Source organism: Paenibacillus sp. N3/727 (genome assembly GCF_022637315.1).
GTDB classification, from domain to species: Bacteria; Bacillota; Bacilli; order Paenibacillales; family Paenibacillaceae; genus Paenibacillus_AQ; species Paenibacillus_AQ uliginis.
The window spans coordinates 2,203,056-2,260,726 of the sequence record NZ_CP093336.1; the positions used below are offsets into that span (position 1 = coordinate 2,203,056).

Genomic DNA, 57,671 nt, shown 5'->3' on the forward strand with positions numbered 1-57,671 from the left:
GTGTGGAATCCAATTGAGGCCGCAGGTAATGTTATTTCCAACAGTTTGTATGCGGTCGTCTTTTCCTTTCTGCTAGTGACCCTGTTTGATACAACGGGTACGGTGGTCGGCGTAGCTGAACAGGCGGGCCTGATGAAGGATAACAAGCTGCCGCGTTCCGAGCGTGCCATGTTTTCTGATTCCATCGCAACCGTTGCCGGCTCCATGGTCGGTACGAGCCCTACGACCGCTTATGTCGAATCTGCAGCCGGTGTGGGCGCTGGCGGTCGGACAGGACTGACGGCGGTTGTCGTTGCAGTGCTGTTTGCTATTGCAGCATTTTTTGGACCGCTCGTTGGAGCTGTATCTGGCTTGTCTGCGATTACGGCACCTTCACTGATTGTGGTTGGATGCCTGATGCTGAGCAATGTCCGAAGCATTAAATGGGACGACTTTGATGAAGCGTTCCCGGCATTTCTCGTCATTCTGACAATGCCGCTCACATCGAGTATTGCAACAGGTATCGCGCTTGGCTTTATCTCTTATCCGCTGATGAAAGTGGTTAAAGGTAACTTCCGCGCGGTGCACCCGCTGATGTACATTTTTGCCGTACTGTTTGTATTACAGCTTGTGTTTGTTCCCCATTAATCATGGGTGTGTGAAACGCAAAAAGCCAGAGAATTTCCCCTGTAATTCAGGTGAGATTCTCTGGTTTTTTTAATGGCGGTCCGACTCCTTCTGAACCTTGGATCAGGAAGGAAGATCTATATCTAGCGCCTCCAAAATATCACAAAGCGGTATCCATGAGCCGTGGATGTAAATACGCTGTTTGAAGCTATCAATGCGATCAACCATGCCGGTCACGTTGTAGTCCCCGTATTCCCCGAATACCTGAAGTTGTACAGCCCCTTTGTTATGGTAGGCTAGGCTCAACTTTTCAGCGATCCATTCCACCTGCTGCTCATCAAGAAAAGGATGCTCCTGCTTATGTTTTTGTTCCTGTTTGGCTAAAATAGCGTCACGATGCTCAAACAACATCATCCGGCTGGACTCCCATAGTCCATTGCCCGTCAGTTTCTTCATTTGTAGTGACCTCCGATCTTCGTGTTAAGAAACTTTAGCTGACTGGTGTTTTTCAAGGAGGAACCGAAGTAAACCGAGGCGGGTCCGTATACTTCCCGTATTTCATCCATCGTGTGCTCCAGATGCATCAGTCTTTCCCGGTCTCCGAACAGGGAAAGCTGGTAGACGTCATCGCTCTGCAGTTCGCCCAGAGAGAGCCAAATTTTCCGCACCGGCCCTCCATTCCAGTGAGTATCGAACAGCTGCTTCGCTGCAGCGTATACCTCGCGCGAGAGATGAGTCGGCTCCGGGAGTTTTACCTGACGAGAAGACCCCACCGGGTGGTCAAAGTCAGCTCCCTGCGCACCGGCTTGAACCACATTGCCCATATAGCCCTTGGCGCGGGCCCGCGCACAGATCAGCATGGACAGTTCATTCAATATGACATCGATATCCTCACGACTGTCATAATCGACAGGCAGTGTAGTCTGCCGTCCAATTCCTTTTTGCTGCTCAAAAGCGTCCGGGGTGACAGGGGAGTCGTCATAGCCGTTCGCCGTTCGCCATAGTACCTCGCTCCAGATGTCGCAGTTTTTTTTCATGTAACGTTTCATCTTCCGCTTGAGTTCTCCAAGAGGAGTGTGGGCCAGCTCGCCAATGGTATGAATGCCAAGGCGGGCCAAATGGCGTGTCGTTTTGGAGCCGACACCGAACATTTTGTGGACAGAGCAAGACCAGAGGGCTTCCATATTGTGTTCGTTCAATTCGTAAATGCCGTCTTCGTTTTTTTTGGCAAAATTGTCACAGGCCATTTTGGCGAGGATTTTGTTTCGTCCAATGCCGACACGGGTGTAAATGCCGGTTTCCTCCTGCACCCTCATCTGGATGTGACGGGCGAGCTCCGCAGGCGAACAACCGAAATGCGCCAGACTGGCGGTCACATCAACGAATTGCTCGTCAATGCTGAACGGCTCCACGAGATCCGAATACGACTCCAGGATGGTCATGATCTGCAGTGACAACCGGATATAGGCGCTCATCCGGGGTTTCATGACGATGAGATCAGGGCATTTCTGCTGAGCTTGCCATAAGGCTTCAGCCGTCGTTACACCGTGACTCTTAGCCAGGGGGCAGGCGGCTAGAATGATGCCGCTCCTCCGGGACGGATCCCCCGATACGACGAGCGGTTTGTTTTTGTAAGCGGGGTGGGCCACTTTTTCAACAGAGGCATAAAAGGATTGGCAGTCTGCCAAAAAGATGACACGTTGCTGACGTTTATGCATGTTATTTCACCCCTTATTCTATTCAAGACTGATGTGAAGCGCCTTGGCTAGCCGTTGCTCGATGTCGGCTCTTACAAAATCCCACTGCAGCTCCATGTGATGCTGGTAACCGCGGCACCGGTAACGGAGCAGCAGCGAATACTCCTTCCGGTGGGTTTCCATAATCGTGATGCTGCGCGCTCGGCAGTCATTTTTGAGCCGGCTCAGCCTGGTCATGGAGGATCTCTGAATCTCCCTTAGGCGTCCTATATAAAGATCCGTCAGGCCTGATGTTTCCATGCTCCGGATATCCTTCTCCAGGACATCAAGCAGGATGGGCAGGATTGTACATTCCTTCACTATTTGGAGCTCTTCCCCGGTTTGCAGCGGAGATGTGGACATAGCTGCATCGGCCTCCTCCGGTTCTTCATACATTCTTCATTATTATATACCGAACACATGTTCTATATGCAAGCGGTAAATACCGTTAATTGGGTTAGGGAAAGTAAATGACTGGCTATCAAGGCTGCTCGAAACGTCGCAGGAGGAAATTTCCGAATATTTAGATGCCCTTAAAATGCTCAACTCGGCTACTACCCAAGGCGAATAAATGTCGCTCGGCTTTCCACCTACAACCTTTGCTGGTTGATTTCTTATTTAACGATAACTAGCGATCCTTCCCAAAATAATCCTTGAATCTCCTGCTACAGGAGGTTTTATCATGTGTGCAAGAGAAGCTGCTGCATTTCTAATTCATACGCGGCAGACAAGGAGGCATATAGGATATGAGGATTGTGGAATGGATTTATCTTATTTTTAACGTGGTTATGCTTGCATGGCTAATAGGGGCGCGGAACAAGCCCCTGCGGATGCTCTGGGGTGGATTTGCCGTCTCCGCTGCACTCCTGCTTGTGCATGGATTGATGGAGGGACTGCGTTGGCCCCTGATCCCCGGTTATCTGTTAACCATGGTCCCATTGATTGTTCTGGTTGTAAAAACCCGGAATCGGTCATCGTCCAAAGCAACGGACGGACGCTCCGGCACATCAAGTTGGAAGCTGCGCCGCACACGGATGATTGCATCATCCGTACTGGTATTGGTATACGCCGCAGTGGCGCTTGGGCTACCGTTGCTGTTCCCGGTTTTATCGTTTGAGAAGCCGACAGGTCCTTATGGAATCGGGACGGTGACCTATAACTGGACGGATGACAGCCGTGAAGAAGTATTGACTCCGGAAACAGGGGATAAACGCGAGCTGGTGGTCCAAATCTGGTATCCGACAAGTAAGGATGCCAAAGGAACAACGGCGCCTTACGTGTCCGATCCGGCTGTATATGAGCAAGCTTTTCATGATGTATTGGAAATGCCGAAGCTGCTGTTCACCAACCTTTGGGATATCAAGACACATGCGATACAGGATGCGAAATTGTCCGAATCGGAAGCCAAGTATCCGGTACTTGTTTTTTCACATGGCCTGCATGGATACGAAAGCCAGAATACGTTCCAAGTCGAACAATTGGTCGGCAATGGTTATATCGTCGTGGGCATTAATCATACGTACAGCAGCATGGCTTCGGTGTTTCCGGATGGACGGGTGGCCTATTTTGAATCGCAAGGTAAGGAGGGCTTTGAAAAGCTGAAATTCAATAACTTGGATGTGCTCAACGAGGGTTGGGTAAAGGATGTTCAGTTTGTGTTGGATGAGGTGGAGAAGCTTGCAGCTAATGATCCGGATCAAAGGTTCACAGGGCATATGGACCTGGATCGCATCGGCATGTTTGGCCACTCTTTTGGCGGGGCAACAGCCGTGCAGATGCTGCTGACCGATTCAAGAGTCAAGGCAGGTATGAATATGGATGGTGTGTTGTACGGTGAGAAGCGCATTCCGGCGGAAGGTGTAGGTAAACCGTTTCTGATGATCAGTGCAGACGATACGCTGAACGGTGCAACCAGTATGAGTGATGAAGCGATTGCGGCGATGGGTACGAACCGTGAAGTGATCAAAACCTATTATGAAGAAGTATTCGCCCGGTATGCTCCGGTAACGGCAGGCGGAAACTACTGGATGAAGCTTAACAATACAGTACATCTGAGCTTTTCGGATCTGTTGCTCGTTTCTCCGCTCCTTGAATGGGCCCAGGGTGTGGATGCGCGCGGTACGCAGGAACTCGTTAACGACTACACGCTGGACTTTTTTAATCATTTTCTGAAGGGACTGCCGTTTGAGAAGCTAGACCAGTCTGTCGGAAAAAATCCTGAATTCTCGCTGGAGCAAGGGTAATCTCTTGCATACTTGGCCTGCTCAACCTTAGCGGGACGGCCCAATGCAATCTTGTCTACTGGGCCTGCCGCAGTGATGGTGATCGGCTACAACAATTCCATCTGTGTGTGATTCAATTGCTCCAGTCTGTGGCGCATCCCATCCATCAGCAGGCTGACGCCGTCTACAACTACACTAGACTTCGGGTTAAGGATTGTGCACAGTTTGTTGAAGCGCAGAATCCGCTCTGTGACGGAGTTCAGCATATAACGGGCCTGTTTACGGAAAAAAGCTTCTCCGTCACCGGATTGTTCTGAACTGGCGTACATCATGACAAAATCCTGGACGATGGCTTGTACGGCCGGGCTGCTCGCAGGCCATTGCTGCTCCAGCGCAGCCGTGGTCCGGATGCGGATTTCCTCCATTTTCCTGACCCAGTCTTCTGCCCGAATCTGCGGGTGGTGGACCATACTGAAGAAAGGAAGCTCGCAGCGAACAAGATCCGCCAGATAGTCGGGATCACTGATTAGTTCCTGAAGCTCGTTCCAGGCAAGCGTTTGTCTGGCGGACAGCTTGTTTTCTTTCATAATATACTTGTCGAAAAAATGAAAAAACGAGACTCTCCATTCCTGCGGTACTCCTTCCAGGATACGGGATTCTTCCATCTTGGTGGAAACAAATTGTTTCCGTTTTTCCACGTTTGCCGACAGCGAATCAACCAATCCTGTGATGTAGCGCAGTGATTGTCCGGCATCACTGGTCGATTCTGACTCGTATTGTTTGGCCTGACGTAAAATCGAAATCATAGAATTCAGCGTCCCAACCTGTACTTCCAGTGCCTCGATCTGTAAGTCCAGTGCTTCGGCAATGCCGGTCTCGCCGGAGATCAGCTTGCGGATATCCTGTATGCTGAAATTCAGATAACGAAGCGTTGTGATGAGCTCCAGCCTCCAGAGGTCCTTCGCTGTATAGAGGCGATGCCCGCCTTCGGTATGGCTGGATGGCTTGAGCAGTTCTATTTCGTCATAGTAACGAATGGTTTTAACGGTGGACCCGATCATTTTTGCGGCTTCCCCAATGGTGTAGGTATCTTTTGACTGCAACTGTATCACCCCTTATTCATTATTATACAGGTTCCGGCGGCTGGAGATTCAAGTCTGGGATGTACAGAGCGACAATTTGAGCGGGAGCCATTCGTATATTTCATCCGCTATTGGAAATATTATCTTTGTCTATGCTCATGACAGAAACGAGGAGGTAACCATGGCTTCAACTACAGCACTTTACGACAAACTTGGTGGCGAAGAAACGATTGGGAAAGTTGTGGATTATTTTTACGAACTCGTTTTAGCTGACGAAAACGTCAACCACTTTTTTGCCAACACGGACATGGAGAAACAACGCCGACATCAAACCAAATTCATCAGCTTCGCTCTGGGCGGCCCTAACCAATATTCAGGGCAATCCATGTCAAAAGTACACGCTGGCATGAACCTGCAACCTGTACACTTTGATGCGATTGTGAAACATCTACATGATGCGTTAAAACACTTTGGGGTAAATGAAGATAATATCAACCAAGCACTAAGTACCGTCGAAACCTTGAGAGACGATGTAATGTACAAATAGGAAATTCAGCCGAGCGGTTCAGGAAGTTAATTCTATTCCTGCTCACGACTCGGCTTTTTTTATTCTCCTTTCTTATTAACCTTTGACGAGGTATAATCTGGGTTAACTAATTTATTACAGCAATGGAAACCTAGATGCATAAGCAGCTGTTTTTATTTTGCGTAAAAGGAGACATCCATGAGACCGATTTGATCTGACCATTTGAACTTATATCGATAACCGATACATCGGTTTCTATCAATTGAATAAGGGAGTTATGAAAGTAATGTTCAAACGGTCATTTTATTATTTATGGGGTTCGCAGACCCTTTCCAATACGGTCGATGTATTGTATTTAGTTGCTCTTACTACTTTTGTACTGGAGCGAACCGATTCTGTCATTTTTGCAACGCTGGTGCCTTTTTTTCGGGTAACCGCCCAACTCATCAGCGGATTGCTGGCACCGTTAATCATCGCCAAATATCGACTGCCTATTCTGCTTGGCTTGTCGCAGTGCGGGCAATTTTTGTTGTTCGTACTGCTTGCGGGGTACTTATCACCTTGGATCGGCGGTGAGAACCTATCGATGATATACGGATTTATTATTTGCATCTCCTTTTTAGACGGCTGGACGACACCGACCCGCAACGCCTTGGTGCCGCGCTTGGTGTCTGATCACGTCCTGATGAAGGCGAATGGCATGATCGCAACTACGGATCAAGTGGTTCAGTTCGCAGGCTGGGCGGTCAGCGGGCTGTTAGTCGCCATGCTGGGATCGTTCCCGGTGCTGCTTATCGTGGCATCAGGGTATGGTCTGGCCATGATTGTCACCTTTATGATTGAAGATCCGACAGAACCTAAACGCCGGAATTTTTGGGATTGGCGTGGAACAGCGTCAAGTATTGGCTTGAGTAAACAACCGAGGGAGCATTCCGAAGCGGATAGGCGAACGGCCTCGCGCTGGGATACGTTGAAGGAGGGCTGGATCGTATTATTTAAATCTCCGCGCCTTCGCGCTCTCACGCTGATGGACATGACCGATATGCTGGGAGGTTCCGTATGGGCAGGTGCATTCATGCTCGTATTCGTTAAAGAGGTACTGCACAAAAACGAACAATGGTGGGGGTACATTAACGCCAGCTATTTTGCCGGTGCGGTGCTTGGGGGCCTTCTGGTCGTTGCTTTTGTCGATCGGTTGGAAAAAAGAATGTTCTCGGTCATGCTATTAGGAATGCTTGGGTACGCAGTCTTGACCCTGCTGTTCGCTCTTAATACTTCCGCGCCGTTAGCACTCTTGCTAGTCCTGATAACAGGGCCGTGTACCGAACTGTCTGCGGTATCCCGGCGAACACTGATCCAGCGCAGCGCCCCAAAGGAATTGCTACCGATGGTGTTCTCAGCCCAATCAACCTTGCTCAACACGGTGTTTGGCATTTCTTTGCTGCTAATGAGCGGGGCTGCCGAACTGTTCGGAATTGTGAATATGTACTTATTTGCCGCTGCTTTGAGTGTTTTTGCGGCTCTTGTCGGGTGGATCAATCGCAAATCACTCGTATCCGTACCGAAAGTTATTCCGGGAACTGAGATAGAACTTAAACTGTAAACCGATACGGAAATTGAAAAGAGCAGATGTCGTAAGGCATCTGCTCTTTATGGAGAAGTTTTTGCTCGGCGGGAGGAGCTATGATGATCCGAAAATATACAAGCTGGTTATTTACTTTGTATTTCATTTTTAAATTCATGGTAGTCTTGATGACCGATGGTAAGCGAGTGCCATTGTATGACTTGGTTTTTTATGACAAAACCCAGATTTATATTAAAAGACATAATTTAATTGCTATACCCCAAAAACTCTTTATTTCAAATCACATCGTCCAATGTTTTACAATAATATGTTTTGAGACTGAAAGGATACTCACTCGATTTCAAACCTTTAAGGAACCGGATTCATTCTGCCTTGCTCATTGAATGCCTCTCATCGGTCGGTTCACATAAAGGAGGTTCAAATGAAATCGGTTAAGCACAATATTTACAATAAAATGAATATGGCACTCTACCGGCATCGGCTCAAACCATATTATGAAATATTAAAGAGTATTAAAAGTTATCAGATGAACGATTGGAGCGACTCGAAAATCAAAGAGTTTGCTCAGGAACTCAAGCATAAATCTCAAATGGGAGTTCCGCTAAAGAATTTGCTTACCGAGGCGGCAGCTTTGGTGGATGAAGCGGTGTGGCGCTCGCTGCGAATTCGATTGTACGAAACACAATTAGTAGCTGGTTTGGCCCTTCATGATGCGAATATGGTGGAGATGCACACGGGTGAAGGGAAGACGCTTTCTGCTGTTCTTCCGGCTTATTTAAATGCGCTACAGGGAAAAGGATCTCATATCTTTACGTTTAATGATTATTTAGCAAGCAGGGATGCCGACTGGATGGGACCGGTTTATCAATTTTTGGGCCTTACCGTAGGATGCATAACAGAAGGATCTAACATGCAGGAGCGAAAGTCAGCTTATGCTGCCGATATTACTTATGTGACAGCCAAGCAGGCTTGTTTTGATTATATGAAAGACTTGTTGGTATACGATGTAAACAAAAGGGTACAACGATCTCTTCATTTTGTACTGGTGGACGAAGCTGATTCGATTTTAATTGATGAGGCAAGGATACCGCTTGTTATTGCAGGGAAAACAGACGATACCAGAGTTAATTTCAGCAGGATGTCCAGTATTGTTAAGCAGCTCCTGCCAGTTATTGATTTCGATACGGATGAGAATGAGCGAAATGTATACTTAACAGAAGCTGGAGCTGAAAAGGTTGAGTCGTTGCTTCATTGCGGCAATTTATATGACATCGAAAACTCCGACATGCTGTCCGAGCTCAATTGTGGGCTTCATGCTGAGGTTTTGCTGAAGAAAGGTGTTCATTATATCGTACGAGACGGAGCCGTACAGCTCATTGATGAGTTTACCGGAAGGATAGCGGATAAAAGGCACTGGCCCGATGGTTTGCAGGCGGCGGTGGAAGTAAAGGAAGGACTCAAGGTTCAAGCTGGCGGAAAAATTTTGGGTTCGATGACTCTGCAGCACTTTTTAAGTTTATACCAAAAAATATGCGGTATGACGGCAACTGCCCAATCATCAACAGATGAGTTTAGAGACATCTATGCTTTGGATGTTGTTATTATACCCCCTAACAAACCATGCCAGAGAATCGATTTCCCACATTTAATATTTTCAGATAAAGAGGCAAAGAGGAAAGCAATCATTAGTGAGATTGTTTCTGTTCACGAGACGGGCCGACCCATTTTGGTGGGCACCTCCAGCGTTGAGGAATCCAATCAACTCTCGACCGATCTTGTGAGCAAGGGGATTCCGTGCCATGTACTGAATGCGCAACATGATCAGCAAGAGGCCGAAATCATATCTAGGGCGGGAGTGCTGGGCGCAGTCACCGTTTCAACAAATATGGCTGGCCGGGGAGTGGATATCATTCTTGGCGGGGGAGATCCTGAAGAATACAAAAAAGTGCTGGCTCTTGGGGGACTGTATGTCATCGGCACAAATCTTCATGAAAGTACCCGTGTTGATAAGCAATTGAGAGGACGAGCTGGCCGACAAGGAGATCCGGGATCATCGAAGTTTATCATAAGTTTGGAAGACGATATTTTGCTAAAGTTTGGACTGAAAGAGGCGCTTCCTAAAGAGTATTGTAGTCTGAGGCAGGAAACTCCTCTTAAAGGTTCAAAAATTCAAAGTATCATCAATCATATTCAGCTTGTCATAGAAGGTCAAAATTATGACATTAAAAAGACGCTAAATAAATACGCTGATCTTCTTGAGCAACAACGAAGAATATTATATACAAGACGGACGGATGTACTTTTTGATATTGTAAAGCCTAGTATATTGGCATCAAAAGAACCGGAATGGTATCGAAAATTGTGTCACACATTCGGACAGATAGAAGTTGACGAAAAAGAGAAGTATGTCCTGCTGGTTCAAATCGATAAATGTTGGTCTGACTATCTGGAGTATGCATCCTATGTAAAAGAAGGCATACATTTGGAAAGCTTGAGCAATAAAAACCCTTTGGATGAGTACAATCGGCTTATAATTCAAGCCTATGAAGAGCTGAACCAAAACATTGAAACAGAGGTACTACACATCTTTTCAAAGATGGATTTAACTAAAGAAATGATTAATCTTGATTTGAATGAGATGAGAATCCCTTCAGCAACATGGACATATATCATAAACGATAACTTTTTTCAGAACAGAGTTAATTTGTTCTAATTGGAATCCGGTGAAGGCGTGCGTTCGACGGCTTCACCGGATTTTTTGCTTACCACAGTTGACATAGTAAAGAAGCGGCTTAGTTTGCATCCGGAGCAACTGTCAATTTCACCCGAAAAGCAGCTGAAATGGTATCATTGGACCTAAGGTTCGGCTGTACTCTTGTTCCCATGTAAAAACACCTCCAAGTTGTACAAGTATTTTACAATACTCGTATTCTCAACTTAGAGGTGTTTTTATTTGTCTCACATTATGGAGTCAGTCCCGTAAATGGGATGGCTGTAAGTGCCATAAGGACCGTATCTTCATTATGCAGTTACGTTTCTTATGTGGTCTCCCCATGATCCTGGTTAACTTGTCTGGCTGCAGGTCGTGGCGCCGCGGTCGATTCCCGTGTGATAAGCTTCGTTGGCAGCAATAGTTCCATGTATGGCTCATGCTTGTGATCCATACGCCAGAACAGCTGCTCCACCGCCTTACGTCCGAACAGCTTCAAATCAACATCCATCGTTGTTGTTGGTGGCGTTGACAACCGAGACAGTTGCCCGTTGTCGAAGCTGCAAACGGACACGTCATCTGGCACCTGATAGCCAAGCTGGTGAAGCGTGGAGCTGACGAGAAACCCAAGGCCGTCGTTTACGCAAAACCAAGCGGTAGGCGGAGTGCTGAAAGTTGTCATTTTCTTCATGATATATTCCGATTGCTCGATGGCATCTGTTACGATCCAGTCTGGGTTGGCTTCGATTTCGTAATCGTGCAGTGCAAGCCGGAATCCTTCCATACGCTCGTAATAGCTGGGCGAGAAATCGATGTTACCCATAAAGCCGATATTCCGGTGACCGAGTTCGATTAGATGATGAGTGGCCTCATAAGCACTGAATCGGTTGTTCGTCAATATGCAGTCCGCCTGAATGGACGGATGATGATGGTCTATCAGGACGGTCGGGATGTCTGTGTCGATAACTGCGTTCGTATAGGAGGTACTCAGATGAGATAGAATGAGTATGCCGTCCACGTCCTGATTTTCTAGGAAAGAAGGCAGGATGAGCAAGCTCTCTGAATCTTTATCAATTGATTGGATAAGTAGATGTTTTCCGCGCTGTCTTGTCTCCTGTTCCACACTCAAATAAATTTCCCCGAAAAAACTCTTCCGAGCAAACGCAAAGTCAGAAGCAATTAGGGCGATGTTGCCGGAAGTCTCCATTCGTCGTTTCTTACGTGCAGCGGGGTATACGTACCCCATCTGCTCCGCTATATCGACGATAAGCTGGCGAGTTTCTTCGCTAACTCCATCTTTGCCAGACAGGGCCTGTGACACAGAATTTTTGGAAATGTTCAGCCGGTCGGCGATATCTTGCATCGTAACTTTCGATTTCATAAGGGATGAACCCTTCCTCTCTATAACGATGGTCTTAAGAAACGATGTCTCAAAAAAAGAACGACGTTTCAAAAAAGTTTACATATTGTTAGTGTGCATAAAAAGCTATGGAAATTTCTCATACTATGTAGAAGTTATTTAAAAAATTACCTCTTCATCATGATACTTCGCGTAAAAAAAACTTCGTTGCCTGTAATCACTACTAATATAAATTATGCCATATAACTCAAAATTACAAAACATCATTATTGACTGTATTGTAACGTTACAAATGTAAATAGTAAAGTAAGCATTGAAAGTAAATGATTTGTAGATCATTATTAAATCATGTCGAAAAATGCTGGTAAGGCATTGACAAACTTAAAAAAATAAATAATAATGTGAATACAAACGCTTTCAGTTAGTTTGTAATTTATTTTGTAACGTTACAATTAACATTGTAATGAATTTTGTTACACTGAAGTCATTCTCAGGAGGTTTGTTTAATGAAGAAGAAACTGTCAATCTTGCTTGCATTAACGATGATCGCTTCCGTCTTGGCCGCTTGCGGCAAGTCAGAAGCGCCTAACAAAGCTGCAGATGGAGTTACGACCATCGAGTTCTGGGCTGCGCCGAATCCTCCGCAGCAGGCGTTTTGGATGGAAATGGCTAAGGCTTACGAGCAAGTCAATCCGAAGGTTAAAGTAAACGTCAGCGCGATCAAAGAATCGCCAAGCTCAGAGGCGAGCATTCAGGCGGCGATTGCCGGCGGAAGCGCACCGACCATTTCGGAGAACATCAACCGTGGCTTCGCGGCTCAGCTTGCGAACAGTAAGGCGCTCGTACCACTCAATACACTGCCACAATATGAAGAAATCGTATCTGGCCGCAACATGAAAAACACGATCGAACCTTGGAAATTTTCCGACGATAACCAATATGTGATTCCAATTTACTCCAACCCGATGTTGTTCGGCTGGCGTCTTGACATTTTGAAGGAGCTTGGCTACAACGAGCCGCCAAAAACGTATAGCGAAGTGCTGGACGTGGCGAAAAAGCTGAAAGCCAAATACCCTGACAAATACGTATGGGCTAAAGGTGCGGATCTTGAAGATCCTACGGCTTGGAAGCGCTGGTTCGACTTCTTTATGCTGTACAACGCTGCTTCCGATGGCAATAAGTTCATTGAAGGAAACAATTTCGTAGCTGACGATGCTGCAGGTATCCAAGTGTTGGAGTTTGTTGACAACCTCCGCAAAGAAAAAGCAATTTTGTCGAAAAACGTAACAGATCCATTTGAGTCGGGTACCGGCATCTTCACGGATCTTGGTCCATGGACATTTAACTATTGGAAAGAGAAATTCCCGGAAATGAAGTACAATGAAAACTTTACGCTTTCTCTGCCTCCGGTTCCGGACGGAATGAACCAGGCTGAAGCGAAGACGTTCTCTGACGCGAAGGGCCTCGTTATGTTTGCCAGCACTCCGAAGGAAGAGCAGGAAGCAGGTGCCGAGTTCCTGAAGTGGGTATTCTCTGATGCGAAGAACGACGCGAAATGGTTCGAAACGACGAACTTGCCTCCGGCACGCGACGATTTGGCGGAATTGCCTGAATTCAAGACAATTATGGAGAAATCGCCAGAGCTTGAGCCGTATGCAAAGTCGGTTCCACAAGGGATCCCGGCTATCGACAACGCCCGTTACAACGAACTGCAAACACTGATTGGACAAGAGGCGTTCAATAAAGTGGTTAGGGGCGAGATCGATCCGAAGACCGGTTGGGAGAACATGAAGAAGGCGATTGAAGGGGAACTTCAACAATGATTAATAAAAGCAACAATAGGTTAGGCTGGCTTTTTGCCAGCCCCTACCTTGTTTTTTCACTTATTTTCTTTTTGGGGCCGCTGATTTGGTCATTTTTTCTTTCGTTTACGAACTGGGATTTAATTTCACCGACGTTTGACATCGTAGGGCTGAAAAACTTTGCAAAAGCACTGGCTTCACCAGGCGTGCAATCATCATTCTGGGTCACGTACAAGTTCATGCTCGTATTCGTGCCGCTTGTAACCATTATGTCGCTAGGGGTGGCGGTGCTGGTACAGGGACTGCCTAAGTTCCGCAGCCTATACTTGATTGGCTTCTTTCTCCCATACCTATCTTCAGGCGTCGTGGCGTCGCTGATTGCGAAGGGCTTTTTGTCCTTTAACAGTCCGATAAACGTCTTCCTGCGTGATAAGTTTGGGCTTGACATCAACTGGCTTGGCTCTCCGATGTCGGCGTTGTTCATCGTGGCGCTTATCATCGCCTGGAAATTTACCGGATACTATGCGCTAATTCTGACTTCCGGTCTTGAGAGCATTGACAAGGAAGTATATGAGGCCGCGGCGATTGACGGAGTAACGGACCGTCAGCGCTTTTGGAAGGTCACGCTTCCCTTGCTGTATCCGGCAATGTACACGACACTCATTTTGTCATTCGGCGTTACTTTCGGCATCTTTACGGAGGTATACCAACTGACGGGCGGTGGACCGAACTTCGCCACAAACACATGGCAGATGGAGATTTACAACCAAGCATTCAAAAACTTGCAGGCAGGTTATGCATCAGCAATCGCCATAATGGCATCTGTCGTGACGTTCATTTCTATTTTTGTTATCAAAAAACTGCTGGAAATGTGGGGTAAGCGAAATGGTTGGGTCTAAACAAAACAACAAGTACCGTTTAACAGTCCGTTATATCATTGCCACGCTCCTGCTTCTGGTCATGGTATACCCTTACTTGTATATGGTGTTGAACTCGTTGGCCGATTGGTCGCAGGTCGACCGCCAGCTCGTGCCGTCCACTTTTTCCCTGAAATCGTACGAATGGCTCTTTACGGGCGGGGAAGTCGGCATTGCAAGGCCGTGGCTAAATTCATTTTTCAACAGCGTTATCGTTTCTGTTGCTTCGACGGCACTTATGATGCTCTTCGGGGTTATGGTCGCGTATGCGTTGTCGAAGCTTAATTTCAAAGGACGGGATACAATAAACAACTTCGTGTTATTCCACATGTTCTTCCCGGCGATCATTTTGCTCATCCCGAACTTTCTCGTTATTCAGAAGGTCGGGTTGTACGACACGTACTGGGCGCTGATCATTCCGAAAGCGGTCAGCTTGTGGGCTATCTTTATGTATACGAACTTCTTCAAGGCGGTTCCGACGGTGTTCATTGAGGCGGCGAAGTTGGACGGAGCGTCCGACTTCAAGATTTTGTACCGCATCATGCTACCAATGTCGCGTTCCATTACGGCCGTCATCTTCCTGTTCCTGCTCATGGAACGTTGGACAGAGCTCCTGTGGGACATGATCGTTGTACGGAGCGACAACATGCTGACGCTGAACGTACTCCTGTCGCAGATGTTCGGTCCTTACGGCGGCTATCCAGGCCCGCTGTATGCGGCTTCGGTGCTCTTGACGCTGCCGATTATTATCATGTTCCTTATTTTTGGTAAGAAGTTTAAAGAGGGTATGCAGTTCAGTCTTAAGTAACTAGCACTTGCAAGTAACTGGGTCAAGCATGGGGAGTGGAGAAAATGGAAACGCCGTGGTGGAAATCAGCCGTTTTCTATGAAATTTACATGCCGAGCTTTTGCGACGGCAATGCGGACGGCATCGGCGACTTCGCCGGGATTACGTCAAAGCTCGATGATTTGCAGGAGCTAGGCGTGAACGGCCTCTGGCTGACGCCATTCTACCGCTCGCCAAAGGTGGATAACGGCTACGATATCGCCGACTATACTGCTATCGATCCTGATTATGGCACGATGGAGGATTTCGATAAATTCATTCACGAGACGCATACCCGGGGAATTAAAGTTATTGTCGACCTCGTGCTGAACCATACGTCGGCGGATCATGCTTGGTTTCATGAGTCCCGTTCATCTCGCTCGAATCCAAAACGCGACTGGTACATCTGGAAAGATCCGGTGAACGGCGGCCCGCCGAACAACTGGGAATCATTTTTTGGTGGATCAGCGTGGGAATATGACAAAGCGACCGGACAGTATTACTATCACGCCTTTGCAAAAGAGCAGGTCGATCTGAACTGGGCACATCCCGATGTGCGTACGGCGATGAAGGACGTTATGGGCTTCTGGCTCGATAAAGGCATCGATGGCTTCCGGCTCGATGTGATCAATTTCCTGAAGGTTTCTGGGTCATTTAAGGACAATCCGTACGACGCGGACAAAGGCGAGCAGGAGCACGTATATGACAAGGACCAGGACGGCATTTTGGACGTGATCGCGGATATTTGTGCTTACGTGCATGAGCGGGAAGGAACGTTCATGGTTGGTGAAGTCGGTTCGGAAGATATGAATGTGCTGAGCCGCTACAGTGGCAGCGGACTGCTTGACGTCGTGTTCAACTTCAATCTGGGCAGCCAGGAGACATTGTCATCGGGCCGTCTCTATGAAGAACTGCGAAAGATGGAAGACATTCACGCACCCGATCAGGTACCAACGCTGTTCTTTAGCAGCCATGACATGCCGCGTCACATTTCCCGGTTCGGTGACGGGGATTCGGAGCTGGAAGAGAAGCGGGCAAAGCTGATCGCTACGCTCATGCTAACGGCGAAGGGCGTACCGTTCCTCTATTATGGTGACGAAATTGGGATGCGTGATTTCACGGCAGAGCGGATTGAAGATATGCGCGACATCCAAGGGCTGACTACTTTTCAATTGGCGCTGGAGAGTGGCAAGACAGCTGATGAGGCGCTGCGGACGGCCAATGCAAAATGCCGGGACAAATCGCGGACGCCGATGCAATGGGATGATGACGTCTATGGTGGCTTCTCGTCGGTTCAGCCTTGGATCGGCATGGGGTCGAACCACAGCGTACTGAACGTGAAAACCGGGAAGCAGTCGGCCGATTCGCTTTATGCGTTCTATCGCAAACTTATTGCGCTCCGCCGCCAGCATCCGGCGCTGCACGACGGTGATTATGCGCGGTTGGAACGCCGAGAAGATGCCTTGATGTACGTCAAGCGTGCGGCCGGCGAAGAAGCCCTCGTCGTGATCAACTTCGGGGCGAAGCCGTTGGAGCTTTCACCCGAAGAGCTGCTGGCAGGCGAGTCACACTTGGCCTTGTCGTCAAGCCGGGATTCGGCAGCAGATATCGAATCGTTTATTCTGGGGCCGCACGAAGCGGCCATATGGATAAGCGGAATTAATCAGTGAAGGAGATATACCCACATGGAATTGAACAAAGGCAGTGTAAAGACATGTGAAACACTGTTGCAGGAATATAACGCGCATGCACCGCTAGCACAGAATGCCGAGAAACTGGTGTTCACAGGAGTTGGCGACAAAGATGTTTACAATATTACGGCTCCATTTGAAGACGAAGGGAAGCAGGTTATTGCCGGTCGCGTAGAATCACGTGATAGCGAGCATTCCGAAGTGTATTTCTTCGTCGAGCAGGATGGAAAATGGGTGCCGCTCGAAGGGGCACCGACGTTTACGCTGCAGGATCCGTTCCAAACACATATCGGCGGTGAGTTGGTACTTGGCGGCGTGCAGATTTATCCGCATCCAACGATGGAGAATGCGCTTATGTGGCGAACCGTATTTTATAAAGGCAAGAACATTGCTTCGCTTCAACCGTTCTTCAAAGGACCTGACGGCATGAAAGACCTGCGGCTCGTTGAACTGCAGGACGGCAGTATTGGTGTATTTACCCGACCACAGGGAGACAAGGGCGGCCGTGGCAAGATCGGCTTTGCCCGTGTAAACCGCTTGGAGGACTTATCTATTGATCTTATCAACGATACGCCGCTGCTTGACGGACAATTTACCGATGAAGAGTGGGGCGGCGCTAACGAGGCGCACCTGTTGAAGAATGGGTACCTCGGTGTACTTGGCCACATCGCCAGCTTTGATGCGCAAGGTGACCGCCACTATTATCCGATGGTATTCGCTCTCGACCCGGCAACGGGCCAATTTTCCGACATCGAGCTCATCGCTGTCCGGAACAAGTTTCTTCCGGGAGCTGCAAAGCGCAGTGACCTTGAGGACGTCGTATTCAGCGGCGGCCTCGTACGTAATGGAGACGGTACAGCGACACTGTACGCCGGTATCAGCGATGCGGAAGCGCATCGATTGACCATTGCTGATCCGTTTGTGAAGTTTGAACAGGCTTGATAGGGTTAATATTTTGCTTAAGGAGTCTACATCAATGAACATTTACCGCTATGAAGAAAATCCGCTTATTACGCCGGCTGACGTCAAGCCGCACCGCGATGACTTTGAAGTCATTGGCGCGTTCAACGCGGGCGTTGCGACTTATAATGGGGAGACGCTCTTGCTGCTGCGCGTAGCGGAGCGTCCGATAAGCAACGACCCAAACATTGTTAAAGCACCGGTGTTTAATCCAGAGACGAAGGAGCTCGACCTGATCGAGCTGCGTACAGACGACGATCGCTACGATTTCTCCGATCCGCGCGTCATTCGCAACAAGGCGCAAAGTGCAACGTTCGAATATTTGACTTCAATTTCATATATTCGCATCGCGCGCAGCAAGGACGGTCACAACTTTACAATCGACGACGAGCCGTTCGTCTATCCGTCCACTTCGCTTGAAACGTTCGGGATCGAAGATCCCCGCGTGACACAAATCGGCGACACTTATTACATCTATTTTTCCGCCGTATCTCCGGTTGGTGTCGGCGAATCGATGGTTTCAACAAAGGACTTCGTGAATGTGACACATCACGGCATGATTTTCGGCCCGGACAATAAAGATGTGCTCATCTTCCCGGAGAAAATCAACGGCAAATATTATGCGCTGCACCGTCCGACAACAAAGAGTATTGGTAACCCGGAAATCTGGATTGCCGAGTCGGAGAACCTGCTTTATTGGGGCAACCACAAGCATCTGCTCGGACTGCGTCCGGGAATGTGGGATGGCGGCCGTATGGGCGGCGGCGCTGTGCCGTTCAAGACGGAAAAAGGATGGCTTGAGCTCTACCATGGTGCAACGAAGGAGCACCGCTACTGTATGGGCGCCGTTCTGTTGGACTTGAACGACCCGACAAAAGTTATCGCTCGTTCCGGACAACCTGTTATGGAGCCGGATGCGGACTACGAGAAGAAGGGCTTCTTTGGCGACGTTGTCTTCTCTTGCGGAGCCGTCGTTGAAGGCGATACGGTGAAAATGTATTACGGTGTGGCCGATACTTCGATGGCATGCGCTGAGCTTAGCGTGAAAGAAATTTTGGACAGTTTGACTTACTTGTAATCCTATAGAAATAGAGTGAAGAGAAGACGCCAAAACCAAGACGGTTTTGGCGTCTTCTGGATAGGAGAAGGAAATGAAACTAAATGAGAACTGGAAGCTGCGTGATTTCAACGTTGGTGAAGCGCGCGATTTGGAGGTAGCTTCACCTGAGTATATCGACTATTTTTGGATGACAACAAAGGTGCCGAGTGACGTTCATACGACGCTGATCGAGCGGGGTATTATCGCAGATCCGTTCTATGGACACAACGATCAGCAGTGCCGATGGGTCGAGGAGAAGGTATGGTGGTACCGTACTGTATTCACCTGGGACGGTGAAATGGATGCCGGAGAGCGGATGGAACTGGTCTTCGAAGGGCTCGATACGTTTGCGATCGTATATTTGAACGGGGTGGAGCTCGGTTCTACGGACAATATGTTTATCTCCCATTCATTTGAGGCGACACGGGAGCTGAAGAAGGGCAAAAATGTATTGGCAGTAAAAATCGATCCAGTACATCTGCATGCCAAAGAAAAAATACAGTATTATTGGTCCGGATTCAGCAAAAAACGGATCTGGACACGCAAAGCGCAGAGCCATTACGGCTGGGACTGGGGTCCGCGGCTCGTCTGTGCGGGTATCTGGAAAGATGTGCATCTCGTCAAGCGTCGTCATGCTTATGTAGAGAGCGTATTTGCGCGCACGGTTGAAGTAACGGATAGAGAAGCAACCGTGGACGTAACGGTTGACGTGCGGGCGTTTGAACGGGGCAAGGTCTGCTCGGCTTACGTAGAATTGCTCGATGCAACAGGAAATCAAGTTGCAGCAGAGTCGTTCTCGCTTGAGCGTAATACGGGACTCGTGCAGGATGGAGCCATCTGTGCGAACGGCTTGGCTGGTGATGTTACTCTGCGGGTGTCGAATCCTTCGCTGTGGTGGACGCATGATTTGGGTGACCCATATCTGTATCAGTTAAAGGTGACACTGCTGAGTGGCAGTGAGGCGGTAGATGTGCACGAAGAACGTTTCGGCATCCGCACGCTGGAGCTGATGCGGCGTGACGAGGAGGGCCGCCATGCCTTCACATTTGTGTTGAACGGTGTGAAACTGTTCGCCAAGGGGGCGAACTGGATTCCGATTGACAGCTTTATTGCGGCAGTGCCCGACGCCCGTTACAGCCATCTGATTCGGATGGCGAAGGACGCCAACATGAACATGCTGCGCGTCTGGGGCGGAGGTATCTACGAGCGCGACATATTTTACGACGAATGCGACCGGCTAGGTTTGCTAGTCTGGCAGGATTTTATGTTTGCCTGCGCGCTCTATCCGGACTACAATCGAAACTTCATGAATAATGTGCGCCACGAAATCGAGCAAGTCGTCAAGCGGCTGCGTAGCCGGACATGCCTCGCTCTCTGGTGTGGCAACAACGAGAATGACTGGTTGTATGAGGCGCTTCATGCGAGCGGGGAAATCCCTCATCCGTTCTATGGTGAGAAGATTTACCACGAACTGATGCCGGCTCTACTCGACACACTTGACCCGACACGTCTGTACTGGCCGAGCTCGCCGTATGGGGGCAACGACCACAACTCGCGCGAGGAGGGTGACACCCACAATTGGCAGGTGTGGCACGGTAATATCGAGCCGCGGGTGTTCAGCGAGCCGCAGGTACAAGACTATAGCGTAGAAGGCTTATCGTTTAAGAAGTTTAAGGGCGATACGACGAAGTTCGCGAGCGAATTCGGCATGCACGCGTCGTCTAACCGCTATACGCTGCAGCGTAACATTCCGGAAAGCCAGTTCTATTGGGGCAGCGAAGAGATGATGTACCGCAACAAGGACATCCACCATCCGAAGGGTATTTTGCTGATGGAAGGATATACGGGAGCGCCCACCAATATAGAAGAGTATATGAATTACTCCATGCTGACGCAGGCGGAAGGGCTTAAATACGGTATTGAGCATTACCGTCGTAATAAGCCGGACACGAGCGGCGCACTGTTCTGGCAATTGAACGACTGCTGGCCGGGAACGAGCTGGTCGGTCATCGATTACTATGGACTGCCGAAGGCAGCGTACCATTATTCACGCAAATTTTTTGCGCCCGTGCTACTCACGGCGGATCATGATGCCGGTCAGAAGTTCGTGTTGTGGGCGCTGAATGATCGCATTCAGAACTATGACGATACGGTGCAGCTGACGGTGTACCGGATGGATGGCACGGTATTGTCCGAGCGCGAATTCGATCTGTCCGTACCGGCTAACGGCAAGGTACAGGTTGCATCGTTGTCCGAAACGGAGCTTACGTGTGGAGCAGATGCATCGGGCGTCGTATGTGTGGCGAGCTCGGGAAGTGGCGCCACGGAGGATAACTTCATCTACTTGCGAGATTACAAGGATATGCGCTTCGACTCGGCCCAGCTTCGGGTGGAAGTAGACAAGGCGGCCGCTGTTATCAGGGTGACAACGGATCGGGTAGCTCGCATGGTCAAGCTGGAGCTTGATGAAGAGTGGATAGTGCTGAGCGATAATTTCTTCGATCTTCTACCGGGGCAGACGAAGGAAATATCGGTAACGCAATCTGACGGTAAGTCGATCCCGTGGGAGACGTTGCGCGTGTCCGCCTTGAATGCGATCGGGAACAGCGCTCCCGGCGGTCAATAATAACAGGTTGAGGCTTGGAGCGGTTAGTTGGTAGGCTCTTGAGTCGGACATCAATATTTCGGAGAAAAGGGATGAGAGCATGAAGGCAGCGGTTCTTCGCGGTACGTTGAACATGGAAGTGGTGGATTGGGCGGAAAGAACGTTCGGTAAAGACGAGGTTATGATGCGTGTCGCCTGCTGCGGTATTTGCGGCACAGACCAGCATATTTATCACGGCCATCCGGGATCAGCGGAGGTCGAGCCGCCGATTGTGCTCGGCCATGAACTGGCGGGCGTCATTGAGGCTGTAGGGGAAGCGGTCACGGCTCTGCAGCCGGGCGACCGGGTATCGGTTGACCCGAATATGTATTGCGGGTCATGCGAATATTGCCGGAGCGGACGCGCTCATCTGTGCGACCGGCTGCAAGCTATTGGCGTGACGCGGGACGGCGGTATGGGTGAGCTGTGTGTCGTGCCGGCGGCCAACTGCTACAAGCTGCCGGATCACGTCAGCTTGATGGAGGGGGCCATGGTTGAGCCGCTTGGCTGCGTGTTGCACGGCTACAAGAAGCTGGATCTGCGGCCGAATCAACACGTTCTAATCGCAGGCGGCGGCTTCATCGGCCAGTTATTTCTGCAGCTCGTCAAGGCGGCGGGCGTCACTCGCATTACGGTGAGTGAGCCGAATTCGCATAAGCGTGAAGCGCTGCTGGCGCTCGGCGCGCATGCCGTTGTGTCGCCGTTTGACACCGAAGAGGCGGCCGGGCTGCGGGACTCCGCCGACGTCGTCATCGAATGCGTCGGCCGGCCCGAATCGGTCGAGCTAGCTGTCGCAGCGGCGCGCAAGGGAGGTCAAGTGCTGCTCTTTGGCGTCGCCTCGCCGGATGCAAGCGCAAGCTTCTCACCATACGAAATTTTCAGCAAAGAGCTGCGTATCATGGGCTCGTTCATCAATCCGTACACGCACGAGGAGGCGATTGAGCTCATCGCGCAAGGCATCGTGCGGATCGAACCGCTCATCAGCCATTGCTTTCACTTGAACGACTTGCCGGATGTCATGGCTACGTATCCGCAGCTCAATGTGACCAAAGCGGTCGTTGTGCATAAATAGCTCGGCAAAAGTTGTCCGCGACAACGAATAAGGCTATCCTACAGTCATTAAAGATGATTGTGGGATAGCCTTTTTTCTTCCTCATTTTAAGGCAGCCTGGGCAATTCATATGGCTAGAGTCAAAGAGGTAATAATAAGCCGAACTTGAAAAATGCCTCGAGTTATAAATCTCTTGAGGAATATATCCATGCATGAGTGTTTTTTTCAAAAATTCATAAGTGATTTGCTTGGTGAGTGATTCGCAAATCCCTTTATGAGACGCGTATTTACGAAGTGTAGTAATACGCGTAATATGGAAGTGTTCACGAAGTTCGTAGATAAGACGTTATAAGAAATCAGCCAAAATTCAAGAAAGCAAAACATTTATAATTGAAGGAGCTTGTATATGATCTCTACCTACGTTCGACGCATTCAAGAAGTTTACCCAAATTTACATATTCAAGATGTTAAACAAAATGAGATCGGACAGAACAATGACGTATTTATTCTTAATCAATCTCTCGTCTTTAGGTTTCCTAAATATAAGCAAGGAATAGAAAAAATAAAGCGAGAAACGGAGTTATTGGAATCTATCAGTAAAACTGTAGCGATACCGATTCCCTATCCAGCTTATAAATCTTTTGATGAGATGGAGGTAGGTAAGGCTTTCATGGGCTATAAGCTAATTGAGGGTTCTCCTTTTTGGAAGGAAGAACTGATTAATATCAAAAGTCAAAACCTTACGAATACAATTGCCTCACAACTTGTTACTTTTCTTATTGAACTTCACTCTATGGATATACCCATAACAGTTGCTTCTCAAAAACAACATGAAAGTGTTCATAGAACTATAGAAAATCTATTTATAAGAATTAAAGAGAAACTCTTTCCTTTTATGCGAGTAAATGCACAAGAAAAAGTAGTAGAAAACTTTAATGGATTTTTGAATAATACTTATAATCAGAATTTGGAGCAAACCTTAATTCATGGAGACTTTGGAGCAAGTAATATCATATGGAATCCAAAAGAAAACAGGATTGCAGGAATTATTGACTTCGGAGGTTCAGGACTTGGGGATCCAGCATATGATTTTGCAGGAATTCTCTCCAGTTATGGAGATGAGTTTTTTGAAATATGCACTAATTTGTACCCGTGTGGAAGACAAATTTCAGAACGAGTTCATTTTTATAGAAGCACCTTTGCTTTACAGGAAGCTCTACATGGGATAGATCATAATGACCAAGAAGCTTTTGAAAATGGAATTAAAGAATTTAGATAGAACAACTTAATAATTCTTTTTAGTGAAGTAACTTTAGTAGAAATATTAATAAATTGTATTTCACAGAAGGGCTGACATCCTATAACATTGTATCTACGCTGAGGGCTTTCCCCTTGGTTCGCCTGAAGAGGTAGGCAGAGAAGCGGAATCAGCTCATAACCCTGCGAGGCAAAGTCCGTTGGACCCAGTCGCGTTGCTCCCTTAAGCCTCTCGGGTTCGTAGATACACAAACGTTATATGAAAGATCGGCAGTATCCTAAAAACATAAAATGAAATGAAAGAGGAACAAGTATGACATTGATAGGACTTATAAGACATGGAGTAACAGATTGGAATTATGAACACAGAGCACAGGGACAAGTCGATATACCTTTAAATGATGAGGGACGAAGACAAGCTGAATTACTATCTAAGAGAATGGAGAACGAGGAGTGGGATTATATTTATACAAGTGACTTATCAAGAGCACACGAAACAGCAGAAATTATAGGAAAGATTAAGAACATTGAAGTGAGAACTGACCCACGATTAAGAGAAATGAACTGCGGACTTATTGAGGGAACAACTGAACAAGATAGAGTTAGTAAGTGGGGATACGGATGGTCCAAACTAGATCTTGGTATAGAACCAAATGCTGAGATAATCACAAGAGGAATGAAATGCTTAATGGACATTTCTGAAAGACATCCCGACAAAAAAATATTGATAATAAGTCATGGAGCACTAATTGGACTGACCTTAAAGAAACTAATTCCGCACATCGATACAGAGGAACACCTCCATAATACATCGGTAACAATTTTAAATAAAGACCAATTTAGATGGGATTGTGAACTATATAATTGTATTACTCACTTAAATGTTAAATATTATGAATAGCAAATCCGAAGAAGGCCGATCCATCATCTAACATTGTATTCACGCTACGGGGCTTTCGCCCCTTGTTTGACAGATGTATAATCATGGAAGAGGCTCAGTCAACAAACGCCCAAGCCTAAGATAAGAGTTATCTAAGGCTTGGGCGTTTCGTGAATACCAGAACGTTATATGAAAGAAATGCAAAGATTATTATTTTAGAGCAGAGGAAGGTATTCATGGAAGTAAGACAAATGGCAACTGCATTTTTAATTAACGATAACAAAGTATTGATGATGAAAAAAGCAAGGAGTAAGCTCTTTAATTTTGAATTTTGGGGAGGCATTGGAGGACATCTAGAATATGAAGAACTAAATTTTCCAATGAAGGCCAGCTATAGAGAAATTGAAGAGGAAACGGGATTTAAAAAGAGTGATATTAAAAACTTTAAATTGAAATACATACTGATAGAGAATAACAGTGGGGAAATCCGGCAGCAATACGTATATTTTGGAGAAACAAAGCATATGAACTTTATCTCTTCTGATGAAGGGGAATTATATTGGATACATAAGAATGAGTTATTAAATTTACATATGTCAAAGATTATTAAATTTACTATTGAACATTATTTAGAGAATCCAAATCTTGATGATATTTTAGTTGGAACAATAACGGCTAATAATGAATCAAATCCACAAATACAATGGGCAACAACTAAAGAAACCGTGACTTTCTAGCCGCCCTTGGGGCTTAAGGCAGTAAGGGTTCGGGAATACAGAGAACGTTATAGGAAATCAGCGCAAGTATTAAAACCTATTTAAATTCTTTGTAGAATTACAATGACGGCAAGGATAGTGTGGCAATCTAATTAAATGAAAATATCCACATTAAGGAACGTATGTTCTAAATTGGAGGGCTTTAACTATAACATAATACTGAAGAATTTTGGAGAGAAGTGTGATTTTAAAAATGATAATAAACAATAACACAAGTTTACCTATAGAGTCAAAAGTAGACCAACTTTATGCTTGTATTCATAAGATGATCGGTGAGATTGTTTTTGAGATAGATACTTTTACGTGTGACGCTTTAGAAAATGAAACTCTGAATTTTACTACAAAAGGTATCTATCATCTATACGGTTTCTTAGAAACTAACAAAGAACAACTACCATGGTCTATTATTCTAAAAGTTATCAAGCCAGATAGTGAAGAAAAGGACGATATCAAACATCACAATTACTGGCGCCGGGAGGCGCTTTTGTTTGAATCCAAGCTCCTTGATAATCTTTCTGGATATATCAAAGCTCCAAATACTTATCTTGTTGAAGAACAGAATGATGGAACTATCTGGTTATGGATGGAGCAGGTAAATGGGCTTTTTGCACATTCACAGGAGCAATTCAATTTTATTGCTCATCGACTTGGCATGTTTAACGCAGAGTACCTTACTGCAAAAGCAATACCAGACGAAATATGGGTCTGTAAAAGTTGGCTTAAATCGTGGACAACCTCAAGTCGAAAGTATGCGGCTAACCCAGAGTCATACATAAACCAGTTACAAGATGAAGAGATAAAGTATATTTGGAAATGGTTCAAAGAGCTGACTGAAGAAATAAATGAAAAGTTGGCTTCTCTTAGCAATTTGCCACGTGTGTTAGCACATCAAGACTTAGGACAAAAAAATATGATCTTAACTCCAAATGATCAATTGGTGCTCATTGATTGGCAGTTCATGAGTATATCAGGTATTGGAGAAGATCTTGGTAAGATGTTTGGAGCAAATATGAGCCTTGGAATCATTCCAACGGATCAATACGAAGCTTATCGAGATTCATTGTTTTACTCCTATATTAAAGGAATGAGGGATATGGGATGGGAAGGGGATGAGAGGTTAGCTAGATACGGTTATTGTATAAGTACCGCTTTACGAAGCGTCTGGGAAGTACCCCATCTTTGCTCGTTAGCTGCCCAGCTTGAAAGTGACCCAGCTAATCCCAAACTCCAAGAGAGAGTATATCAACTAAAGCAAATAATTAATATACATATAGCAATGGATTATGAAGCGGAATCATTAAGAGGACATAATTATAGTCTTTAACCTATAGAAAAAAGATGGTGAAAATTAAACAAGATGTTGATATTTCTAAGAAGGCGCTGACATCCTATAACCCGTATTCTCGCTGCGCACCTTATGACCCTTGGTTGTCTGATGAATAATCAAGGAAGTAACTCAGACAACACATGCCCCGGCCTAAGATAAGAGCTATCTAAGGCCGGGGCGCGTCGTAGATACGGGAACGTTAGATGAAACATTCGAAGTATAAATACAAACTAACAGAATATGAAACTGTTGACTCTTTATAAATAGAGGTGAGAACCTATAAATAAACTAACGAAAGTAATAAATGTGCTCTTTTATCTCTTAGTTATTTTAAGTGTAATAATTATAATATTTAGTTTCTATGTTAATGAAGTACTTGACTCAATGCAGCTTGGTTATTTTATGCAATATTCAGGAGCGGTATTTTTTTTATTAATGATAACAACAATAATCAGATTCAAAATAAAAACAAATAGAAAAGACAATGAAAAGTAACCTAAAATAAAGACATTGACAAAAATATGATAAGGCTAATTAGTTATAGACAGTATTAAAAATATAGACGAACTAATAAAACAAACTATCACATATATAGAGAATTTGTAAGTTTTTCTATGATGCCGGTAACATCAGATAACAACGTATCTATGATGTGGGGCAAACGCCCTCTGATCTGCTCGAGGTATTTCGAGGAAGTGGAATCAGGAGACAACGTTGCGGCCGGTCACTGTCGCTCCCTTAAGGCAGTGAGGGTTAGATACACAAACGTTAGCTGAAATTGCTTAATGCATAGAAACAGAGGAACAAAAAATGAAAACACAAATTAAAGAATTAATTGATGAATTTATTAATTTTGATAAGTCTATAAAACCAGAATTAGAGGCAATTATTTTGTGCGGTTCACATGCTAACGGCCTTGCCACCGATCATAGCGATATTGATCTTTGTTGTATTGGTAACTTCAAAGAATTCAGGAGGGAGTATAGAACTTTTCAAGATTATGAGTTTCAATTAATGATTGCCCCGTGGGAATGGTATCATGAAGTTATTAGTACCTATGAAAGGAAAGGCAATATTGGAACAATAACCTCAATGTTGGCTAATGGCATTTGCTGGTGGAGTTCCAACGAAACTAGATGGAGCGCCTTGAAAGAAGAAGCAATCAAATTTTTTGGTCAAGGTCCTACTCCAGTATCTACAGATGAGATACTAAGAATTCGGAGACGAATTACAGAGTTGTATAATAATTTCATCGACGAGGTTGATGAATTAACCTCTAAGTGGATTAAAAATCAAATTATGACCGTCTGTGTAGAAGCCCATTTTACAATAAGAAATTGGTGGGCTGTAAAGACTAAATATCAAATTAACGTGTTGCGGGATCTTGATCCAGAATTTGTTAGATTTATTGAAGAAAGTATTAATAATGATAAAGCAGTAAAGAAGTTATGCAATTATATATTGAACCCTGTTGGTGGTTTAATTCTGAGCAAGAAGGAAGATCTCTAGCTAATTCGAAGAAGAGTTAACTTTAGCTAACACCGTATTCACGCTGCAGGTTAGCGCCCTTGGTCTGCCCGGGGCATATCGGAGAAGTAGAGTCAGGCATACGCCCCTTAAGCCAGTGAGGGTTCGTGAATACAAATACGTTAGACGAAACCGCCAGAAGCATACAAAATAAAAGATCGAATTGGAGTTCATATGGATATTAACCTTGTTCCAATAAGAAAAGAAGAAAAAGATGAATTATACAACCTATATCAATTTTATCACTATGACTTTAGTCAATTTACAGACGAGGATCTCAACGGATTTGGAAAATATGAAATAACCATTGATTATTATTGGGAGGGTGACCCTCGATGGAACCCTTATTTTATTGAGAATAGTGGAATAAAGGTTGGATTTTTGGTCGTGCTTTTTGAGAATATGGACACTGACCCCGATCCGACACACGTAATCTATGACTTTATGATACTGCGAAAATATAGGGGACAAGGAATAGGTAAGGCGGCTGCAATCAAGGCATTTAATTTGTATAAAGCAAAGTGGAAAGTAGTACAATTGGAGAATAACACTCCTGCAATATCGTTTTGGAGAAATGTCATAAGGGATTTTACAAAGGATAATTATATAGAGAGATTTAGAGATGATGTAAGGAAATACATTCAAGAATTTAGTACGAAAGAATAGAAGAGCATATTTACTGAATACACTGGAACGGATATTAAACAAACCGAATTATATAATTTGATGCCTGATTTCAATGACTATTGGGAAAAACCATCAGAGAATCGAGCGATATTAATACAAGTAGATAAACAAATAGCAGGATTTGCATTAATAAAGCATATTAGTAAGTCTAATAGAAATTATAACTATCTTGCTAGTGCGAACGTTATGCAAAACACCCAGAAAGGATTCAGAGAACATGAAAACAAAAATATCTAAACTAGCAGAGTTAATTGCTAAAGAAACTTTTTTGAAAAACGAGGTATATTCAATTGGAGAAGTTCAAGAAACGATAAATTACATTCTTGAATATCTAGATATAATCGGTGCAGATAATCTTCATCTAAGAAACCCTTTAAACCTTGATGAAAATGTTTTTTATTTCAGGAAGAGAGATATTCCTATGATGGGAAATGAAATAGTGACCGGTGAATATTTATTATTTGATTACACAGGCCACAATGAGGATATGTTTTTAAGGCAACTAAATTCATTAAATGAGATTGAAGATGAAATTACAAATGGTGGAGGGATAACCAATCCGTTTACTACTTTTCAAATTGCAATAATTAATGGAATGGTTCGAGATTACGAAATTTACTTTACAAATAAATTAGATAGTAAAGAATACAAGTTTATTAAGGATATTCATGATGCTCTACCTGAGTTTAAGAGCATCTTTGATAAGTCGAGTGTAGAACAAGAACGTGAGTACGATATAACAAACGCAAGGATAGTCTGGAAAGCATAATCGAGGAAGCTGGGTGCATTACATAGCACTGTATTCACGCTTCGGGCTGACGCCCTCGGTCCGGACCGAAGTGAAGAAGCAAGGAAGCGGAATCAGCCGGACAAACCTGAGAGGCTAAGTCCTACCGGACCCAGTCACTACGCTTATCCGGTTCATAGATACAATGAAGGGAGGCAAATATATGGCCCTTGATGGATATTTATCGGATGTGAATAATCAAAGACAATATTACTTTCCTATAGAAGACGCCTTCCATGAAGCAATTTTTCAAAATCATAAGATCTGGAATAGCTATATTCAATTAAGAAAGCTAAAGGACTACTATGGGACTGCAAAATACAATGAAATTGAAGTGAAAGCCCTTGCAGACGATTTCGAACAGTACATGTGCAATATCAATTCAATATATCATGCCAGAATAAATGAACTAATAATTAAATTGAGAGACAGAAGAATAGTAAAAGCATTATTTGCTGGAGATTAAGTGTGATAACGGAACTATGGGAGGATTTTACGATGATAGGAAAGCAATGACTTTGCCTAACATCGTATTCACGTATCGGGCATTCGGCAATCGTTCCGCTGAGACATTTCTGAGAAGGAGAGCATGCGGACAACCCTGTGAACCTAATTCGCATTGCGACCGCCCCGTTAGGGTTTGCTTATATTAAAATATGAGGTAACGACATGATACCGATAATAAAAGGGATTATACTTGGGTTTTCCATTGCAGCACCAGTGGGTTAGAGGAATGTATTAAATTACTGCATAACACACAAACATTCTATATCGGCGTACATTGTCCTATTGACGAACTCGAACGAAGAGAAAGAGAAAGAAAAGACAGACCGATAGGATTAGCCAGAGCACAAATTGAGATTGTACATAAACATAGTAGATATGATCTAGAAATGAATACGAAAAAAAACTCAATCATTGAGTGTGCAAGTATGATTAAAGAATTTGTGAGTAATTATATGAACATCGCTGTTCATATAGTGAAGGAAAATTGGTTAGACACCAACTAATAAATATTGAAGAGCAAAGTGAATTTGGAAACAAGTAGGAAATTGAATAGAAAACCATTAGTAGGCATCTCGTGGAAGCTTGTGGCATCAGATGACACCATATTCAGGCTGCAGCTGACTGGCGCCAACCTTGCTCCACTCGAGGAATTTCAAGAAAGAGGAGTCAGACGGGCAAGTGTTTTCACAGCATCGACACACATATACTCTACACGGGTATGGTATAATGCATATGAATTAATCATCATATTTAAGGGAGAGATGACATGGAAATCGCAATCATGCTTTACGATGGAATCACAGCATTAGATGCAATTGGTCCCTATGAAGTATTTGCTGCTACACAGAAATGTAAAGTGAAGTTTGTTGCCAAGAATAAAGGGTTAATCAAACTGGACTCGAAAATGGGTTGTTTGCATGCTGATTACAGCTTTTCTGAAGTTACTTCAGCTGATATTCTTGTCGTTCCTGGTTGCAGTCCTCCAAATTATAAAAATCCAATGAATGATGAAGAAACGTTGAATTGGATTCGCCAAATACATGAGACCACGAAATGGACTACGTCGGTTTGTACCGGTTCTCTAATTTTGAGCGCCGCAGGCTTGTTGAATGGAGCCCCGGCAACAAGTCATTGGGGATCCTTCGACCTGCTCCAGTCTCTTGGAGCCATTCCAACAGATGAGAGAGTGGTTCGCCATGGCAAAATCGTAACAGCAGCTGGTGTCTCCTCTGGTATCGACATGGCACTTCAATTAGTAGCATGGGAATTAGGGGAAGATGTGGCCAAAGGAGTCCAGTTGATTTTGGAATACGACCCTCAGCCTCCGTTTGATACGGGTTCAACAAAGAAAGCGCCGGCGTCATTGGTAGAACCGATAAGAGGGATGCTTCAAGAGTTTTCAAAGCGAGAGCCCAATATTTAAATCACAAATAAGTCAGCCACGTGGGCGCGGGACCGGTAAATTTTTAGGCTTATAAGAGTAAAAATGGTAGCTTTAGGGGTCATCCCGAAGCTACCATCTTTATTTTTTGGTCTATGCTTGCTTACTTCAACAAATTATGGGCAAGGGAAAAGCCACTTAACCTCCAGGCGTACTTTTGCTAAGCATTAATGATTCTTAAAAAACTGGATTGCTTTCTCGAGGTATATTTTTTCGTCTTCCCTCAATTCATCTTCCCAGGCAATCGCGGCTACGGGGCATGCCACCTCGCACGCGCCGCAATCGATGCAAATACGGGGATTGATGTAATATTGATCATGACCTTCTTCAATACAATCTACCGGACATACCTCCAGGCATTCACCAGCTTTTTCATCGATACAGTCAGCGGTAATTACAAATGACATAGAATCCCAACCTCTTTACGTTATGATTAGAATGGTTTTGGCTTCAAGCAGCCTGCTCCATTATTTTTTTGCTGCTTCGTAAAGCCGTTCTACTTCGCTCCAGTTGACGATGTTCCAGAATGCCGCAACGTAATCAATTCGTTTGTTTTGATATTTGAGGTAATAAGCATGCTCCCATACGTCCAATCCTAACAATGGCGTAAGTCCGCCCATTAAAGGACTGTCCTGGTTCGGCAAACTAGAGATTTTGAGTTTCCCGCGTTTGTCCAAGCTGAGCCAAGCCCAGCCGGATCCAAAACGTGCCGCAGCCGCTTTCGCAAACTCCACCTTGAATGCTTCGAAGCTGCCTAATTGTTGATGGATCGCTTCGGCCAGCGCGCCGCCAGGCTGTCCGCCCCCATCAGGTCCAATCGTTTTCCAGAACAACGAATGGTTGGCATGCCCGCCTCCGTTGTTTCGCACAGCAGTACGAATGTCCTCGGGAACGAGCTCCAGCTTTTGAATAAGAGCATCGACGCTTTTGCCCTGAAGCTCAGGATATTTGTCCAGCGCCGTATTCAAGTTTGTTATGTAGGTGTGGTGGTGGCGGCCATGATGAATGAGCATCGTTTGCTCATCAATGTACGGCTCCAGCGCGTTTACAGGGTAAGACAATGCCGGTAAGTGGTGTGCCATATTCAAAATTCCTCCTTCACAAAGTTAGATGCTGCAGATTTAAGTGTAGTCAATATTTGATATATAATCAACATATAATTATATAAAGTATAAAATATGTTCGATCCGTCCGATGATATGGTAGATACGAGGAAAGGGATCGACACCGTATCGTTGGCCGATCTGGTCTTGATCGGGACTCAAATCAAAAAAAATAAACCTCCAATCTAGGATTGGAGGTTTCGTCGCCGTATTCGATATACGCATTTTTTATCGCCCTTGGTTAGGCATTCTGGACGAGTAATATCCGCATCCAGCAAAGATTCGAACAACCGCAATTCACATTGGCAGGCATGGTTGTATTGATGGGCGATTTGGGAGATCGGACAGTTGTGCTCGATAAAAACATATTCGTCATCGCTTGTTTTCTTCAATTCAACCATGTAGCCATTTTCGTTCTGAATATTGGCAAGTTCAGATATTTTGTCTTGAAAATCTTTGTCTTCCATTAAACCGGTATACTTTTTGTATAACGTTTCCTTACGTCGTTCAAACAATCTCTCGACCATATTTTCGCCCGATTCCTTCACCAGCTCGTCGAGCAAGTCGAGGGCAACGGCGTGATATTTATTCGGAAACAGCACATTGGCGCGTTCTGTTAAATGGTATGTGGCAGTTGGTCTTCCCATCGGCTGCCGAATAATTCTCGATTCAATGAATCCGTCGCGTTCCAGTGCGTCGATATGGCGGCGGACGGCCATGGACGTAATGTTCAGGCGATCCGTAAGTTCTTTAGCGCTAAGCTCGTCATTTGTTTTTAGCAGATGTAATATCGTTTCACGAGTCGATAAATCGGCTTTAGGTTGCAAAGGAATCACCACCTTGATTAGAACTTCATTTTGCGGACAAAACAAAAAGATATTTTATCTATAAAAAGTATTGTAACACAATATAACGGGTTGACAAGTACGACTGCATTCATCATAATTTATATACATAATAGTATATAATATATAAATAAATGAAATGAGGGAGTAACCCATGATTCATATTAGCGAAGTAGCAACAGACAAGATCGTCGACATGTTAAAGGACATCGGCGGGGATCAATATTTTTTGCGTCTTGGCGTAAGCGAAGACGGTTGCAGCGGTTTGTCGTACAGTATCAGCTTTGACGATTCGCTGGAAGAGGGAGATCAGGTCATTGGATGGGGGGGATTTCAGGTTGCTATCGATTATGCTAGCGAACAGTTCCTTGAAGGTGTACAAATCGATTACAAGGAAACGGGCATGACCGGAGGTTTTACGATCGACAACCCCAATGCCAAATTTACATGCGGCTGTGGAGCCAGCTTTCGGACTGCCACTTACCGGGGTAAAGCGAAAAAATGCGATTGATTGTCCAGAAAAAGATGGTTGAAAATGACCTTTGTAATTATGTCTGCGTGTTATAGAGAAAAAGTGGAAGATAGGGATCGAGGAGGAATACATATTGAAGATTATCGTTACGGATGCAGCAGTGGATTGCTTCCAGAAGGACTGGGATTATCGTATAGGAGACTATATACGTATATATGTCCGGTATAGTGGCGGCGGGGAAGATGCATTCGCATTTGGCATTACGAGAGACGAGCCACGTTATCCCGCAATATCGAATGTTAATGGCGGTATTACATTTTTTATCGAAGAAAATGATTTATGGTATTTGGATGACCGCGATCTGACAATCGATTGCTTCCATGAGGATATTGTATTTGTCCGTGGGTAAGCTGTCTGAGCTTCATCCAAGAAGGAATCGCAAAGGAAATAAACGACTTAATGGAAGTATAAAAGAACAGCGATCTTTCGAAAATGAAAATATCCCTTTTGCGGTGAAGCCATTGTTGTACATCATGCAATTGGCCATCATGAAGGAAAAGGAATAAATGCATCTTATACAAAACACTCCACCTCAATTCTGAAGTGGAGTGTTTGACGTGAAGCTGCGCTAAACTTGCGGTTCAATATTATGATTATGCCGGAACAGGTTGGTTGGGTCGTATTTCTGCTTGAGGGTCGCCAATTTTTTGTAATTGTCCCCGTATGTATCTTTGGTAATTTGGCGATCGGCCTGAACGGTATTCAGATAGGACGTGCTGCGAAGTGAATATGGCAGCATCGCCTCATAAACGGAATCAATCCATTCCCTGCACTGCTTCGCTTCTTCCATTGGAAAATCGATGTCGAACAAGAGAAGGAATGATGCATCCCGAACGGCAAACGCCGTTGCGTCTGGAGACACGCGATTCATTCGGCCGTGGCATTCCCAGAATTGAACCAATACGGACGGTCTTGGTAATTGCTCCAATTTACCCAGCAGGGCGTCAATCGTTTCATCGTTTAACTCTTTAACAAACAGCGATGACCCATAAACAGGGACATCCTTTGGAGCCACCTGGTCAAATCTCGATTGCAGCTCCGTATATCGGACGATACCTGTGTTATCCGAGATCGGTTGAGCCAATTCGCGCAGTGGTTGAACGGCTTTTTCTCCATCGGCTTTATCACCTGAGTACAAACCGGCTATAATAATGACTCGTTTATTGTGCAACGACTCGGGTACACCCGGAACGGCAGGCATTTGAACGGTCATCATATTAAACGACACTTCGTCGGGAGCTGTTCGTAAAAAAGCTTGCGCATTATGCAAAACTTGTTTTGCATCCTTGTAATCGTACATGACGTCAACTGCCAGAACTTCAGGTCCAATCGGATACAATTGAAATTCAAATGAGGTGACAACACCGAAGTTGCCTCCGCCACCACGTATAGCCCAATACAGATCGGGATGTTCCTGTTCGCTGACCTGAATCGTTTCGCCTTCGGCCGTAACGATATGGGCCGATACGATATTGTCGCTCGTTAGGCCGTATTTACCTCTTAAGTAACCGATCCCGCCGCATAAAGCGAGCCCGGCGATGCCTGTTTCCGTAACGGTTCCCGTTGGCGTCGCCAAGCCGAACTTTTGCGTTTCCGCATCAACTTCGCCCAGCGTTGCTCCGGCTTCTACAATCGCGATGTGTCGCTTTGTATCGACGGTCACCTTGCGCATATCGGATAAATCTATCATGATGCCGTGATCGCATACCGCCGTTCCGGCCACGTGATGACCGCCGCCACGGATCGATACCGTGAAGCCTTTTTCTTTAGCAAATTTTACGGCAGCGACAACATCGGAAACGGATTTGCAAACCAAAATCGCCGCCGGATGTTTATCTACGGAGGTGTTCCAAACCTTTCTTCTTTCGTTGTAGCCTTCCTCGCCCGGTACAATGAGACGTCCGTTCACATTAGCCTTTAATTGCTCGAACAATTGAGATCCCTCCTGGTATTGTGGATTGTCCACCACTCTTTTCAGACTCGATCGTTATCGTCGTAGATGGAACTGTGTTCATTGTAGGTTACATAACATACATAGTCAATATAAATATATATTATGTATCGGATGTATTTTCAATACTATGCCACTTAATAGTTGAGGACTTCTCAAGCAGTGCCGCAGCGATCGAACTACTGGCGACGAACGTTGTACCTGCTATATGACGAGAGACTGCCCGGATCAGAGGCATCATAATCCAATGCGGTTGGGATGTATACCAGATGAATAAAGATGTATATTGACAAATCAGAATGCTGGCACCATACTTATTAATCATATTTATATATAAAGTTTAAAAATATGATTAATAAGTTACTGGCACGTGCAATTCTTGCTGCATGTCCGGGACGATTCCGATGAGGTGAAGGTGAGATAATGACAGAGAACCTGGAGTTATATGATGTTACTATTTTGGGAGGTGGCCCTGCGGGGATGTACACTGCTTTCTACAGCGGGGTACGTGAATTAAAGACGAAGGTGATCGACGCCCAGCACCAATTGGGAGGCACACTGTTGTATTATTTAGACAAGATGGTGTGGGATGTAGGTGGAATACCACCAATAACAGGTAAACAGCTGACTGAGCATTTGATCCAGCAGGTGAATACATTTGAACCGACCATTGTGTTGGGGCAAGAAATTGACGATTTGGAGCGAAGGGATGACAGTACTTTTGTACTTACCTCCACAGCCGGAGATCGGCATTGGACGCGAACTATTATTATGGCGATTGGCTTTGGCGGATTGCGCAAGTCGGTTAAGATCGAGATCGACGGGGCAGAACGCTACGAAAATACGAATTTATATTATTCGGTACATAATCTGGAAGACTTTCGGGGCAAGCGGGTATTGATCTCCGGAGGCGGTGATTCGGCTGTTGATTGGGCGAATGAGTTGGAACCGATTGCGGCGAGTGTGACGTTGGTTCATCGGCGTGACCAATTCAAGGGGCTTGAGCGAAGCGTATCAAACATGAAAGCTTCTTCCGTGTCGATTCGGACGCCTTATCGGGTGGAGGGGTTTCATAGTGAAGACGGAGTGTCGATTCAGCAGGTCAATATATGCCATGCAGAATCGGGGGAGAGTGAGCAGCTGCATGTGGATGCGGTGATTGTATGTCATGGGGTGACATATGAGTATGGACGGATTCGGGAATGGGGACTCGGCATTGGCAAATGGAATCTTGACGTAACCGATAAAATGGAAACGGCGATTCCCGGCATTTTCGCTGTGGGCGATTTCGTTCATTATGGGAGCAAAGTCATGCTTATTGCCGGGGCGTTCAATGATGCAGTGCTGGCCCTAAACAGTGCGAAGCTGTATATCGAGCCAAATGCGGAGAAGATGGCCAGAATATCGTCCGAAAACACCCGATTCAATGAATTAAACCGGCAGTTAGGCGTAGTTGACGATGACGAGTAAAAAGGGAACTAAGCCATCCCTTTAATACCACTGGCGCCTGCGAGCATTGACACGTTGCAAGGGATGGAATTATAATGGTCGTAGCAACTATCATCATGTCAATTATCATGGAGGCTTCCATTGGAATTAGAAAAATATATAGGCGTTATTGTACACCGGGCTGATCTGAAGTTGAATAACTATTATCAAAAAGTAGTTAACCCCTTTGATATTACAGTCGACCAATGGGAAATACTGGTCATCCTTTGGGAAAGGGAGGGAATTACTCAAAAAGAGCTTGCCGAAAGATTGTACAAGGATCAGACGAACATTGCCCGTATGCTGTTCAAGCTGGAGAAGAAAGGTTTTATTTATCGTGTGACGCATGAGACGGATCGGAGATCTCTACGCGTATATTTGACCGATAAAGGACAAGAGATTAAAGACGAAATTCTTGCTCCTTCGATTGAAGCGTACAAAAAAACGATTGAAGGATTAACAGAAGAAGAAGTTGAGACTTTCCGGAGGATACTTTCTGTCATGTACGACAATGTTAAAGATCTCTAGAGGAGGTCAGGGAATATAGTTGTCATGACCATTATGATCAAAGCTAGTATATAATAAGAAGTTGTGGAGAGTGATACGATGGAAACAAATCATACTAAAGCCGGAATTTTTGACGTTCCGTACCGAGCGTTGACAATTGGTATTATTCTTGCCGTAACAACTGTAGCATTTGAAGGGCTGGCCATTACGACGATTGCTCCTAATGTGGCGCAGCATTTGAACGGTCTGCATTTATATGGATGGATATTCAGCTCTTTTTTATTGTCGCAAATCGTTGGTTCCATGATCATCGGACAGCAGATTAACAAACTAGGCGTGTATACCTCATTTATCGTATCAATTCTCATCTTTGTGATCGGTATAACGGTTGCGGGGACTTCCGTGAATATGCCCATGTTAATCGCAGGGAGAGCGTTTCAAGGTTTTGGCGCTGGCGCTATTATAACCTGTGTTTACTACAGCATTACATTAAGTTATCCCGACGCGCTCAGAACGAAAATACTTGCTGCATTTTCAAGCGCTTATATTATGCCGGCATTAATCGGTCCTTATTTGGCAGGACTTCTGGCGGAATTTTTCTCGTGGAGAGTTGTATTCTGGTTTGTTCTTCCGTTGATCGCTTTAGCCGTCATGCTGACTCTTCCTTCATTCCGTAAGCTTCAGCTTCAGGCAAGCGTGAATAACACAACGATTAAAAAAGGCTTTTCCAAAGAAGTGTATGCGATTATATTAACTGTCGGTACGGGATTGCTGCTAACCGGGTTAGGTTGGATATCCGAATGGAAAGGAATTGTGCTGACGATTGCAGGAGTTCTCATCATGATTAAACCTTTGCGCAAGTTATTGCCAGAAGGTAGCTTTACTGTTAAAAAGGGTTTGCCGGCAACTATCGTTACAAGAGGGTTATATGTTGCGTGCTACATTGCTACGGAAAGCTACGTTGTGTTGGCGCTAACCGAAGTGAAGGGGTTTTCTGCAGATCTTGCAGGGTTGATTGTTGCTGCTGGTGCATTAAGCTGGTCCACCGCAGCTTGGCTGCAATCCCGGTTTGATGAAAGAGACGGCGGCACAGGCAGGAGAAAACGAGTAATTACCGGTATCGGTATCATGATCGTTGGAATCGCGTTAGTTATCGCTTCAATCAGGCTTCCAGACGGCGGACTCGTATATGCTTTGATTTCGCAGCTATTCACAGGATTCGGCATCGGCCTGGCCAATCCGACAACAGGCGCAATCGCACTGCAGCATGCCCGGGCAGGCGAAGAAGGGGAAGTTTCCGCCGTTATTCAATTCATTGATGCATTTAGTCCGGGACTAAGCATCGGGATCGGCGGAGCTTTAATAGCGATCAGCGAAACGTTTAAGTGGGGCATTTTTACGGGGGTTATGCTGGCATTGTCGATTCAACTGCTTTTTATCATCATAAGTTTTGTCATTTCCTTCCGCATACAAAAAGAAAAGCCTGCTAAACAGTCTTCGTTTCCATTGACGTAATGGGTCTGTAGAATCGTTATTGATAGGAAGAAGGCCATAGAAGATCTGAAAGAAGTCGAATTGTTGGAAGACTTTTGTTAGAACCCATTGTTAAATAAATGGGTTCTTTTTCTGCGTTTTAGTTCAATACGAGTCAACTAGCTTTATTGAAGAAAACCTCGTCAAAACTAGCACTAACGTGCAAAAAATTTATAAACTTTAATTATTAATACTGATATCTTAAAATTAGCGTAATTGTAAAAATGGATATAAAGATAAGTGTGGGATTGAATTGGAGCCTTAAACGAAGGAGAGATTTCAATGAAAAATATCTTTCTAGTTAGACATTGCAAGGCTAAAGGGCAAGAGCCAACAGCCGAATTAACGATTGAAGGCGTAGAGCAATCCCATCAACTTGCCGGTCTTTTGCAGAGTAAAGGTATTGATTTAATCATAACGAGCCCTTATAAACGAGCTATTGAATCTATATTACCATTATGCAATAAATTGGACCTGAGATATACGGTCGATAATAGACTTGAAGAACGAGTTTTAAGTTCGAAGAATCTGGATAACTGGATGGAACTCTTAAAGGAAACATATGAGAACCTAGAAATAGTTTATGAAGGAGGAGAATCATCCAGAGAAGCAATGAATAGAGGAATGGAAGTAATTAACGAAATTATGAACGGACCATACCAAAATGTAGTGGTAGTAACTCATGGTGCATTAATGTCTTTGATATTAAAGTATTTTAATAATTCTATAGGATATGAAGAATGGAGTAAATTAACAAACCCTGATATTTATCTAATAAGTAATGAAAACAAGGAATATGAAGTGGGTCGAATTTGGATGTAGACTTAGTAAGCAGCAGCAAATAACATGTATTCACACTGCATCACTGTCGCTGAAGGAAGTTATCAGAAAAACGGATTTTAAAAGAAAGGTGAGAAGTATGAATGTAGGACGAATTGTACATGTATTTAATGATAACTCTAGGAAAGAACCTTTTTCTAATCATGAGACTCGGACAATTGTAGTCAGTATTTTTTATCCTGCTGAAGTTGAAAACGCATATAATAATGAAACAAATTATGTGGAGTTATTTGAGCCATGTACAGAGAATGCACTCAGCGTTCTAAAAGACATGGGAGTCGACATTGACTATTTTAGAAGTATTAAAACACAAATACATAACAATGCTAAACCGAATCTAACTTTAAATAACTATCCAGTTGTTCTATATGCCCCGGCTTTTGGGGTTGTTAGGGATATGTACACCTATCACATACAACAATTGGTGGATTACGGGTTTATCGTAGTATCTATTGGTTCAACATATGAATCAATCTTTTCAATTTTTCCTGAGGGGCGTTTTGTTAAACAAGCGGAAAAAATATCGCAGATTAATGGTACAGATTTTCAATTTTGGAGAGAACTATTGGAGACAAGAATTGAAGATATTTTGTACGTGATGAATCACTTTGAGGAATTACAGTCTCAATTATCATCCAAACCATTTGATTTTGGAAACATTGGAATCGTGGGGCATTCGCTAGGTGGTGCTGCTGCTTTTGAAGCAGCTAGAAGAGGCACTAGAATCAAAGCAGGTGTAATGTTGGATGCTAGCTTCCACCTTTTGAACTTAAATGAGAATGTAAAGATAAATACACCTTTCTTAATTATGAGACAAGAAAAGTGTACGCATGATGAATTACGCAATGAATTTTCTGAAGGTATTATTACCCCCTTTGTTGATGGATTTGAAAGGCTTTATACTCTTTTGTCAGGCTATAAATCATTCGTTAAAGTTCAAGGAGCGCACCATATGACATTTAGTGATGTACCGATGCATTATAAAGAAGAGAAAATATCTGAGAAACATAAGACCATTAGCAATTATGCAACTAGTTTCTTAAGTGAGTTTATCCAAAACAAGACAGAGACTTATCAAAGTTTACTAGGTAGCATGCAATTTAATAAAATCGTTGAGATTAATAAAAAAGGAGAACCTATTTGATAGTGAACAGGAAGACGACATTACCTGTTTACATCGTATTCGCACTGCAATACTAACACTTCTGGGTTTGCCAGAGACATTTTGATGAAGCGGTAATTGTTAAGGCGGAGGTGTTTAAGAGCATGTTGAAGGCATCTCAAGATAGCACATAATCATATAACAACGATTTTTCGCTGCGATCTGAAATTCCTTGATCTACCTGAGGATCTTCGAGAAAAGGATTACCATTAACTATCAATTGTGATATCGTGAAATTAGTATAACTGTAAAATGGAGGCAGCAACCATGGTGACAATTGAGGATTTTATGAAATTAGATATACGTGTCGGTACTGTTATTAAAGCAGAGCCGTTCCCAGAAGCTCGAAAACCTGCAATAAAATTAGAAATCGATTTTGGTGAGATGGGGATTAAATGCTCTTCTGCTCAAATTACACAAAGATATGAACCAGAACAACTAATTGGACGTCAAGTAATCGCTGTAATGAATTTTCCTGTTAGACGTATCGCCGGTTTTAAATCGGAGGTGTTGGTCATCGGCGGTGTTCCTGCAGAGGGTGATGTGGTACTCCTAAAACCAGATGAACCTGTTAAAAACGGTACACCTATTGCATAAGACATTAGTGAATATTTAGTTTGGGCCAAGTGTTCGTAACACTTGGTCTTTATTACATAATTGTAAACGAGTTGATTTAATGGAACAAATGAATAATGAGAATCTTACATCATGGATTAATAAAATGGCAGGGTCAGCTGAGCAGGTCAGTTCGGTTTGTACAGGCTCACTTCTTAGTTAAAGCAAGCTTGTTAGAACAAGTGAGTGATTCAAAAAGATACAAAGGAGAGATTAAAATAATATTTTCAAAAGACTATATCTTTCAAAGATATGATACAGATAGAGAAAAGATTTCTGAGATGTTGATTGCCATGAGCAGAAATAATCGAACTTTTGAATCACTGAATGAAAGCGAGAGGACGCTCTCATTAGCTTGCAGGCTTGATGGAGAAGTTGGTAATGGTGGATTGTCACAGTACTTTTTAAATAGTGAAGGTGTATACATTGAAGAGACAATTAAATGTTTACAATCTCTTAATGCACATGAACATAGAAAAATATTTGATCAAGCTAGTACGGTATATTTATCAAATGAGGATGAAGAAACGAAATATAAATATTGGTCAGATTTAACTGAGCAGTATGATCGGATTGATTATAATTTAATATACAAGTTATTGATTGAATTTGTAAGAAACCATTGGAACGATTTTGAATAGTGATTTTTATGAAGAGGGAACATTTCAGCTCGGAATACAAGTGCTCAATCATGTGAAGTTAATAAAAATACGAAATTAGGAGGGGAGTTCAGTGCCAAGTCATGATGAAATATATAAGGATCTATCTTTTTCATATGAGGATATGGTTAGTCGGCAGCCTGATTTAACGGAGTATATTAAAGAAATTAGGTCATATAAAGGACTGGATGTTTTAGATCTGGGGGCCGGATCAGGAAGGCTTTCAAGCTTTATAGCCCTGGAAGCTAACTCACTAGTTTGTACAGATATCTCTGAATCCATGTTAGAGCTTTTAGACAAAAAATTAATTACTAATAGCTTGTCTCGTAATTGGACAACCGTTGTAGCAGATCATCGAAAGCTTCCAATCGACGATGCATCAATTGATTTCATTGTATCTGGTTGGAGCATTAGTTACTTAACTAACACGGGCAATATTGATTGGAAAGAGAACCTAGAGTTAATCGTTTCTGAACTTATGCGTGTCTTGAAACCTGCAGGGACACCCAATCCACCTAAGTTTTTAACAGAATATTATTCGCTTCTTGAGAGCAAATATGGTTTTTCACATCGCTGGATAAGGACAGATTATCAATTTGCAAATACAACAGAAGCTAAAGAAAATATGGAGTTTTTCTTTGGCTCGGATATTTCAAGAAAGATCGATGAAAACCAGTGGTCAACCGTACCTGAATGTGCAGGAATATGGTGGAAGCATGTGTGAACGTTGATCAGCCAGGGAGGATTATATGAAAATCTCAATTAGTTTGACTGACCAGTCTACAAAATTTATTGTAAACAACTTGTACCCGCTATACTTACATGATTTATCTGAAATATGGGAATGGAAACCGAATATATATGGTGTATATGAAGATGATGATACATTGACGTTGAATGAGCAAAACAAAGTTTTCGATGTCTGGTGGGAGAATCCATCTGTACTATTCCCGTATTTAGTTAGAGTAGATGATATCCCGGCAGGATTTGCGTTTGTAGCAACTCCGCCTTATACGCCTCATGGCAGTGAATTTTACATGAATGAGTTTTTTATGTTGAGGCCATTCCGTGGGAAAGGTATTGCTGAAGCTGCAGCGGTACAAGTATTTAATCGACATAAAGGGTCTTGGGAACTGCAAACCAACCCGACAGAAACCAATAAGAGAGCTCAATCATTTTGGAGAAAAACAATTCAGAATTATACTTCTGAATCACACCAAGAGGAGTTTGCCAATACAGAGAATGACGGATTCAAGATCATTTTTAAATTTAATAATAGTCAATTTATAGACACGTAGATATTAATATAAAGGTGTATTGCCATAGAGAACATCCTTGCGGAATCGCAGATGGTTCTCTATAATAGATAAACAACTTCATAACTGGATGAAGTTTACGGGAGACAGGCAACGGCTTGGCCGAAGGGGCAAAACTCTCAGGCGTTTGCATCATTCTCAAAGGATTGAAGCAAACAGGACCGTAGACGGACAGAACTCTGGAGAGACTCCACTGATGTGGGGCACCGAAGGGGCAAGACGTGTCAATACACGTTAAAACTCTCAGGTAAAAGGACAGGGATTGCAGATGTTATGCAACATTATTCGAATTTGTGATTATAATCACTTATCGTTTTATTTGCTTTTCTGCAAAAATGTCCCCAGAGTCAAATCTATCGATTTGACTCTTTTTTCGTGTCGTGAGACACATCGATATCGATACTGAAGAGGGGAAGAGGAATGTACATGTTAGAACAATGGTTAGACAGTGTGAATCATTTTGTATGGGGGCTGCCGCTTCTTGTATTGTTGGTGGGGACGGGGATATTTTTCACATTCCGCCTCGGTTTGCTACAAGTTTTTCGTCTGCCGCTGGCACTCAAGCTCATATTCACCGCAAAAAATGAAGGGCAAGGAGACGTAACTAGCTTTGGCGCGCTTGCTACCGCCCTGGCTGCCACCATTGGAACGGGGAACATTGTCGGTGTAGCGACGGCTATTCAAATGGGCGGCCCGGGAGCGCTGTTCTGGATGTGGATGGCTGCTTTTTTTGGCATGGCAACCAAATACGCCGAAGGTGTGCTGGCCGTAAAGTACCGGAAGATAGACGAGAATGGGCAAGTATCGGGTGGGCCGATGTATTATATTGAACAAGGCTTGGGTGTAAGATATAAACCGCTGGCTGTGTTTTTCGCTGTGAGTGGGGTATTGGTCGCATTTTTCGGGATTGGCACCTTCCCGCAAGTCAATGCCATTGTAACGTCTACGCAGTCAAGTTTGGGTATTCCAGTCGCTGCAACTGCAGCAGTAGTGACCGCTTTGACGGCATTGGTGACCGTTGGAGGGCTCAAGAATATTACAAGGGTGACCACGAAAGTTGTGCCCATCATGGCCATTGTCTATGTGGTAACAAGCTGCATCGTGCTTATTGCTTTCGCTGACAAGATTCCATACGCTCTGTCGCTCGTATTTCAGAGCGCGTTCAATCCGACTGCGGCAGGCGGCGGATTTCTCGGCGCTACTATTATGCTGGCTATTCGCAACGGCATTGCAAGAGGTGTATTTTCAAATGAATCCGGACTTGGCAGCGCGCCGATTGCGGCCGCTGCGGCCAAGGTGAAATGGCCTGCGGAGCAGGGGCTTGTGTCGATGACGGGCACTTTTATAGATACGATTATTATTTGCACACTGACCGGATTGACTCTGATTGTAACCGGTGCATGGAATGGGGCTGCGGAAGGAGCGGAAATGACACAAGCGGCGTTTGATGCGGCAATACCCTTTGGTTCCTTAATTCTTATGTTTTGCCTCATTTTATTTGCGTTTACGACGATTCTAGGCTGGAATTATTACGGCGAACGCTGCATCGTATACTTATTTGGCGTTAAATCAATCCTGCCTTACCGCATCGTGTTTATCGTTCTGGTCGGAGCGGGCGCGTTTATCAAGCTACAAGCGATCTGGCTGCTCGCGGATATTGTGAATGGACTGATGGCATTGCCGAACCTAGTTGCCCTGCTTGGTTTGTCTGGGGTGGTTGTGACTGAAACGCGTCTTTATCTACGGCATATGAAACAGCAATAATATTTGCTGAGATCATGATGGATTTTTCAAAACGGTATAGTCGTTTATGTGAAGAGTGAACAAGATATTGCATTTCCGCTTTTGGGCTTACGCCCCTTGCTCAACAGATGTATAATCAAGGAAGATGATCCAGACAACATGCGACCTGACCTAAGATAGGAGATATCTAAGGGCGGGTCGTCTTTTTTTAAATGGTGTGTCGTCAATATAAAGGTGGAAAGCTATGAAGAAAAAGACAAGAAGAATGATTATAGATAAAAAAGAATATGTATATGTTTTGAATCAAAAATATAACGAAAAACGAAGCCATATCATGCTAAAGGTATCTCTAAAAGATAAGAAAAATCTAACATTAACATTCTTTTTTAGCACCTGGGATGATCCTGTTACTGGAAGTCCATTATTAGTAGGCGTTGATTTGAAAAATAATGAAACAAATATCGTAGAAACTTTTAATTAGGTTTCCGAAAAGAATTTTCACACTTCAAGGAATGTGTAAGGCGTAGCCCAGTGAGTAAGTGGGAGATGAATTTAGACATTTTTGTGAGAATAGGGCAGTCATACAATATTACGGTTGAAGTTTGGAATCACGATAAAGACCATATTCATGTGATGTTCAAAGCACATCCCAATAGTGAATTGTCAAAATTCCTAAATGCGTATAAAAGTGCTAGTTCTCGATTGATAAAACGTGACTTTCCCATTGTTCGCAAAAAGCTTTGGAAGGAGATGTTTTGGTCAAGAAGTTTCTGTTTGATTACAACAGGCGGCGCATCCATAGAAACGATTAAACAGTATATTGAAAACCAGGGCAGAAAGTAGGTGTAGGTAATGTTAAAAGCATACAAGTATCGTATTTATCCGAATGCGGAACAGCGGATATTTTTCGCAAAAACATTTGGCTGTGTACGCTTTGTGTATAACAAAATGCTTGCTGATCGAATCAATTCTTATCAAGAATTTCAAAAAAGCGTGGATAAGTCCATCAAGTATCCTACACCGGCACAATACAAAACAGAATTTCCATTTCTCAAAGAAGTGGATAGCCTTGCTTTAGCTAATGCACAAATGAATCTAAATAAGGCATACGCTAATTTCTTTCGAGATAAATCTGTGGGATTCCCAAAGTTCAAAAGCAAGAAAGACAACCATAAGAGCTACACGACTAACAACCAAAAGGGAACGGTGAGCATTGGCGGTGGATACTTGAAGATTCCAAAGCTCAAGACGCTAATTAAGATCAATCAACATCGTCAATTCCAAGGGTTGATTAAATCTGTTACCGTTTCTCAAACACCGAGCAATAAGTATTTCATCTCTATCTTGGTCGAGGAGAATGAACAATTGTTCCCTAGGCTAGACACTAGTGTAGGGATAGATGTTGGACTCAAGGACTTTGCCATTCTGTCGAACGGATCGAAATATGAGAATCCAAAGTGGTTTCGCAAAGTTGAACAGCGTTTAGCCTTCTTGCAACGATCGCTGTCTCGTAAAAAGAAAGGCTCAGCAAACCGCAACAAGATGAGGCTTAAGGTTGCCAAGCTTCATGAAAAGATCAATAATCAGCGAAATGACTATCTCCATAAGGTAAGCCATGAGATCACAAACGACAACCAAGTAATGGTGATCGAAGACTTGCGTGTGAGGAATATGCTACAAAACCGCAAATTATCTAAAGCGATCAGCGAGGTATCTTGGGTAAAGTTCAGAACGATGCTTGAGTACAAAGCTCAATGGAAAGGTCGTGACATCATCGTTGCGCCTAAGAATTATGCGAGTAGTCAGCTTTGTTCAAACTGCGGATACCAAAACAAAGAAGTCAAAAACGTAAACTTGCGTGAATGGGATTGTCCATCTTGTAACGCACATCACGACAGAGACTTCAATGCAAGTCTGAATCTGCTTAAACTAGCCAACTAATTGGCATTGATCTTCGGGGCAGGAACTGCCCTTAGAGCTTGGTGAATTCATTTGGCTAATAGAAGCAAATGTTACCCAAGAAGCTCCCACTTCAACGAGCGTCAGTGAGTAAGTGGTGAGTAGTTCACTTTACATCATCCAAAAATATACGGCTTAAAAAATGGATGGACTGGAGAAAACGTAATCGAATTTCAAAATGGACTAGAAATTATGAGCGAAATGGGCTATGACATTGCTTGGCTTATTAGCTGAGTACTAATTAAGAGAATTTGGTGGTGTTTCCATGAAGGTATGGATAAAACATCAAGATCCAAACAACAAGTACGGAGCTAAGTTTACTTTAGGCGATAGAGATACACTTTTGCCTGAGACTGCGATTATTTCAGTAACACGGGGAGAAAGATTCAATATTTTCAGAATTATCATAAATGGAATTGTTAATGAATTTGTAATGAAACAACTAACTAAGAATGAAAAATTATTATATGCCGAACTCTCAGGACAACTTCAGGGTGGAATTGGTCAAACCGTTACCGTGTGGAAAGATGGGAGCTCGATGAATAATTTTAGAACCAAAGGAGCGCATAAATTTGCAACCCAATTTTTTGCATGGGTTTTTTATGGAGGTAAGGTGCAAGCCTATTTCTTAACCTGGAAAATTTCAAATCAGATTCCTATGGATCATGAAATCGAAGAAACGATTAAGAAATATGGTAGACATTTTGATGGAGGAAAACTGATCAGACAAGCTCAAAAACCTCCAAAATAACAAATTAATCGAAGGGAATGATCGTGAATTAAAGTAGGAGGAACAAAAGATGAAAGTCAAAGCAATTAATCATTTATGTTTTTCCGTTTCGAATTTAGAAACGTCCATTGATTTTTATACCCATGTGTTTGAAGCAAAGCTATTAGTAAAGGGAAGAAGGCTAGCTTATTTTGATTTAAACGGCTTATGGGTTGCCCTAAACCAAGAGGATATCGACCGGAGTCAGAATCAAAGGACATATACGCATATTGCCTTCACGATTGAAGAGAAAGACTTTGATCTATTATTAAATAGATTGAAAGATTTGCGTGTGGATATATTGCCAGGGAGAGATCGAGATGAAAAGGATAAAAAATCGATTTATTTCTTGGATCCTGATGGTCATATGTTTGAGTTTCATACAGGGCATCTAAAAGATCGGTTAGATTATTATAAGACCGATAAAGAGCATATGGAATTTCATGAATGATCAAGGCAATGTAGGTTCAGTATTCATACCTCAAAATCTAAATATCATGCTTCAAAGGAGTCGGTATAAATGTATTACAAACAACTATTTACAAGACTTAATATAGAAGTACCTAATGATTTCATAGAGATTTTGGAGTTACATAAAGAAAAACAAAACGCTAATGAGTTTGCATTAAGAGTAATGGATTCAGATGAGGTCATAGAACTTATTGAGTTTTTATCTGATATTGAAGTGTATCAAAATATAATCCCTTTATGGACTGATGACAACTCTAATTATGTCGGCGTTTTTTATCAATGCCCATTAAAGCACAGGGTTTGTTATATCGACCATGAAGAAACTGATATTTCACCAAGCTTCAGAAGTGTAAGCTCATTTATTCGTTCCATTGAACAAGATCCTGATCTTGATTGGAGAGAACTAAAAAAAGAGTACCCCGTAGAAACAGAAAGCAGCATTCAAGATCTTGAAGATGATCAGAAAAGCATTGATGAGTTAAACCATTTATTGAATTCCAATGATCTTGATGACGATCTCAGATGTCAGCTTCTTTTTTCAATTATGGCTTTAACACCAAAAATGCATCTCGATTCATTGGTCAAATATTTAGATGATGAGGATATGTACGTACAGGAAAGAGCTTGTGAAATTCTAGGATATCACAGATATATTCCAGCTAAAGATAAGTTAATTGAGGTTTCGGAATCTGGAATGCATAATGGGAAACAAGCAGCGAAAAGAGCTCTGTCAAGACTTCGAGGGTGAGGGTTCGTAAGGCTAATGAATTATCGCTAACAAACTGAATAAAAGGAGCTTGCTAAATGTCTGATTATTATTGGGACAAGCAGATCGAATATCTCAGAAAAACTCGTTGGTTATACTACAATGATGATTATCTGGACTTCTTGGTTAAGGGAGTTTGGAAGATCGACAAGCCTGTAAAAATCATTGATTATGGATGTGGCTACGGATTTCTAGGACTTAAGCTCCTTCCACTGCTACCTGAAGGGTCCACCTACACGGGGATTGACAAGGGTACTGACTTAATCAATCAAGCAAAAGAAATATTTCTAAACCTGCCTTATTCCACTGAATTTAAAGTAGTCGATATAGAAGAAATGGATGCCCAGCCAATGTATGACATAGCTATTTGTCATGCATTTTTATTACATATGACTGATTCTAGGAAAATTGTTCAAAAGATGATCGACCATGTCTTACATCACGGTAAAGTGATTTGTTTTGAACCTCATTGGATTGCAAATTCGTCGAATTATTATGTTGATGGTCTTGATCAGTCCCAATACATACGGTTAGGGATATTACAAAAATTGTTTGAAGAAGATTCTAGACGAAATGGTAAAGACGGAAACATCGGAATGCAACTGCCAGTCATCCTAAGTCAATTGGGATTAAACAATGTAGAGTGCAGAGTGAGCGATAGAGTTAACTTCTTAGACCAAAACATGGACTTAAAAAACAAGGAAAAACTTTTTGATTCTTTACGAGAAGAAGGGTTAGGAAAAGAACCTGAATGTTTGAAGGATACGTTAAATAACTTAATGAGTAGGGGATTAACACACCAAGAAGCCTCGGATCAGCATGCGGCTGAATTACTGTTTTCTAGAGAATTTGGACCTCAATCTTGGCTAACCTATGCTCCAAACATGAAAATATCTTTTGGAACAGTAAAGAGATAGGGAGAGTTGTACAAAAACACTCATAAACATCATGTAACATGGTTTTTACGCTGTCTTGCGGGCGATCTTAGGTTTGCCTGAGGATATTAGTGAAGGGATCAGGTATGACAATAATTTATAAAGAGCTTGTTCCTAGCGGAGAAGATTTTATTAAGCTGAAATATTGATGGTACAGCTTTTTGCAGCTAAAGGTAAAAATTCTTATTATAAGAAATTTGGTTTTGAGGATCGACTTGACGACGCACCAGGGATGAGATGGCAATATCGAAATATTTTTTGAAATGATGATCGGAGGTTTTTATTTTGCTAATTTCAAATATGAACCCTGAGAAATTAATGAAAGAACAAATTACCAAGTTGGTCTTTGGTGATGCTTCCGAAATGGATAATGGCACTCTTCATGGAGATTGTATATTTGTTTTTGGCGGGATGAATGTTGACAGAGTGTTGAAAGCGGTTGAGTTATATAAGAATGGTCGGGCACCGTTGATTTTGTTTACTGGGGGAGATAGATTCGGTCAAAGAACCCTCCATGAGTCTATATTTATGCGGGATGAGGCCATTAAACTTGGAGTGCCTGCTGAATCAATCCTTATAGAACAAGTATCAAACCATACTAAAGAGAATATTTTGGCTTCACTTATGGTACTTGATCGTGCTGTAGGATTAGAAAAAATAAATCGTTTATTGTTAGTTAGCGCTCCAGGGCATATGCGTCGATGTCTTTTAATGTTAAAGACGTTTATGCCTCCATGGTATGAATATGTATGGTGTCCAGATGATCGGAAGTTAGGACAGGCAAACAGCTGGTGGACAGATACAACAGAAGAAAAGAGAGTAAGGGACGAACTGTATAAAGTTATTTACGGTGTGAAGGGGAAATATTTTGAGGATGCAGAAGTTGATATATAAGAGTTGGTAACTACTTTAGAAAGAAATCGAGGAGCACACTATGGATAACAATTTAGCAAAAGAAATCTATAAGATAGCGCATTTAACAGGATCTTTCACTCTTAGATCTGGCCAAATCTCGAATGAATATTTCGATAAGTATTTGTTTGAATCCAATCCTACAGTGTTATCTAAAGTGGCTGATCAATTAGCTTTATTGATACCAGATGGTATCGAAGTGCTGGCAGGGCTTGAAATGGGCGGAATACCAATAGCTACGGCTCTTTCCTTGAAATCTAACATACCAGCTGCATTTGTGAGAAAGAAAGCTAAGGAATATGGAACATGCAAGTTAGCTGAAGGAACTAACATAGAAGGTAAGAGAATTTGCATTATTGAAGATGTTGTAACAACTGGAGGACAAGTCATACTAAGTGCCAATGACTTACGGAGTGCAGGAGCCATAGTTGAAGATATTATATGCGTAATTGAACGAAATCTGGAAGGAAGAAGGAACTTAGAAGAGATCGGACTTAAAGTACACTCACTTTTCAAAATGGAAGAATTAATCGCTGCTGGGAAGTCGTGATATCGCCTAACAAAGTTTTGACACGATAATGACCAAGACGATATTTAAAATAAAATGAGGTAAATCCAATGGAAATAAAGAAGCTATTCGATCTGTCAATTGAAGAATTGAACTCTCTTGGGATATTCGCTGGGGCTTTATTTAGATAACAAGCTAGCAGCGATTGCAATCTCCGAACCACAATTGTGGAATAACACGTTATTGCTGTGGTATTTTCAGGTTCACGAGAACCATAGAAGAAAATTCTATGGAAGTATACTAATGAATAAAATGATTGATTTAGCTAAAGAGAATGGATTCCGAGCTGTTACACTGGAAACACAGAACACGAATGCGCCCGCAATACATTTTTATAAACAATGTGGCTTTATGATTGAAGGAGTCGACTTATCTTTTTATACAAATCTAGATAACGGTAATGAGGAAATCGCATTGTTTATGAGAAAGAAATTAGATGAAGAGTAACTAATAGATTAGATGTGAAAAATAACGAGGATGAGTAAAAGATGATTCCATGGTATGAACTAAATGAAGTTCATGATGACTTTATTAAATTTGTTATTTTGATTGGTAAATTTAACGACCAATTGATCATTATAAGAAATAAAAAACGGGGCGGTTGGGAAATTCCTGGTGGTAATAGAGAACCTGGTGAAACATTACTACTTACTGCAAGTAGAGAACTGTATGAAGAAACAGGCGCGACTAGATTTGATTTAGAGGCATTTGGAATCACGATGTGGAATGGGAATCACGGCATGGTATTTTTTGCGGAAATTCGTCATATGATCGACCTACCTAATTATGAAATTGATGAAATTAAATTCGTCGATCAATTACCAGAAAGGCTGAATTTTGGAGAGATGTTTTATACCGCATTAAACAAGTGGAATGAATACAATCGGAAGAACACACAGGAACACAGTGTTGATATTAAAGACTTATTCGACAACGTGGGGATGATCAGAAATGTTTAAATATGAAATAGACGATTCTATTTTTTTGTCATTATTTGAGATCAAGGATGCAGAAAAATTATATGACTTAATCGATCGAAATCGGACTCACCTTGGTGAGTGACTGAAGTTTCCGAGTGTTACTTTACAAGCGGATGATTCTAAAGCTTTTATTGAGAGAACACGTATGCGATATGCTCAAGATGAAGGGTACTGGTTAGGAATATGGAATAACAACGAATTAGTGGGTTCTATAGGCTATTTATATATAGATCGAGAGAATGAAAAAACGGAAATTGGATATTGGCTAGGTAAAGAATATGAGGGCAAAGGAATTATTTTTAATTCTGTAAAAGTGCTAATCCATTATGCTTTTGATGAGCTTAAGTTGAATAAAGTTGAAATAGGAGTCGCTACAGAGAACATGAAGAGCCGTGCTATTCCAGAAAAGCTCGGATTCAAACATGAAGGTGAACTAAGAGATTATGAATATATTAATGGAAGGTTTCTTAATAGAATTATTTATGGATTAAAAGCGGAGGAATGGAGCTGACCATTCCTTGAAAGGACTATGAAGATGACAGTAGAAGCCGTGATCTTTGACTTGGACAATACACTTGTTAATCGAAAGCATGCTTTCATGAAATATTCGGAATGGTTTATTGATCAGTTTGTAATAATCACTGACATATTACATAAAAATGAAGTTCTTGAGTATATACGAGTAGCAGACCGTGATGGCTATCGTAAAAAACATGAGCTCTATGAAGAACTGTTAACTACTTTGCCAATGAAAAATTCTGAAATAACTGTTAAAGATTTATTGGAACCATGGTTTTCTGAATTTTATAAACATACAGTTCTTATGGACGGAGCTTTTGAAATACTAGATTACTTAAAACAAATGGATATAAAGCTTGGCTTAATTACAAATGGTTCTGTACACACTCAAAACTCAAAAATAGATCAAGTTATGTTAAGAAGCTATTTTGATACGATTATAGTATCGGATGAAGTAAAGCTGAAGAAACCAGATAAACGGATATTTGAACTTGCACTTGAAAGATTGAACGTCAATCCCCGAGAAAGTTGGTATGTTGGTGACCATCCGATTAATGATATTCAGGGGGCGGTAGATGCTGGATTAAATGCCATCTGGTTAAAGGGTTTCATGGATTGGGGAGAAAATATTGAAGAGCCTAAATATATAATCGATCACTTAAATGTAATAAAAGAGGTTTTGGAAGAGGTCAGTCATAAACAATGATCGTATGAACCGTTGGTGTGAAACGGATTGACGAAGAAGCTGCCTATGGTTGCAGCTTTTTTGCCGTTCTTCGAATGGAATGGATACCTTCGTTCATCAACTAATATGATGGACATAAGACCCAGTCACTCCTTTTTTGGACACCTTAAATATTGAAGGATGAATATAGACAGCCCTGAAAAATGGGATTTTAATCATGGGAAGCGGCAGTTGATTGATCTAGTTTTAAATGGAGCTAGAAATTATTGAACAAAAGGAAGGCGAATCCAATGAGTAACCATGTATTGCTCTTCCGGGAAATTGATCAAAGTTCCTTACCGCAGGTTGGGGGAAAGGGCGCTAATCTTGGCGAAATGACAAAGGCCGGTTTTCCAGTGCCACAAGGCTTTTGTATAACCACTTCTGCTTATTGTGCTTTCATTCAGACAAGTGAGAAGATGGATCATTTTTTTCGTTTGCTGGATCAAGTTTCTTATGAGAATCTGGACGAAATTCGCGTATTAGGTCAACAAATCAGAGCGCATCTGAAGGAACTTCCAATTCCGGAATCCATACAAGCTTCCATCTTGAAGGCGTGGGGGCAGCTAGGTACAGACAAAGCCTATGCTGTTCGTTCCAGTGCGACTGCGGAAGATTTACCAGGTGCTTCTTTTGCCGGGCAGCAGGAAACTTATCTGAATGTTAAGGGGAAAGAGCAGTTTCTGGAATCAGTGAGATGTTGCTGGGCTTCGCTGTTTACCGATAGAGCGATCGTTTACCGTTCAAAAAATGGATTTGACCATAGATCTGTGCTGCTGTCTGTTGTCGTACAGGAGATGATTTTCCCAGAGGTTTCAGGCATCATGTTTACGGCTGATCCAATAACCGGAAATCGCAATATGGTATCCGTGGATGCGAGCTTCGGACTGGGTGAAGCACTCGTATCAGGGATCGTGTCCGCTGATTTATATCAAGTACATAAAGGAGCTATTGTCCAAAAGAAAATTGCAACCAAGAAAGTGGCTATCTACTCCAGTCCAGCTGGTGGTACGGTGACGGAGGAACTTCCCAGAGAAAAGCAGGATCTTCAGGCTTTGGGTGATGCAGACATCATCGAGCTTGCAGAGCTGGGAAAGCAGATTGAGAGACACTATGGCTCTGAACAAGATATCGAGTGGTGCTGGTATGACCAGCAATTTTACATTGTGCAAAGCCGTCCGATTACATCGCTTTATCCGGTTCCTAAAGTTTCGGATGAACATTTGCATTTGTTCTTTTCTTTTGGTCATCAGCAGATGATGCCTGCTGTTCTAAGTCCAATGGCCAGATCCATCTGGCGTACCATGTTCCCTTTTGGAAAATCGTCTGTCATCTCAGAATCAAAGTATATGCTCGAAGCGGGAGGAAGACTGTATATCGATCTAACCTCGCTGTTGCAAATTAAACAGGCCCGAAAAATGGTACCGCTATTGTTACGCGAGGTTGATGAGCTTATTGGGAGTGCGTTCCGGGAATTTGTTCAACGACCGGATTTTATACAAAATCGAGTCGACCCAGGCGTAAAAAAGAAAGTTAAAAAGACGTTATTCCCGATTGCCGGAAATGTATTGAAAAATATTTTGATAAGAAATCCGGTTGAAGCCATGCCGAGAGCTCAAAAAATAACTCAGGGCTATTTGCAGGAATGTCAGGCTTATATCCGTAATGCCTCTGGCGCTGAACGTATTGCAAGAATTCAGGAAAGTTGCGGCAGCTTTGTGTTACCGCTTTTTACGAATGTAGCGACTTTGGTGGCGCCAGGAATGATTGCCATGAAAAGAATTCAGTACTTGTCGCAAAAATGGCTAGGGGATGACCATAGCGTAAGTCTGTTAAACAAATCCTTACCCGGCAATGTGACGTCGGAAATGGGTCTCCGGATTGGGGATCTGGCAGACATCGTCCGGCAGGATCCTGATATTGCGGATTATCTCAAAATAGCGACAGCTGATCGTTTTTACGAAGGTCTTAGAGAAGCAGATAAGAAGGGAGTTTTCTCCAAAAAGTTTAAACACTTTATGGAGGAATACGGTATGAGATGCCCCGGGGAAATTGATGTGCAAAATGTGAGATGGAAGGATGATCCGACTTTACTTATCCCTTCTATTCTAAATCAACTTCATGGTCTCAGGCAGGGAGAGCATCGAGCACGCTTTAATGCGGGGATGATTGAAGCAGAAGAAACAGCTAGGGATATCATAGCCAAGCTTCGTAAAACTCCTGGAGGACTTATGAAAGCGAAGATTATGACAAGGTGGATTCGTATTTTCCGGAACGTGATGGGGCTGCGTGAATGGCCTAAATATACGATGGTGCAGTATCTCGAAATATTTCGAACTGCCATGTTGGAAGAAGGACAGAGGCTTGTAAACGGAGGGGTCTTGAAGCTGCCATCCGACGTGTTTTATCTGACACTTTCCGAGCTCTTCAATCTTGTAAAGGGCGATGAACATGTAGATGCTCAAAAAATAGTGGAATCAAGAATGAGGCAAATGGAGCAGGACCAAAAACGTACACCTCCACGAGTGATTACAAGCGAAGGGGAAATCATTACAGGGAAGCGGAGCAATGCGAATGCACCGGAAGGGGCACTTCTTGGAACACCTGTATCTGCTGGCATTGTCGAAGGCTATGCCAAGGTTGTACTAAAGGCGGACGAAGCAAACCTGAGCCCGGGCGAGATCTTAATTGCCCCATTTACGGATCCGGGATGGACACCGCTCTTTAACGCGTCCAAAGGGTTGGTTATGGAGGTTGGGGGAATGATG

58 protein-coding genes, 1 pseudogene and 1 riboswitch (2 of these 60 cut by a window edge) are annotated in these 57,671 nt (G+C 43.4%); of the genes and pseudogenes, 49 read left to right on the plus strand and 10 right to left on the minus strand.

The genetic code is table 11. From position 1 onward, the window contains the following. On the plus strand, positions 1 to 627 hold the 3' portion of the coding sequence (locus tag MNQ98_RS09710) for an NCS2 family permease (RefSeq protein WP_241932983.1). It extends 675 nt beyond the left edge of the window; the window shows 627 of its 1,302 coding nt (coding positions 676-1,302); the start codon falls outside the window, past its left edge; it ends in the stop codon at positions 625 to 627. Between the two features lie 102 nt (positions 628 to 729). On the opposite strand, the gene MNQ98_RS09715 is transcribed toward MNQ98_RS09710, so the two are convergent. From MNQ98_RS09715 to MNQ98_RS09725, 3 genes are read right to left on the minus strand one after another with little or no spacing between them, the layout of a single operon-like run. Then, entirely contained in the window at positions 730 to 1,062 is a 333-nt protein-coding gene (locus MNQ98_RS09715) for a YolD-like family protein (protein ID WP_241932984.1), read from the minus strand. Beyond that, on the minus strand, positions 1,059 to 2,324 hold the full coding sequence (locus MNQ98_RS09720) for a DNA polymerase IV (RefSeq protein ID WP_241932985.1): 1,266 nt from the start codon (positions 2,322 to 2,324) through the stop codon (positions 1,059 to 1,061). The genes MNQ98_RS09715 and MNQ98_RS09720 overlap by 4 nt, the downstream gene beginning before the upstream one ends. An 18-nt stretch (positions 2,325 to 2,342) precedes the next feature. Then, the gene (locus MNQ98_RS09725; protein ID WP_208914791.1) at positions 2,343 to 2,705 is read right to left on the minus strand and encodes a YhjD family protein; all 363 of its coding nucleotides are present in this window, start codon (positions 2,703 to 2,705) and stop codon (positions 2,343 to 2,345) included. 383 nt (positions 2,706 to 3,088) lie between these two features. Between MNQ98_RS09725 and MNQ98_RS09730 the strand changes: the two genes are divergently transcribed. Beyond that, complete coding sequence (locus MNQ98_RS09730) at positions 3,089 to 4,585, plus strand: alpha/beta hydrolase family protein (protein WP_241932986.1); 1,497 nt, start codon at positions 3,089 to 3,091, stop codon at positions 4,583 to 4,585. Between the two features lie 86 nt (positions 4,586 to 4,671). On the opposite strand, the gene MNQ98_RS09735 is transcribed toward MNQ98_RS09730, so the two are convergent. Further along, positions 4,672 to 5,667 carry a MerR family transcriptional regulator gene (locus tag MNQ98_RS09735; protein WP_241932987.1) on the minus strand — a complete coding sequence of 332 codons (996 nt, stop codon included), beginning with the start codon at positions 5,665 to 5,667 and terminating at the stop codon, positions 4,672 to 4,674. A gap of 160 nt (positions 5,668 to 5,827) precedes the next feature. Here MNQ98_RS09735 and MNQ98_RS09740 point away from each other — a divergent pair, with 160 nt between their 5' ends. From MNQ98_RS09740 to secA2, 3 genes are all read left to right on the plus strand, one after another. Then, positions 5,828 to 6,193, plus strand: a complete 366-nt coding sequence (locus tag MNQ98_RS09740) for a group I truncated hemoglobin (RefSeq protein ID WP_241932988.1) — start codon at positions 5,828 to 5,830, stop codon at positions 6,191 to 6,193. Between the two features lie 265 nt (positions 6,194 to 6,458). Next, positions 6,459 to 7,775, plus strand: coding sequence for an MFS transporter (locus MNQ98_RS09745; protein WP_241932989.1), 1,317 nt, complete (start codon positions 6,459 to 6,461; stop codon positions 7,773 to 7,775). A gap of 403 nt (positions 7,776 to 8,178) precedes the next feature. Beyond that, positions 8,179 to 10,470, plus strand: coding sequence for an accessory Sec system translocase SecA2 (secA2, locus tag MNQ98_RS09750; RefSeq protein WP_241932990.1), 2,292 nt, complete (start codon positions 8,179 to 8,181; stop codon positions 10,468 to 10,470). 325 nt (positions 10,471 to 10,795) lie between these two features. Here the strand turns inward: secA2 and MNQ98_RS09755 are convergent, their stop codons facing one another. Then, positions 10,796 to 11,848: a LacI family DNA-binding transcriptional regulator gene (locus MNQ98_RS09755; RefSeq protein WP_241932991.1), complete on the minus strand. Its 1,053-nt coding sequence runs from the start codon at positions 11,846 to 11,848 to the stop codon at positions 10,796 to 10,798. Positions 11,849 to 12,333: 485 nt separating this feature from the next. On the opposite strand from MNQ98_RS09755, the gene MNQ98_RS09760 reads away from it, so the two are divergent. From MNQ98_RS09760 to MNQ98_RS09840, 18 genes are all read left to right on the plus strand, one after another. Next, complete coding sequence (locus MNQ98_RS09760) at positions 12,334 to 13,650, plus strand: ABC transporter substrate-binding protein (protein WP_208914784.1); 1,317 nt, start codon at positions 12,334 to 12,336, stop codon at positions 13,648 to 13,650. Beyond that, entirely contained in the window at positions 13,650 to 14,528 is an 879-nt protein-coding gene (locus MNQ98_RS09765) for a carbohydrate ABC transporter permease (RefSeq protein WP_241933888.1), read from the plus strand. Before MNQ98_RS09760 ends, MNQ98_RS09765 begins: the two co-directional genes overlap by 1 nt. Beyond that, positions 14,515 to 15,354: a carbohydrate ABC transporter permease gene (locus MNQ98_RS09770; protein ID WP_241932992.1), complete on the plus strand. Its 840-nt coding sequence runs from the start codon at positions 14,515 to 14,517 to the stop codon at positions 15,352 to 15,354. The genes MNQ98_RS09765 and MNQ98_RS09770 overlap by 14 nt, the downstream gene beginning before the upstream one ends. A gap of 44 nt (positions 15,355 to 15,398) precedes the next feature. Further along, a complete protein-coding gene (locus MNQ98_RS09775; RefSeq protein WP_241932993.1) occupies positions 15,399 to 17,042 on the plus strand; it encodes an alpha-glucosidase in 1,644 nt (547 codons plus the stop codon). Positions 17,043 to 17,057: 15 nt separating this feature from the next. Further along, on the plus strand, positions 17,058 to 18,005 hold the full coding sequence (locus tag MNQ98_RS09780; RefSeq protein ID WP_241932994.1) for an MTP-1 family protein: 948 nt from the start codon (positions 17,058 to 17,060) through the stop codon (positions 18,003 to 18,005). Positions 18,006 to 18,039: 34 nt separating this feature from the next. Further along, the gene (locus MNQ98_RS09785; RefSeq protein ID WP_241932995.1) at positions 18,040 to 19,101 is read left to right on the plus strand and encodes a BtaManbiosPhlase; all 1,062 of its coding nucleotides are present in this window, start codon (positions 18,040 to 18,042) and stop codon (positions 19,099 to 19,101) included. A 73-nt stretch (positions 19,102 to 19,174) separates the two neighbouring features. Then, a complete protein-coding gene (locus tag MNQ98_RS09790) occupies positions 19,175 to 21,748 on the plus strand; it encodes a beta-mannosidase (RefSeq protein ID WP_241932996.1) in 2,574 nt (857 codons plus the stop codon). Positions 21,749 to 21,827: 79 nt separating this feature from the next. Next, positions 21,828 to 22,838 (plus strand): zinc-dependent alcohol dehydrogenase family protein, encoded by a 1,011-nt coding sequence (locus MNQ98_RS09795; protein ID WP_241932997.1) that lies wholly within the window; start codon positions 21,828 to 21,830, stop codon positions 22,836 to 22,838. 385 nt (positions 22,839 to 23,223) lie between these two features. Then, on the plus strand, positions 23,224 to 24,096 hold the full coding sequence (locus tag MNQ98_RS09800) for a phosphotransferase family protein (protein WP_241932998.1): 873 nt from the start codon (positions 23,224 to 23,226) through the stop codon (positions 24,094 to 24,096). Between the two features lie 291 nt (positions 24,097 to 24,387). Next, complete coding sequence (locus MNQ98_RS09805; RefSeq protein ID WP_241932999.1) at positions 24,388 to 24,975, plus strand: histidine phosphatase family protein; 588 nt, start codon at positions 24,388 to 24,390, stop codon at positions 24,973 to 24,975. A gap of 215 nt (positions 24,976 to 25,190) precedes the next feature. Beyond that, on the plus strand, positions 25,191 to 25,691 hold the full coding sequence (locus MNQ98_RS09810) for an NUDIX domain-containing protein (RefSeq protein WP_241933000.1): 501 nt from the start codon (positions 25,191 to 25,193) through the stop codon (positions 25,689 to 25,691). A gap of 220 nt (positions 25,692 to 25,911) precedes the next feature. After that, complete coding sequence (locus MNQ98_RS09815; RefSeq protein WP_241933001.1) at positions 25,912 to 27,054, plus strand: phosphotransferase family protein; 1,143 nt, start codon at positions 25,912 to 25,914, stop codon at positions 27,052 to 27,054. Positions 27,055 to 27,867: 813 nt separating this feature from the next. Further along, positions 27,868 to 28,566: a nucleotidyltransferase domain-containing protein gene (locus MNQ98_RS09820; RefSeq protein ID WP_241933002.1), complete on the plus strand. Its 699-nt coding sequence runs from the start codon at positions 27,868 to 27,870 to the stop codon at positions 28,564 to 28,566. Between the two features lie 192 nt (positions 28,567 to 28,758). Then, entirely contained in the window at positions 28,759 to 29,250 is a 492-nt protein-coding gene (locus tag MNQ98_RS09825) for a GNAT family N-acetyltransferase (protein WP_241933003.1), read from the plus strand. A 238-nt stretch (positions 29,251 to 29,488) separates the two neighbouring features. Further along, positions 29,489 to 30,040, plus strand: a complete 552-nt coding sequence (locus MNQ98_RS09830; protein ID WP_241933004.1) for a hypothetical protein — start codon at positions 29,489 to 29,491, stop codon at positions 30,038 to 30,040. 181 nt (positions 30,041 to 30,221) lie between these two features. Further along, a complete protein-coding gene (locus MNQ98_RS09835) occupies positions 30,222 to 30,524 on the plus strand; it encodes a hypothetical protein (protein ID WP_208914753.1) in 303 nt (100 codons plus the stop codon). Between the two features lie 304 nt (positions 30,525 to 30,828). Beyond that, entirely contained in the window at positions 30,829 to 31,068 is a 240-nt protein-coding gene (locus MNQ98_RS29835; protein WP_481856764.1) for a phosphotransferase-like protein, read from the plus strand. A 263-nt stretch (positions 31,069 to 31,331) separates the two neighbouring features. After that, positions 31,332 to 31,988 carry a DJ-1/PfpI family protein gene (locus MNQ98_RS09840; protein ID WP_241933005.1) on the plus strand — a complete coding sequence of 219 codons (657 nt, stop codon included), beginning with the start codon at positions 31,332 to 31,334 and terminating at the stop codon, positions 31,986 to 31,988. A 185-nt stretch (positions 31,989 to 32,173) separates the two neighbouring features. Here MNQ98_RS09840 and MNQ98_RS09845 read toward each other — a convergent pair whose 3' ends face one another. From MNQ98_RS09845 to MNQ98_RS09855, 3 genes are all read right to left on the minus strand, one after another. Beyond that, positions 32,174 to 32,413 carry a ferredoxin family protein gene (locus MNQ98_RS09845; RefSeq protein WP_241933006.1) on the minus strand — a complete coding sequence of 80 codons (240 nt, stop codon included), beginning with the start codon at positions 32,411 to 32,413 and terminating at the stop codon, positions 32,174 to 32,176. Positions 32,414 to 32,473: 60 nt separating this feature from the next. Then, a complete protein-coding gene (locus MNQ98_RS09850) occupies positions 32,474 to 33,088 on the minus strand; it encodes a superoxide dismutase (protein WP_241933007.1) in 615 nt (204 codons plus the stop codon). A gap of 206 nt (positions 33,089 to 33,294) precedes the next feature. Then, entirely contained in the window at positions 33,295 to 33,936 is a 642-nt protein-coding gene (locus MNQ98_RS09855; protein ID WP_241933008.1) for a helix-turn-helix transcriptional regulator, read from the minus strand. Between the two features lie 172 nt (positions 33,937 to 34,108). Here MNQ98_RS09855 and MNQ98_RS09860 point away from each other — a divergent pair, with 172 nt between their 5' ends. Beyond that, positions 34,109 to 34,465 carry a HesB/IscA family protein gene (locus MNQ98_RS09860; RefSeq protein ID WP_208914741.1) on the plus strand — a complete coding sequence of 119 codons (357 nt, stop codon included), beginning with the start codon at positions 34,109 to 34,111 and terminating at the stop codon, positions 34,463 to 34,465. Between the two features lie 94 nt (positions 34,466 to 34,559). Continuing rightward, positions 34,560 to 34,835, plus strand: a complete 276-nt coding sequence (locus tag MNQ98_RS09865; protein WP_241933009.1) for a HesB/YadR/YfhF family protein — start codon at positions 34,560 to 34,562, stop codon at positions 34,833 to 34,835. 219 nt (positions 34,836 to 35,054) lie between these two features. Here MNQ98_RS09865 and MNQ98_RS09870 read toward each other — a convergent pair whose 3' ends face one another. Next, entirely contained in the window at positions 35,055 to 36,419 is a 1,365-nt protein-coding gene (locus MNQ98_RS09870; protein ID WP_241933010.1) for an FAD-binding oxidoreductase, read from the minus strand. A gap of 441 nt (positions 36,420 to 36,860) precedes the next feature. Here MNQ98_RS09870 and MNQ98_RS09875 point away from each other — a divergent pair, with 441 nt between their 5' ends. The 23 genes and pseudogenes from MNQ98_RS09875 (at position 36,861) to MNQ98_RS09985 (ending at position 54,885) form a co-directional block, all read left to right on the plus strand. Continuing rightward, complete coding sequence (locus tag MNQ98_RS09875; RefSeq protein ID WP_241933011.1) at positions 36,861 to 37,907, plus strand: NAD(P)/FAD-dependent oxidoreductase; 1,047 nt, start codon at positions 36,861 to 36,863, stop codon at positions 37,905 to 37,907. 120 nt (positions 37,908 to 38,027) lie between these two features. Next, on the plus strand, positions 38,028 to 38,453 hold the full coding sequence (locus MNQ98_RS09880; protein WP_241933012.1) for a MarR family winged helix-turn-helix transcriptional regulator: 426 nt from the start codon (positions 38,028 to 38,030) through the stop codon (positions 38,451 to 38,453). A 78-nt stretch (positions 38,454 to 38,531) separates the two neighbouring features. After that, entirely contained in the window at positions 38,532 to 39,947 is a 1,416-nt protein-coding gene (locus MNQ98_RS09885) for an MFS transporter (protein ID WP_241933013.1), read from the plus strand. 300 nt (positions 39,948 to 40,247) lie between these two features. Next, entirely contained in the window at positions 40,248 to 40,787 is a 540-nt protein-coding gene (locus MNQ98_RS09890; RefSeq protein ID WP_241933014.1) for a histidine phosphatase family protein, read from the plus strand. 97 nt (positions 40,788 to 40,884) lie between these two features. Then, entirely contained in the window at positions 40,885 to 41,949 is a 1,065-nt protein-coding gene (locus MNQ98_RS09895) for an alpha/beta hydrolase family protein (RefSeq protein WP_241933015.1), read from the plus strand. Positions 41,950 to 42,234: 285 nt separating this feature from the next. Beyond that, positions 42,235 to 42,564, plus strand: coding sequence for a chaperone CsaA (csaA, locus tag MNQ98_RS09900; protein WP_241933016.1), 330 nt, complete (start codon positions 42,235 to 42,237; stop codon positions 42,562 to 42,564). Between the two features lie 95 nt (positions 42,565 to 42,659). Further along, positions 42,660 to 43,223: a DMP19 family protein gene (locus MNQ98_RS09905; protein ID WP_241933017.1), complete on the plus strand. Its 564-nt coding sequence runs from the start codon at positions 42,660 to 42,662 to the stop codon at positions 43,221 to 43,223. 91 nt (positions 43,224 to 43,314) lie between these two features. Continuing rightward, complete coding sequence (locus MNQ98_RS09910; protein ID WP_241933018.1) at positions 43,315 to 43,965, plus strand: class I SAM-dependent methyltransferase; 651 nt, start codon at positions 43,315 to 43,317, stop codon at positions 43,963 to 43,965. Positions 43,966 to 43,990: 25 nt separating this feature from the next. After that, a complete protein-coding gene (locus MNQ98_RS09915; RefSeq protein WP_241933019.1) occupies positions 43,991 to 44,539 on the plus strand; it encodes a GNAT family N-acetyltransferase in 549 nt (182 codons plus the stop codon). Positions 44,540 to 44,726: 187 nt separating this feature from the next. Next, positions 44,727 to 44,826, plus strand: a riboswitch (glycine riboswitch). Positions 44,827 to 44,977: 151 nt separating this feature from the next. Further along, positions 44,978 to 46,321, plus strand: coding sequence for an alanine/glycine:cation symporter family protein (locus MNQ98_RS09920; protein WP_241933020.1), 1,344 nt, complete (start codon positions 44,978 to 44,980; stop codon positions 46,319 to 46,321). A 223-nt stretch (positions 46,322 to 46,544) separates the two neighbouring features. Further along, a complete protein-coding gene (locus MNQ98_RS09925) occupies positions 46,545 to 46,781 on the plus strand; it encodes a hypothetical protein (RefSeq protein ID WP_241933021.1) in 237 nt (78 codons plus the stop codon). A gap of 74 nt (positions 46,782 to 46,855) precedes the next feature. Beyond that, a pseudogene (tnpA, locus tag MNQ98_RS09930) lies at positions 46,856 to 47,143 on the plus strand (IS200/IS605 family transposase); the annotation flags it as partial. 9 nt (positions 47,144 to 47,152) lie between these two features. Beyond that, positions 47,153 to 48,241 (plus strand): IS200/IS605 family element RNA-guided endonuclease TnpB, encoded by a 1,089-nt coding sequence (gene tnpB / locus MNQ98_RS09935; RefSeq protein WP_241933022.1) that lies wholly within the window; start codon positions 47,153 to 47,155, stop codon positions 48,239 to 48,241. 283 nt (positions 48,242 to 48,524) lie between these two features. Further along, a complete protein-coding gene (locus MNQ98_RS09940) occupies positions 48,525 to 49,010 on the plus strand; it encodes a hypothetical protein (protein ID WP_241933023.1) in 486 nt (161 codons plus the stop codon). Positions 49,011 to 49,059: 49 nt separating this feature from the next. Further along, positions 49,060 to 49,479, plus strand: coding sequence for a metallothiol transferase FosB (gene fosB / locus MNQ98_RS09945; RefSeq protein ID WP_241933024.1), 420 nt, complete (start codon positions 49,060 to 49,062; stop codon positions 49,477 to 49,479). 69 nt (positions 49,480 to 49,548) lie between these two features. After that, positions 49,549 to 50,247, plus strand: a complete 699-nt coding sequence (locus MNQ98_RS09950) for a HEAT repeat domain-containing protein (protein ID WP_241933025.1) — start codon at positions 49,549 to 49,551, stop codon at positions 50,245 to 50,247. A gap of 56 nt (positions 50,248 to 50,303) precedes the next feature. Next, a complete protein-coding gene (locus MNQ98_RS09955) occupies positions 50,304 to 51,182 on the plus strand; it encodes a class I SAM-dependent methyltransferase (protein ID WP_241933026.1) in 879 nt (292 codons plus the stop codon). Positions 51,183 to 51,485: 303 nt separating this feature from the next. Further along, a complete protein-coding gene (locus MNQ98_RS09960; RefSeq protein WP_241933027.1) occupies positions 51,486 to 52,094 on the plus strand; it encodes a YdcF family protein in 609 nt (202 codons plus the stop codon). 40 nt (positions 52,095 to 52,134) lie between these two features. Further along, on the plus strand, positions 52,135 to 52,662 hold the full coding sequence (gene pyrE, locus MNQ98_RS09965) for an orotate phosphoribosyltransferase (protein WP_241933028.1): 528 nt from the start codon (positions 52,135 to 52,137) through the stop codon (positions 52,660 to 52,662). A 183-nt stretch (positions 52,663 to 52,845) separates the two neighbouring features. Further along, a complete protein-coding gene (locus MNQ98_RS09970; RefSeq protein WP_241933889.1) occupies positions 52,846 to 53,127 on the plus strand; it encodes a GNAT family N-acetyltransferase in 282 nt (93 codons plus the stop codon). 41 nt (positions 53,128 to 53,168) lie between these two features. Continuing rightward, positions 53,169 to 53,639 (plus strand): NUDIX domain-containing protein, encoded by a 471-nt coding sequence (locus MNQ98_RS09975; protein WP_241933029.1) that lies wholly within the window; start codon positions 53,169 to 53,171, stop codon positions 53,637 to 53,639. A gap of 166 nt (positions 53,640 to 53,805) precedes the next feature. Further along, positions 53,806 to 54,171 (plus strand): GNAT family N-acetyltransferase, encoded by a 366-nt coding sequence (locus tag MNQ98_RS09980; protein ID WP_347272247.1) that lies wholly within the window; start codon positions 53,806 to 53,808, stop codon positions 54,169 to 54,171. Positions 54,172 to 54,195: 24 nt separating this feature from the next. Next, complete coding sequence (locus MNQ98_RS09985; protein ID WP_241933030.1) at positions 54,196 to 54,885, plus strand: HAD family hydrolase; 690 nt, start codon at positions 54,196 to 54,198, stop codon at positions 54,883 to 54,885. Here the strand turns inward: MNQ98_RS09985 and MNQ98_RS29615 are convergent. Next, positions 54,873 to 55,001: a hypothetical protein gene (locus MNQ98_RS29615; RefSeq protein ID WP_277883737.1), complete on the minus strand. Its 129-nt coding sequence runs from the start codon at positions 54,999 to 55,001 to the stop codon at positions 54,873 to 54,875. The two genes, MNQ98_RS09985 and MNQ98_RS29615, sit on opposite strands and share 13 nt — an antisense overlap. 153 nt (positions 55,002 to 55,154) lie before the next feature. Between MNQ98_RS29615 and MNQ98_RS09990 the strand changes: the two genes are divergently transcribed. Further along, positions 55,155 to 57,671 carry the 5' portion of a phosphoenolpyruvate synthase gene (locus MNQ98_RS09990; protein WP_241933031.1) on the plus strand. It continues 147 nt past the right edge of the window, so only the first 2,517 of its 2,664 coding nucleotides appear in the window; the start codon lies at positions 55,155 to 55,157; its stop codon lies beyond the right edge, outside the window.

Coding starts and splice junctions, on each gene's coding strand:
- MNQ98_RS09715 (WP_241932984.1), bottom strand. CDS start 1,062: ATGAAGAAACTGACGGGCAATGGACTATGGGAGTCCAGCCGGATGATG.
- MNQ98_RS09720 (WP_241932985.1), bottom strand. CDS start 2,324: ATGCATAAACGTCAGCAACGTGTCATCTTTTTGGCAGACTGCCAATCC.
- MNQ98_RS09725 (WP_208914791.1), bottom strand. CDS start 2,705: ATGTCCACATCTCCGCTGCAAACCGGGGAAGAGCTCCAAATAGTGAAG.
- MNQ98_RS09730 (WP_241932986.1), top strand. CDS start 3,089: ATGAGGATTGTGGAATGGATTTATCTTATTTTTAACGTGGTTATGCTT.
- MNQ98_RS09740 (WP_241932988.1), top strand. CDS start 5,828: ATGGCTTCAACTACAGCACTTTACGACAAACTTGGTGGCGAAGAAACG.
- MNQ98_RS09745 (WP_241932989.1), top strand. CDS start 6,459: ATGTTCAAACGGTCATTTTATTATTTATGGGGTTCGCAGACCCTTTCC.
- secA2 (WP_241932990.1), top strand. CDS start 8,179: ATGAAATCGGTTAAGCACAATATTTACAATAAAATGAATATGGCACTC.
- MNQ98_RS09755 (WP_241932991.1), bottom strand. CDS start 11,848: ATGAAATCGAAAGTTACGATGCAAGATATCGCCGACCGGCTGAACATT.
- MNQ98_RS09760 (WP_208914784.1), top strand. CDS start 12,334: ATGAAGAAGAAACTGTCAATCTTGCTTGCATTAACGATGATCGCTTCC.
- MNQ98_RS09770 (WP_241932992.1), top strand. CDS start 14,515: ATGGTTGGGTCTAAACAAAACAACAAGTACCGTTTAACAGTCCGTTAT.
- MNQ98_RS09775 (WP_241932993.1), top strand. CDS start 15,399: ATGGAAACGCCGTGGTGGAAATCAGCCGTTTTCTATGAAATTTACATG.
- MNQ98_RS09780 (WP_241932994.1), top strand. CDS start 17,058: ATGGAATTGAACAAAGGCAGTGTAAAGACATGTGAAACACTGTTGCAG.
- MNQ98_RS09785 (WP_241932995.1), top strand. CDS start 18,040: ATGAACATTTACCGCTATGAAGAAAATCCGCTTATTACGCCGGCTGAC.
- MNQ98_RS09790 (WP_241932996.1), top strand. CDS start 19,175: ATGAAACTAAATGAGAACTGGAAGCTGCGTGATTTCAACGTTGGTGAA.
- MNQ98_RS09795 (WP_241932997.1), top strand. CDS start 21,828: ATGAAGGCAGCGGTTCTTCGCGGTACGTTGAACATGGAAGTGGTGGAT.
- MNQ98_RS09800 (WP_241932998.1), top strand. CDS start 23,224: ATGATCTCTACCTACGTTCGACGCATTCAAGAAGTTTACCCAAATTTA.
- MNQ98_RS09805 (WP_241932999.1), top strand. CDS start 24,388: ATGACATTGATAGGACTTATAAGACATGGAGTAACAGATTGGAATTAT.
- MNQ98_RS09810 (WP_241933000.1), top strand. CDS start 25,191: ATGGAAGTAAGACAAATGGCAACTGCATTTTTAATTAACGATAACAAA.
- MNQ98_RS09820 (WP_241933002.1), top strand. CDS start 27,868: ATGAAAACACAAATTAAAGAATTAATTGATGAATTTATTAATTTTGAT.
- MNQ98_RS09825 (WP_241933003.1), top strand. CDS start 28,759: ATGGATATTAACCTTGTTCCAATAAGAAAAGAAGAAAAAGATGAATTA.
- MNQ98_RS09830 (WP_241933004.1), top strand. CDS start 29,489: ATGAAAACAAAAATATCTAAACTAGCAGAGTTAATTGCTAAAGAAACT.
- MNQ98_RS09835 (WP_208914753.1), top strand. CDS start 30,222: ATGGCCCTTGATGGATATTTATCGGATGTGAATAATCAAAGACAATAT.
- MNQ98_RS09840 (WP_241933005.1), top strand. CDS start 31,332: ATGGAAATCGCAATCATGCTTTACGATGGAATCACAGCATTAGATGCA.
- MNQ98_RS09845 (WP_241933006.1), bottom strand. CDS start 32,413: ATGTCATTTGTAATTACCGCTGACTGTATCGATGAAAAAGCTGGTGAA.
- MNQ98_RS09850 (WP_241933007.1), bottom strand. CDS start 33,088: ATGGCACACCACTTACCGGCATTGTCTTACCCTGTAAACGCGCTGGAG.
- MNQ98_RS09860 (WP_208914741.1), top strand. CDS start 34,109: ATGATTCATATTAGCGAAGTAGCAACAGACAAGATCGTCGACATGTTA.
- MNQ98_RS09875 (WP_241933011.1), top strand. CDS start 36,861: ATGACAGAGAACCTGGAGTTATATGATGTTACTATTTTGGGAGGTGGC.
- MNQ98_RS09885 (WP_241933013.1), top strand. CDS start 38,532: ATGGAAACAAATCATACTAAAGCCGGAATTTTTGACGTTCCGTACCGA.
- MNQ98_RS09890 (WP_241933014.1), top strand. CDS start 40,248: ATGAAAAATATCTTTCTAGTTAGACATTGCAAGGCTAAAGGGCAAGAG.
- MNQ98_RS09895 (WP_241933015.1), top strand. CDS start 40,885: ATGAATGTAGGACGAATTGTACATGTATTTAATGATAACTCTAGGAAA.
- csaA (WP_241933016.1), top strand. CDS start 42,235: ATGGTGACAATTGAGGATTTTATGAAATTAGATATACGTGTCGGTACT.
- MNQ98_RS09905 (WP_241933017.1), top strand. CDS start 42,660: ATGAGAATCTTACATCATGGATTAATAAAATGGCAGGGTCAGCTGAGC.
- MNQ98_RS09915 (WP_241933019.1), top strand. CDS start 43,991: ATGAAAATCTCAATTAGTTTGACTGACCAGTCTACAAAATTTATTGTA.
- MNQ98_RS09920 (WP_241933020.1), top strand. CDS start 44,978: ATGTACATGTTAGAACAATGGTTAGACAGTGTGAATCATTTTGTATGG.
- MNQ98_RS09925 (WP_241933021.1), top strand. CDS start 46,545: ATGAAGAAAAAGACAAGAAGAATGATTATAGATAAAAAAGAATATGTA.
- tnpB (WP_241933022.1), top strand. CDS start 47,153: ATGTTAAAAGCATACAAGTATCGTATTTATCCGAATGCGGAACAGCGG.
- MNQ98_RS09940 (WP_241933023.1), top strand. CDS start 48,525: ATGAAGGTATGGATAAAACATCAAGATCCAAACAACAAGTACGGAGCT.
- fosB (WP_241933024.1), top strand. CDS start 49,060: ATGAAAGTCAAAGCAATTAATCATTTATGTTTTTCCGTTTCGAATTTA.
- MNQ98_RS09950 (WP_241933025.1), top strand. CDS start 49,549: ATGTATTACAAACAACTATTTACAAGACTTAATATAGAAGTACCTAAT.
- MNQ98_RS09955 (WP_241933026.1), top strand. CDS start 50,304: ATGTCTGATTATTATTGGGACAAGCAGATCGAATATCTCAGAAAAACT.
- pyrE (WP_241933028.1), top strand. CDS start 52,135: ATGGATAACAATTTAGCAAAAGAAATCTATAAGATAGCGCATTTAACA.
- MNQ98_RS09975 (WP_241933029.1), top strand. CDS start 53,169: ATGATTCCATGGTATGAACTAAATGAAGTTCATGATGACTTTATTAAA.
- MNQ98_RS09980 (WP_347272247.1), top strand. CDS start 53,806: ATGCGATATGCTCAAGATGAAGGGTACTGGTTAGGAATATGGAATAAC.
- MNQ98_RS09985 (WP_241933030.1), top strand. CDS start 54,196: ATGACAGTAGAAGCCGTGATCTTTGACTTGGACAATACACTTGTTAAT.
- MNQ98_RS29615 (WP_277883737.1), bottom strand. CDS start 55,001: ATGTCCATCATATTAGTTGATGAACGAAGGTATCCATTCCATTCGAAG.